Source organism: Micromonospora sediminicola, assembly GCF_900089585.1.
Taxonomy (GTDB): Bacteria; Actinomycetota; Actinomycetes; order Mycobacteriales; family Micromonosporaceae; genus Micromonospora; species Micromonospora sediminicola.
Genome location: NZ_FLRH01000004.1, coordinates 1 through 50,000, shown reverse-complemented (window position 1 = coordinate 50,000; position 50,000 = coordinate 1). Strand labels below are relative to the sequence as shown.

Genomic DNA, 50,000 nt, shown 5'->3' with positions numbered 1-50,000 from the left:
CCAAACTCCGAATGCCGGTAAGTGAGAGCGCGGCAGTGAGACTGCGGGGGATAAGCTTCGTAGTCGAGAGGGAAACAGCCCAGATCACCAGCTAAGGCCCCTAAGCGTGTGCTAAGTGGAAAAGGATGTGGGATCGCATAGACAACCAGGAGGTTGGCTTAGAAGCAGCCACCCTTTAAAGAGTGCGTAATAGCTCACTGGTCAAGTGGTTCCGCGCCGACAATGTAGCGGGGCTCAAGCACACCGCCGAAGCTGTGGCATTCACATTTCAACCTCGCTTGGACTTGATTCCTTGTGCAGGTGTGTGGATGGGTAGGGGAGCGTCGTGCCGGGGGTGAAGCAGCGGGGTGACCCAGCTGTGGACGCGGCACGAGTGAGAATGCAGGCATGAGTAGCGAAAGAAGGGTGAGAAACCCTTCCGCCGGATGACCAAGGGTTCCAGGGCCAGGCTAATCCGCCCTGGGTGAGTCGGGACCTAAGGCGAGGCCGAGAGGCGTAGTCGATGGACAACGGGTTGATATTCCCGTACCCGCGAAAGAGCGACCCTGATGAACCTCGTTGTGCTAACCATCCGAGCTGCCGGACGTCTTCGGACTGATGGTGGTGAGCGTGGGAACCTGGCGGGTAGTAGTCAAGCGATGGGGTGACGCAGGAAGGTAGCTGATCCCGGCCGGTGGTTGTGCCGGGGTAAGCGTGTAGGCCGTACCGTAGGCAAATCCGCGGTGCACATAGGCTGAGACGTGATGCCGAGCCGATTCAGGTGAAGTCAGTGATCCTATGCTGCCGAGAAAAGCCTCTAGCGAGTTCTTAGCGGCCCGTACCCCAAACCGACACAGGTGGTCAGGTAGAGAATACCGAGGCGATCGGGCGAACTGTGGTTAAGGAACTCGGCAAATTGCCCCCGTAACTTAGGGAGAAGGGGGGCCGGAGACGTGAAGCCCCGCGCGGGTGGAGCGTTGTATGGCCGCAGAGAGCAGGGGGAAGCGACTGTTTACTAAAAACACAGGTCCATGCGAAGAAGTAATTCGATGTATATGGACTGACGCCTGCCCGGTGCTGGAACGTTAAGGGGACCTGTTAGCTCTTCGGGGCGAAGCGGAGAACTTAAGCGCCAGTAAACGGCGGTGGTAACTATAACCATCCTAAGGTAGCGAAATTCCTTGTCGGGTAAGTTCCGACCTGCACGAATGGCGTAACGACTTCCCCACTGTCTCAACCACAGGCCCGGCGAAATTGCATTACGAGTAAAGATGCTCGTTACGCGCGGCAGGACGGAAAGACCCCGGGACCTTTACTATAGCTTGACATTGGTATCTGAATTAGCTTGTGTAGGATAGGTGGGAGCCGGTGAAGTCCATACGCCAGTATGGGTGGAGGCAATCTTGAAATACCACTCTGGTTGATTTGGGTATCTAACTTCGGACCGTTATCCGGTTCAGGGACAGTGTCTGGTGGGTAGTTTAACTGGGGCGGTTGCCTCCTAAAGGGTAACGGAGGCGCCCAAAGGTTCCCTCAGCCTGGTTGGCAATCAGGTGTTGAGTGCAAGTGCACAAGGGAGCTTGACTGTGAGACTGACAGGTCGAGCAGGGACGAAAGTCGGGACTAGTGATCCGGCACTGGCATGTGGAAGCGGTGTCGCTCAACGGATAAAAGGTACCCCGGGGATAACAGGCTGATCTTCCCCAAGAGTCCATATCGACGGGATGGTTTGGCACCTCGATGTCGGCTCGTCGCATCCTGGGGCTGTAGCAGGTCCCAAGGGTTGGGCTGTTCGCCCATTAAAGCGGTACGCGAGCTGGGTTTAGAACGTCGTGAGACAGTTCGGTCCCTATCCGCCGTGCGCGTAGGATACTTGAGAAGGGCTGTCCCTAGTACGAGAGGACCGGGACGGACGAACCTCTGGTGTGCCAGTTGTCCCGCCAGGGGCACGGCTGGTTAGCTACGTTCGGAAGGGATAACCGCTGAAAGCATCTAAGCGGGAAGCTCGCTTCAAGATGAGGTATCCCACCCACACTTGTGGGGTAAGGCCCCCAGCTAGACGACTGGGTTGATAGGCCGGAAATGTAAGCCCGGTAACGGGTTCAGTTGACCGGTACTAATAGGCCGAGGACTTGACTACCAAGCTGCTACGCGTCCACTGTGCAACTCTGAACAAACACCACCCATCGGGTTGGTTGACATGTTCATAGAGTTACGGCGGTCATGGCGGAGGGGAAACGCCCGGCAACATTCCGAACCCGGAAGCTAAGCCCTCCAGCGCCGATGGTACTGCACTCGGGAGGGTGTGGGAGAGTAGGACACCGCCGGACAATCTTTCAGTCGAGGGCCGCCCCAGCAGGGTCGGCCCTCGACTGCGTTAGCGTTACGGCGGAAACGCCATCAGGAAGGATGCACCTGTGAGTTCAGGACCGCAGGGCGGGGACCGGCCCCGCCGTCACGAGGACAGCGCCGACCGCGGCCGGGAGCGTAACGACGCCCGCCGCGACGACCGTCCTTCGTACCGGGGTGGCCGCGACGACCGCGCCGGCGGCTTCCGTGGTGGCGAGAACCGCGACGGCGGTTTCCGTCGCGACAGCCGGGCCGGCGGTGGCGAGCGTCGCGAGGGTGGCTTCCGCGGTGGGGACCGTGAGGGCGGCTTCCGTGGCGGTGACCGTCGTGAAGGCGGTTTCCGTAGGGGTGACCGCGACAACCGCCCCGGCGGCGGCGACCGTCGTGAGGGTGGCTTCCGTGGCGGGGACCGCGATGGCGGCTTCCGGGGTGGCGACCGTCGTGAGGGCGGCTTCCGCGGCGGCGACCGCGAGGGTGGTTTCCGCGGTGGTGAGCGTCGCGAGGGTGGTTTCCGTGGCGGTGACCGCGACAACCGGCCCGGCGGCGGCGACCGTCGCGAAGGTGGCTTCCGCGGTGGCGACCGCGAGGGTGGTTTCCGCGGTGGTGAGCGCCGCGAGGGCGGCTTCCGTGGCGGCGACCGTCGCGAGGGCGGCTTCCGCGGTGGCGACCGTCGCGAGGGCGGTTTCCGTGGGGGCGACCGCGACAACCGCCCCGGCGGCGGCGACCGCCGTGAGGGCGGCTTCCGTGGCGGCGACCGTGAGGGTGGTTTCCGGGGCGGCGACCGTCGCGAGGGCGGTTTCCGTGGCGGTGACCGCGAGGGTGGTTTCCGCGGTGGTGAGCGCCGCGAGGGCGGTTTCCGTGGCGGTGACCGCGACAACCGGCCCGGCGGCGGCGACCGTCGCGAAGGCGGCTTCCGGAGCGGTGACCGCGAGGGTGGTTTCCGCGGTGGCGACCGTCGTGAAGGCGGCTTCCGTGGCGGTGACCGTGAAGGTGGTTTCCGCGGCGGTGACCGTCGTGAAGGTGGTTTCCGTGGCGGTGACCGCGACAACCGGCCCGGCGGCGGCGACCGTCGCGAAGGCGGCTTCCGGAGCGGTGACCGCGAGGGTGGTTTCCGCGGTGGCGACCGTCGTGAAGGCGGCTTCCGTGGCGGTGACCGTGAAGGTGGTTTCCGCGGCGGTGACCGTCGTGAAGGTGGTTTCCGTGGCGGTGACCGCGACAACCGGCCCGGCGGCGGCGACCGTCGCGAAGGCGGCTTCCGGAGCGGTGACCGCGAGGGTGGTTTCCGCGGCGGTGACCGTCGCGAGGGTGGCTTCCGTGGCGGTGACCGTGAGGGTGGTTTCCGCGGCGGTGACCGTCGTGAAGGTGGTTTCCGTGGCGGTGACCGCGACAACCGGCCCGGCGGCGGCGACCGTCGCGAAGGCGGCTTCCGGAGCGGTGACCGCGAGGGTGGTTTCCGCGGCGGTGACCGTCGCGAGGGTGGCTTCCGTGGGGGTGACCGCGACAACCGGCCCGGCGGCGACCGTCGTGAGGGCGGCTTCCGCGGCGGCGAGCGTCGCGAGGGCGGCTACCGGGGCGGCGACCGCGACGGCGGCTTCCGTCGCGAGGACCGGGCCCCGGGTGGTTACCGGGGTGGGCGTGACGACCGGGGCGGGGAGCGTCGCGGCTACGAGGACCGGCCGGGCAACTACGGGCCGCAGCGTGAGCGTCAGGATGAGCGCGGCGAGGGGCGTACCGGCGAGGCGCCGGAACTGCCGGACGAGGTGGTCGCGAGTGACCTCGACTCGACCGTCCGCGCGGAGCTGCTCTCGCTCGCCAAGCCGGTCGCGGAGACGGTCGCCCGGCACCTGGTCGCGACCGGCCTGCTGATCGACGACGACCCGACGCTGGCGCTGGCGCACGCCATGGCGGCCCGCCGGCTCGCCTCGCGTATCTCCGCGGTGCGGGAGGCGGTCGGGCTGGCCGCGTACCACGCGGGGGAGTGGCAGACCGCCATCGCCGAGCTGCGGACGTACCACCGGATGAGTGGCCTGCAGAGTCACCTGGCGGTGCTGGCCGACTGCGAGCGGGCGCTGGGCCGGCCGGAACGGGCGATCGACCTGTTCCGTGGCGCGGACCGGGAGAAGCTCGACCAGGCCGTCGCCATCGAGCTGCTGATCGTCGCCGCCGGTGCCCGGGGCGACCTGGGGCAGAAGGACGCGGCCGTGGCGATGCTGCAGGTCCGCGAGCTGACCACCGACTCGCCCGAGCCGTGGACGGCGCGGCTGCGCTACGCGTACGCGGACGCGCTGCTCGCCGTGGGCCGACGTGAGGAGGCCCGGGAGTGGTTCTCCCGGGCGGCCGACGTCGACTCCGAGGGCGAGACCGACGCCGCCGAGCGGCTGCTGGAGCTCGACGGCGTGGTCATCGAGGGTGACGACGAGGACGACGAGCCGACGGACGACGCGGACGGCACCGGCCCGGCGGCCGCGCGCCCCGACGACGAGACCGACGCCGCCGACGACCACCTCGACGAAGACGAGGACGACGACCTGGACGACGAAGACGAGGACGACCTCGACGACGAGGACGACCTCGAGGACGACGAGGACGACCTCGAGGACGAAGACGAGGACGACGACGGCCTCGACGGCGACACCCGTCCGCGAGCCGACGGCGCCGACACGGCGGACGCCGGTGACGCGGCTCGGGCCGGTTACCGCGACCGCGACGCCGGCGACCTGGGCGACGACGAGCTGACCGACGCCGAGGCGGAGTCGCTCGCCGGTGACACCCCGCCCGCGTCCGGTGGCACGCCTGCCGGCGGTGACGAGGCGGCGGAGCGCCGGTGACAGCGCCCGCCGGGGACACCGCTTCCGGCGCGGACCGGGGTGCACCCGACCGTGCCGGGGCGGGCGGCCGGCTGGTCGACGGGTACGTCCTGGTCGTCTTCGACCTGGACGGGGTCATCTACCTGATCGACCGGCCCATCCCCGGCGCGGTCGAGGCGGTCGCCCGGCTGCACGACGAGGGGCGGGCGGTCGCGTACGCGACGAACAACGCCTCCCGCCGCTCCAGCGAGGTGGCCGACCTGCTCACCGGCATGGGCGTGCCGGCCCGGCCGACCGAGGTGCTCACCTCGGCGGCCGCCACCGCCGAACTGCTCCGGGACCGACTGCCGGCCGGCGCGCCGGTGCTGGTGGTCGGCGCGGAGGCGTTGCGGGCGGAGTTGCGCGCGGTGGGTCTGCGGCCGGTGTCCACGGCCGACGAGGAGCCCGCTGCCGTGGCCCAGGGGTACGGGCCGCAGGTGGGCTGGTCCGACCTGGCCGAGGCGTCCCTGGCCGTCCGCGCGGGCGCGCCCTGGTACGCCACCAACACCGACCGGACGCTGCCCAGCCCGCGCGGACCGCTGCCCGGCAACGGCTCGCTGGTGGCGGTGCTGCGCACCGCGCTCAACCGGGATCCCGACGTGGTGGTGGGCAAGCCGGAGCCGGCGCTGTTCACCACCGCCGCCCGGCGTGCCGGCAGCGGGCGGACCCTGGTGGTGGGGGACCGGCTCGACACCGACATCGAGGGTGCCCGTCGGGCCGGGCTGGACAGCCTGCTGGTGCTCACCGGGGTCAGCGACGCCGCCGAGCTGCTGGCCGCGCCGGAGTCGCGCCGGCCGGCGTACGTCTCTTTCGACCTGGCGGGGCTCTTCGACCCGGCGGCCGTGGTGGCGGTGCCCGGCCGGCCGGACGCCGGCGGCTGGTCGGTGACCGTGACCGGCGGGGAGCTGGTCCTCGACGGTGCGGGACGGCCGCTGGACGCGCTCGCGGCGCTGTGCGCGGTGGCCTGGTCGACGTCGGTCGACCCGCGCGTGCGGGCCGGCTCGGCGCAGGCGGCGGAGGCGCTCGCCGCGTTCGGTCTCGACGGCTGAGCCGCCGGCCGCTCAGAGCAGCTTGCGGAGCTTCATCAGGTCGAACGGGTTGGCCTTGATGGAGACCCGCCGGGACGCCATCGCCGACATGATGTCGAGCCTGCCGTGCACCAGGGCGACCAGGTCGTCACTGCCGGTGCTCAGCGCGATCTTGGCCTTCGGGTCGTCGCCGTCGGCGAGGTCGACCAGCCGGCCGCCCTCCAGCCGACCGTGGAAGGCGGTGCCCAGGTCGGTGATCCGGCAGGCCAGGGTGCGGTCGAGGTCGATCTTCCCCTGCGCCTCGGCGTGCTGGTCCAGCCGGGTCGCCAGGTCCTGCAACGCCTGCCGGCACTCGTCCACGCTGGCCACATCGTCTCCTCACCACGAGCCACGCCGTTTCCCGGCACCGTACCGCAATGGGACGTCCCAGGCGCCCGGTAGCGTGGCACCTGCACACCTCGCCCCGCGGAAGGACTCAGGCATGCAGGACGCGTGGCGCGCCTACCTCGAGCTGGCCATGGGCCTGACGGAGGCGCCCCGGAAGAAGGCGCAGGACGCGGTGATGCGCGTCGTCGGCCAGGGTGGCGCGACGGCCGCGCAGCTCCAGTCCCTCGCCGAGGAACTGGTCGCGACCGGCCTGTCGAACCGGGAGGCGCTGACCAAGCTGGTGCGTTTCGAGGTGGACCGGGCACTCGGCGCGGTCGGCCTGGCCACCGCCGACGAGGTCGCCGAGCTGACCCGGCGGGTGCACGACCTGGAACGGCAGCTGCGCGAGGCCCGCACCGTCCCGGCCGGCGCGGGCCCCGAGCGGCCCACGCCGTCGAGCGGCGCGTCGACCGAGCCCGCGCCGTCGGGGGCCGAGCCGCCGGAGGTCGCGCCGACCGGAGCGGCGCCGGCCCCGGCGCCGTCCAAGGCGGTCGTGAAGAAGGCAGTGGCCAAGAAGGCGATCGCGCGCAAGCCGGCCGCCACCGTGGCGCGCACACCGGCCGAGGACTCGCCCGCCGCCCCGGTGCGGCCGGCGAAGAAGACCACCGGGCGCCGGGCGGCCGACTCGTGAGCGCGCCCTTCCGCCCGGGTCCGCCTCCCGGGCCGCGCCCCGGCCCGCCCGCGCGCCCCGGCCCGCCGCCCGGTGTCCGCCCGGCGCCGGTCGAGGAGGTCGGCGAGGCCCGGCACCCGGCGGTCGACGCCGCGGTGCGGGGCATGGCCAACGCCGAGGCGCTCGCCCCGGCCGACCAGATCGCGCAGTACGAGGCGGCGTACGAGACGCTGCGCGAGACGCTCGCCAGCATCGACCAGGCCTGAGCAGAGGCGGAGAACCACACCGATGGCTCGTCGTACCCGGCTGGACGCCGAACTCGTCCGGCGTGGCCTGGCCCGCTCCCGCGAGCAGGCCGCCGCGCTGGTGGAGGCCGGTCGCGTGCAGCTGCGCGGAGTGCCGGCCCGCAAGGCCGCCGCCATGGTCGACCCGGCTGACCCGCTGCTGGTCACCGGCGAGGACCCGACCGAGGACTACGTCTCCCGGGGCGGTCACAAGCTGGCCGGCGCGCTCGCCGCGTTCGCCCCGGGCGGGCTGACCGTGACCGGCCGGCGCTGCCTGGACGCGGGCGCCTCCACCGGCGGCTTCACCGACGTGCTGCTGCGCGCCGGCGCCGCCGAGGTGGTCGCCGTCGACGTCGGCTACGGGCAGCTCGCCTGGCCGCTGCGCACCGACGAGCGGGTCCGGGTGTTCGAGCGCACGAACGTGCGTACCCTCACGCCGGAGGCGATCGGCGGGCCGGTCGACCTGACGGTGGCCGATCTGTCGTTCATCTCACTGCGTCTGGTGCTGCCGGCGCTGGCCGGCTGCACCGGCCCCGACGGCGACCTGGCGCTGATGGTCAAGCCGCAGTTCGAGGTCGGCAAGGAGCGGGTCGGCGCCGGCGGCGTGGTGCGCGACCCGGCGCTGCGGGCCGAGGCGGTGCTCGACGTCGCCGCGGCCGCCGCGCGGCTCGGCCTCGGGCTGGCCGACGTGGCGGCCAGCCCGCTGCCCGGGCCGAGCGGCAACGTCGAGTTCTTCGTATGGTTGCGCCGGGGCGCGCCCGCCGCCGATCCCGACCGGGTCCGCGCGGTGGTGGCCGCCGGCCCGCAGGGAGCCGCCGCGACGGCGGCCACGACCGAGGAGGTGTCCGGATGAGCCGTACCGCGCTGCTGGTGACCCACACCGGCCGTCGACGCAGCACCGAGCACGCCCGGTCCGTGGCCGCCGACCTGATCGCGGCCGGGTTCGAGGTGCGGGTCGTGGCCGAGGAGGCCGACGACCTGGACCTGCCCGGCGTGGTGCCGGTGACCGGCCCGGAGGCGGCCGAGGGCGCGGAGATCGTCTTCGCGCTCGGCGGGGACGGCACGTTCCTGCGCGCCGCCGAGCTGGCCCGCCCGGCGAAGGCGCCGCTGCTCGGCATCAACCTGGGCAAGGTCGGCTTCCTCGCCGAGGCGGAGATCGACGACCTGGACACCGCGGTGCGCGACGTGGTCGGGCGCAACTACACAGTGGACGAGCGGCTCACCCTCGACGTGACCGCCGAGTTCGACGGCGGGCCGACCATCGAGTCGTGGGCGCTCAACGAGATCAGCGTGGAGAAGGGCGAACGCGCCCAGATGCTGGAGCTGCTCGTCGACGTGGACGGCCGGCCGCTGTCGCGCTACGGCTGCGACGGCGTGGTCTGCGCGACCCCGACCGGCTCCACGGCGTACGCGTTCTCCGGCGGCGGCCCGGTGGTCTGGCCGGAGGTGGAGGCGCTGCTGCTGGTGCCGATCAGCGCGCACGCGTTGTTCAGCCGTCCGCTGGTCACCGCGCCGACGTCCACGTTCGCCATCACGGTCGACCCGTTCACCACGCTCGCGGTGCTCTGCTGCGACGGTCGGCGGGTCTACGACCTGCCGCCGGGCGCCCGGGTCACCGTGCGGCGGGGCGCGTTGCCGGTGCGCATCGTCCGGCTGCGGGCGCGTCCGTTCACCGACCGGCTGGTGGCCAAGTTCGACCTGCCCGTGCAGGGCTGGCGCGGCAACCGGCGCTGATCGGCCGCTCAGAACCGGCCGGCTCCGGCCCGGCGCGCGTTACCGTGGGCGCACGGGTCACGTCGAGGTGAGTCCGGGCACGGCGGTGAGGCCCGCCGGTTCCCGGACGCGTGACCCGGTGGTCGCGGGCCCGACCAGGGGGTGGTCGGTCCGCGACGGTCGGGGCGCCGGAGCGTTCGCGGCCGGGACACGGCGGGTGGACCGGCGCGCCGCGCCCGGTCGGGTGTCGACCCCGGTCGGGCCGACAGCTCGTCGAGCCGCCGCCGGAGGAAGCGGCGGCGCACGAGCTGGGGCGACGACGCGACGTCCGGCGCCCCGACCACCCATCCGGGCCGTGCCGTGTCCACCTGGCGACATGTCGCCGGTGCGGCGGCCCGTACCCGGTGACCGGGCGGTGCGCGCCGTCGCAGACTCCGATCGCCGGCCTCACGGGGCCGGCCTCGGAGTAGATGGAGCACATCGCATGCACCGGTTCCCCCGCTGGCTCACCGCCGGCGCGGTCGGCGCGTTGGTGGTCGGGCTCGCCGTACCGGCGTCCGCCGACCCGCCCGCCCGACCCGCGGGCCCGTCCCCGGGCACACCCGCCCCGGGCGCGGCGCCCGCCCGCGTCACCCTGATCACCGGCGACCGGGTCGAGCTGGTCCGGGCTGCGCCCGGCCGGATCGCCGCCACGGTCCACCCCGGTCCGGGACGCGACCGGATCGTCTTCCAGACCACGCAGGTCGACGGCGGGCTGCGGGTGCTGCCCGCCGACGTGGTGCCGTACCTGTCCGCCGGGGTGCTCGACCCGGACCTGTTCGACGTGCAGGAGCTGGTCGAGCAGGGGTACGGCGACACCGGCTCGGCCGCGCTGCCGCTGATCGTGCGCTACCGGGACCCGGCCGCCGGTCGGGTGCGGGCGCTCGCCGGCGCCACCGAGGCCCGTCCGTTGGCGAGCATCAACGGCGCCGCGCTGCGGGTCGGCAAGGGCGACCTCGGCGCGCTGTGGACGTCGCTGCGGGGCACGGCGCCGGCCCGGGTCGCCGGCGACGGGCCGGCCCGGCTCGGGGCCGGGGTGGAACGGGTCTGGCTGGACGGGCGGGCCCGGGTGGCGCTGGAGCACAGCGTGCCGCAGATCGGCGCGCCGGCCGCGTGGGCGGCCGGTCGGGACGGCGCCGGGGTGCGGGTGGCGGTGCTCGACACCGGCGTGGACGCGGGGCACCCCGACCTGGCCGGTCGGATCGCCGAGGCACGGGACTTCACCGGCGGCGGCAGCGCTCGCGACGGACACGGGCACGGCACGCACGTGGCGGCCACCGTCGCCGGCAGCGGCGCCGCCTCCGGCGGCCTGCGCAAGGGTGTGGCGCCGGGAGCGCGGCTGCTGGTCGGCAAGGTGCTCGACGACTCCGGCTCCGGCTACGACTCCGGCATCATCGCCGGCATGGAGTGGGCCGCGCACTCCGGGGCCAAGGTGATCAGCATGAGTCTCGGCGGCGCGCCGACCGACGGCACCGACCCGATGAGCCAGGCGGTCAACGACCTCACCGCCGCCACCGGGGCGCTGTTCGTGGTCGCGGCCGGCAACGAGGGCACGGCCCGCAGCGTCGGCTCGCCGGGCGCGGCGAGCGCCGCGCTGACCGTCGGCGCGGTGGACCGTGACGACGCGCTGGCCGACTTCTCCAGCCGCGGCCCGCGGCTGGGCGACAACGGACTGAAGCCGGAGATCACCGCGCCGGGCGTCGGGATCGTCGCCGCGCGGGCCGAGGGCACCGCCATGGGCGCGCCGGTGGACGCCGCCTACACCCGGGCGTCGGGCACCTCGATGGCCACGCCGCACGTGGCCGGCGCGGCGGCCGTGCTCGCCCAGGAGCACCCCGACTGGACTCCGGCGCAGCTCAAGGACGCGCTGGTGAGCACCGCGAAGCTGACCGCCGGGCCGACCGTGTTCGAGCAGGGCGGCGGGCGGGTCGACGTGGCCCGGGCGCTGGGTCAGCGGGTGTACGGCACCGCCACCGCCGACTTCGGCCGGCTGGCCACCGGCGCGCCGGCGGCGACGCGGACCGTGCGCTACGTCAACGGCACGGCGACCGCGCAGACGCTGCGGCTGGCGCTGGACCTGCGCAACCTGGACAGTGGCACGGCCGAGGCGGACGGGGTGACGTTCGACGGCGGCGCGGTGACGGTGCCGGCCGGTGGCGGCGTGGACGTGCCGCTGCGGGCCGACCCGGCGCGGCTGGACCGGGGTCCGTACGGCGGGTGGCTGACCGCGACCGGGACCGACGGGGTGAGCGTGCGGACGGTGGTCGGGCTCACCCTCAGCGGCCCGCAGCACACCGTGACGCTGCGCGCGCTGGACATGGCCGGCCGGCCGGGGCCGGCGCCGGTGGTGACGCTGTTCGGCGAGCACCCGGAGTCCGACGCGCTGGGCTGGCTCGGCGGCGGGGACTGGCAGGTCCAGGTGGAGGAGGGCCCGTACCTGCTCCAGGCGCTGATCGAGCACGGCGCGCCGCTGGACGAGCAGCTCACCCTGGTCACCGACCCGGAGCTGACGGTGGACCGGGACCTCACCGTGGTGCTGGACCCGCGGCGCGGCACGCCGGTGCGGATCGAGACCCCGCGCCCGGCCGAGCAGCGGGCCACGCTGAGCTTCTACGAGCACCGGGTCTTCGGCAACGGCCGGCAGGTCGACCACGGGGTGATGGCGTTCAGCACGGTGCAGCAGCTGAACGTCACGCCGACCCGGCCGGTGCGTCGGGGCGAGTTCGAGTTCTCCTCCCGCTGGCAGCTGGTGGCGCCGATGGTGGACATCCGCGTACCCGGGGTGTCCGGGCCGCTGGACGTCAACCTGATGGGTCAGTCGCCGGCCCCGGCCGGTCGGCAGCGGCTGCGCCTGGTGGCGGCCGGCACCGGCACCCCGGCCGAGCTGGCCGGCGCGCGGGGAGCGGCGGCGCTGCTCACCACCGCCGAGGACCGGTCCGAGGAGGAGCAGGTGGCCGCCGCCGCGGCGGCCGGGGTGGCGGCCGTGCTGATCGTGCGGCCCGCGGACCGCAGCGCGTGGACGGTCTGGCGGCCCACCGGCGACCGGTTGCCGGTGGCGGCACTGGCCGTGGCGTACGACGACGGGCAGCGGCTGCTCGCCGCCGTCCGGACCGGGCGGGCCCGGCTGGACCTCACGCTGACCGTGGACAGCCCGTACCTCTACGACGTGTTCCAGGTGTCGCGGGGCCGGGTGCCGGAGCGGATCACGCACCGGGTCACCGCCGGCAACACCGCCGAGGTGACCGCCCGTTACGGCGACACCGGCGGGCTGGACTGGTCGACCGAGCAGCGGTTCGCGTGGCGGCCCTGGCAGGAGTTCTCCTGGAACGACGACCAGCGGATGGTGCGCACCGGGACCACCCGGCAGGAGTTCGTCAGCGCCGGTGACTCGTGGTGGCAGCACCGGGTCCTGCACCGGCTGATGTTCGCCAACTGGGGGCAGCTCAACGGCGGTCTGGACGCCGCGCCCCGGCGGTACGCCGGGACCGACCGGACGGTCGAGACGTGGTACGCGCCGCTGGTGCGTCCGGCCGTGCCGGCCGGCGTCGGGGTGTCCGCGCCGAGCCGGACCGGGGACACGCTCGACCTGCGGCTGGCCGAGTTCGTCGACGCGGACGGGCACGCCGGGGCCGCCGGGTACGCCGAGGAGCAGGACACCGTCACCCGCCGGGTCAGCCGGGACGGGCAGCCGATCGCCGACCTCTCCGCCGGCTGGGCGCCGGTGCCGACCACACCCGGTCGGGCCCGCTACCGGCTGGACGTGACCACCGCCCGGTCGTCGCCGGAGTGGCGGTGGGCCACCCGCACCGAGACGGCGTGGGAGTTCACCTCGGCCCGCCCGGCCGGGGACGCGGCCCGGCCGCTGCCGCTGCTCCAGGTCGACTACCGGGTCCCGGCCGACCTGCGCGGCGAGGTGTCCGGCCGGCGTCCGCACGCGGTCGGCCTGACGCTGCGGCAGCCGGCCGGCCTGCCCGCGCCGACGGGCCTGCGGGTACGGGTCGAGGTCTCCCTCGACGGCGGGCACACCTGGCGGACGGCGGCGGTGCGGGGCGCCGGTGCCCGGTTCACCGTCGAGGTGCCGGCCGGGCGGGGCGCGGTGTCGCTGCGCGTCCGCGCGTCCGACCGGGCCGGCAGCACGGTGACGCAGACCGTGTACGACGCGTACGGGCTGCGCTGAACCGGTCGGGGCGGGACGGCTCTGGGGACCGTCCCGCCCCGACCCCGGTCAGATCCAGCCCCGGCGGGCGGCCTGGAAGGCCAGCCCGGGGCGGGTGTCCACGCCGGCGGCGGTCATCAGGTCGGCCAGCCGCCGCTGCACGGTGCGCCGGCTCACCCCGAGCTGGGAGGCGATCGACTTGTCCGGGACGCCGGCCACGAACAGCGACAGCAGCCGCACCTCGTCGTCGTCGGGCTGGTAACCGGCGCCGTCGCGGTCGGCGGAGGCGCCCAGCGGGGTGGCCATCAACCAGTGGCTCTCGAAGAGCGCGACCAGCGCGTCCAGCAGTTGGCTGCGGCCGATCACCGCGGCGGTGGGCTCGCCGCCGTCGCGGTCCGGGACCAGCGGGCAGATCGCGGTCCGGCCGTCCACCACGGCCAGCCGGACCGGCAGCCGGTCGAGCACCCGGGCCTGTTCGCCGGCGCGTACGCCGCGCTCGACGTCGGCCAGCGCGCCGGGTTCGAGCAGCATCGCCCGTTCGTAGATGGCCCGGTAGCGCACGCCCCGGGCCAGCGCGTCGAACTCCTCGACGTTCTCCGGGCCGGGCATCGCCAGCGGGTTGGCGCGGCAGAACCAGAGCACCTCGTCGCGCGCGCCGTCCTGCAGGTCGCGCAGGCGTTCCCGCAGCGCCCGCGCGCCGGTGACCACCTCGACCAGGTGTGCCGCGTCGTGGCGGCGCATCCCGGCCCGGTAGTCCTCGGCCAGCTGCGTCACCGCGGCGCGGGCCGCCTCCAGCGCGGACTGGCGGCGCAGCAGCGCCTCACCGAGCGGGACGTCCGGGGCCAGCGGCCGCAGCGGCGCGTCCGGCCCCGGGCCGGTGGGCAGCACCAGGCCCTTGTCCCGCAACGTGTCCAGCCGGGCAGCGACCTCGGCGCGGGGGCGCCCCAGCCGCTCGGCCAGCTCCTCGACCCGGGCCGTGCTCGCCTGGACCAGGCTGCGGTAGAGCTGCTCCTCGCCCGGGGTCAGACCGATCTCCTCCAGCACGGGCCAGAACTGTACGGCGTCCACAGGCCACCGTGCCGGCTGGTCAACTGTCACACGGCGGGGCTACTGTCGGGTGCTGTGCTGGAAGAGCTGCGCATCACCGGACTGGGCGTCATCGAGGACACCACGCTGCCGTTGGCCGGGGGGATGAACGTCATCACCGGCGAGACCGGCGCCGGCAAGACGATGGTGGTGACCGGCCTCGGCCTGCTCTTCGGTGGCCGGGCCGACGCCGGCCGGGTGCGCGCCCAGCCGGGCCGCGCGGTGGTCGAGGGGCGGCTGCGCCTGCGCGGGCGGGTGGCCGAGGCGGTGCACGCCCGGATCATCGACGCCGGCGGCGAGCCCGACGAGGACGGCTCGTTGCTGCTGAGCCGCACGGTCACCGTCGAGGGCCGCTCCCGCGCCCACCTGGGCGGGCGCAGCATGCCCGTGTCGACGTTGGGTGAGGTCGGCGAGCAGGTGCTGGCGGTGCACGGGCAGTCCGACCAGCTGCGGCTGCTGCGCCCGGCCGAGCAGCGGGCCGCGCTGGACCGGTTCGCCGGCCCGGAGCACGAGAAGCTGCTCGACGCGTTGCGCGAGACGTACGGCCGGTGGCGGACGGTGGTCGACGACCTGGCCGACCGGCGGCGCAACGCCAGAGAGCGCAACCAGGAGGCCGACCTGCTGCGGCTGGGCCTCGACGAGATCACCCGGGTCGACCCGCAGCCGGGGGAGGACGACGAGCTGAAGGCGGAGGCGCAGCGGCTGGAGCACGCCGAGGGGCTGCGCACCGCGGCGCAGGTGGCGCAGCAGTGCGTGGCCGGCGGCGTGGAGGCCACCGACGAGGCGCCGGACGCGACCGCGCTGCTCGGCACCGCCCGGCGCACGCTGGAGGCGCAGGCCGGCACCGACCCGGCGCTGGGTGAGCTGGCGGCCCGGCTGGAGGAGGCCGCGACGCTGGTCACCGACGTGTCCGCCGAGCTGTCCACCTACCTGGCTGCGCTGGACGCCGATCCGGCCCGCCTGCAGACCATCTACGAGCGGCGGGCCGCGCTGCGCGCGCTCACCCGCAAGTACGCCGACGACGTCGACGGGGTGGTGGCCTGGGCCGAGCGGGCCCGGACCCGGCTGTCCGACCTGGACACCTCCGACGAGCTGCTGGACGAGCTGGACCGCGAGGCGTCCCGGCTGGCCGGTGAGGTGGCCGACCTCGCCGGGCGGGTCTCCGCGTCCCGGCACGAGGCCGCGGTCCGCTTCGCCGAACAGGTCACCGTCGAGCTGGCGGGGCTGGCCATGCCGCACGCGCGGATCGAGGTGGCGGTACTGTCCCGGCCGGCCGGGCGGTCCGAGCCGAGCCTGCCGGTCAACGGCGTCGAGGCGGGCGTCGGCGCGGACGGCGCCGACGAGGTCGAGCTGCGGCTGCTCGCCCACCCGGGCGCGCCGGCGCTGCCGTTGCAGCGGGGCGCGTCCGGCGGTGAGCTGTCCCGGGTGATGCTGGCCATCGAGGTGGTGTTCGCCGGTTCCGGCGGCCCGCCCACGCTGGTCTTCGACGAGGTCGACGCCGGGGTCGGCGGCCAGGCCGCGGTGGAGATCGGCCGCCGGCTGGCCCGGCTGGCCCGCAGCCACCAGGTGCTCGTGGTCACCCACCTGCCGCAGGTCGCCGCGTTCGCCGACCGGCACCTGGTGGTGGCGAAGGACACCGGCGGCGCGGTGACCACGAGCGGCGTGCGGGTGGTGGAGGACACCGAGCGGGCCCGCGAGCTGGCCCGGATGCTCGCCGGTTTGCCGGATTCCGATCTGGGTATCGCTCATGCCGAGGAACTCCTGGCCGTGGCGGCCAAGGAAAGGCGTCCGTGATGCCCCGATTGTGAGCGCAAGCACACCGGGGCGCGTCCCGGTGTGCTTCCCTGGGTAGGCGGCCCTGCTCAGGCATGTCGCGACAGCATTACCTGCCCCACATGCCAGGATGGTCACGATGCGTCTACCCACACTGCGCCGGACCCGGAACGCGGAACCGGGCTCGATCCTCGGCACCGCGCGCCTCGACCGCCGGACGAAACGGCTGGTCGGTCGCCTGCGCCCCGGTGACATCGCGGTCATCGACCACGTCGACCTGGACCGGGTGGCGGCCGACTCGCTCGTCGCGGTGGGGGTCGCCGCGGTGCTCAACGCCAAGCCGTCGGTCTCCGGCCGCTATCCCAACCTCGGCCCCGAGGTGCTGGTGGCGGCCGGCATCCCGCTGCTCGACGACCTCGGGGAGAGCGTCTTCGAGCAGGTACGCGAGGGTGACCTGGTGCGGATCGAGGGCAACACCGTCTTCGTCGGCGACGAACCGGTCGCGCACGGCGCGCTGCAGGACGCCGAGACCGTGGCCAAGTCGATGGCCGACGCCCGGGAGGGCCTGTCGGTGCAGTTGGAGGCGTTCGCCGCCAACACGATGGACTACCTCAGGCAGGAACGCGACCTGCTGCTCGACGGCGTCGGCGTGCCGGAGATCCAGACCCAGATCCAGGGCCGGCACTGCCTGATCGTGGTCCGCGGCTACGACTACAAGGCCGACCTGGACGTGCTGCGGCCCTACATCCGCGAGTTCAAGCCGGTGCTGATCGGCGTCGACGGCGGGGCTGACGCGCTGGTCGAGGCGGGCTACACCCCCGACATGATCATCGGCGACATGGACTCGGTCACCGACGACGTGCTGCGCTGCGGCGCCGAGGTGATCGTGCACGCCTACCCGGACGGGCGGGCCCCGGGGCTGCCCCGGGTCAACGGCCTGGGCGTCCCCGCGATCACGTTCCCGGCGGCGGCCACCAGCGAGGACCTGGCCATGCTGCTGGCCGACGAGAAGGGCGCCTCGCTGCTGGTGGCCGTCGGCACCCACGCCACCCTGGTGGAGTTCCTCGACAAGGGCCGTGGCGGCATGGCGTCGACGTTCCTGACCCGGTTGAAGGTGGGCGGCAAGCTGGTCGACGCCAAGGGGGTCAGCCGGCTCTACCGGCAGAGCATCTCCGGTTCGTCGCTGCTGCTGCTGGTCCTCTCGGCGGTGGCCGCGATGGCCTCCGCGGTGGCGGTATCCACCGTCGGGAAGGCGTATTTGGGCGTGGTCTCCGAATGGTGGGACAATTTCGTGTTCCAGCTCGGCCAGCTCTTCTAGCTCCCCCGACGATCAAGAGGCTGCAAGCGTGATCAACTTCCGCTACCACGTGGTGTCCCTGACCGCGGTCTTCCTCGCGCTGGCGATCGGCCTGGTGGTCGGCACGGCCGCCCTCAACGGGCCGGTCGCCGACTCGCTCCGGGAGAACGTCAACGGCCTGCGCAAGGACAACTCGCTGATGCGCCAGTCGGTCAACAGCATGCAGAAGCAGCTGGAGACCGAGGAGGACTTCGCCGCCGAGATGGCGCAGCTCGTCCTGCCCGGCAAGCTCAGCGGCCGCCGGGTGCTGGTGCTCACCCTGCCCAGCGGGCGGGACCAGACCGAGGGCGTGCTGAAGATGCTGGCGACCGCCGGCGCCGACGTCACCGGCCGCGTCGACCTCCAGGACAAGTTCATCAACCCGGACAGCAACAACAACCTGCTGGAGCTGGCGGTCACCGCCGCCCGCCCGAACAGCGCGCCCACCGCCAACCTGCCCGGCAACGGGCACGGCGTGGAGACCTCCAGCGCGCTGCTGGCCAACGTCCTGGTGGACCGGCCGGCGGGCAGCGCGCCGGTCAGCGAGGCCGACCGGCGCGGCGTGCTCGAGAAGTACGCCACCGCCGGCTACCTCACCCCGGAGGACAAGATCTCCGGCGCCGCCGAGGCCGTCGTGCTGGTCACCGGCCAGCCGTACGTGGACAAGGACTCGGCGAAGAAGGACGAGTCGGTGGTCAAGATCGCCGAGCAGTTCGACCGGGCGGGGGTGCTCGTGGTCGCCGGCATGGGCTCCACCGGCGGCAACCTGGTCGCGGTGGTCCGCGGCGACCCGGTGCTGTCGCAGACCATCTCCACCGTCGACAACGCCAACACCGTGCAGGGCCAGCTGGTCACCAGCCTCGCCCTGGCGCAGCAGCTGGCCGAGAAGAAGACCGGCCAGTACGGCGTGGGCGACAACGCCACCGGCCTGCTGCCTAAACTGCCCCAGTGAACGCGCCCGGGCCGTCCGGTCCGTGCCGCGCCGCGTTCGGAGTCCGGATCGGAGGGGTCGCGTGAGACTGGGTCGGCTGCTGGCCGTGGGCGCGGGGGTGCTGACCGCCCGCTACGTGCTGCGCGAGGTGCGGATGTCGCCGAGCGCGCCCGCGCTGGAGCGCACCAACTACCGGGGCCGCACCGTGACCCTGGCCGCCGGTCCGGCACTGGCCGTCGGCGCCGCCACCGCGGGCGCGCTCGGCGCCGGCAGCGCGCCGGCCGGCGCGGCCGCCCTGCTCGCCGGAGTCGGCGCGGGCGCGGTCGGGCTCTACGACGACGTGGTCGGCGCCCGCCCGGAACAGAAGGCCGCCAAGGGGTTCGCCGGGCACCTCGCCGCGCTGCGCGAGGGGCAGGTCACCGCCGGGCTGGTCAAGGTCGCCGGGGTGGGCGCGGCCGGGCTCGGCGCCGCGGCGCTGCTCGCCGCCGACCGGCGGGTCGCCGCCCACCCGCGCCGGCAGCGGGCCGGCACGCTCGGGCGCGGGCTCGACGTGCTGCTCGGCGCCGGCGTGGTGGCCGGCACCGCCAACCTGGTCAACCTGCTCGACCTGCGCCCCGGCCGGGCGCTGAAGTCCGGCATGCTGCTCGGCGCGCCGCTGTCCACCGGCCCCTACGGCGGCATCGCGGCGGGCGCCGTCGGCGCCGCCGCCGGCCTGGTCCGGGAGGACCTGGACGAGCGGGTGATGCTCGGCGACAGCGGCGCCAACGCGCTCGGCGCGGTGCTCGGGGTCAGCCTCGCCGCGCGTACCGGGCCGCTCGGGCGCGCCGCCGTGCTGGCCGTGCTCGCCGCGCTGACCGCGGCCAGCGAGAAGGTCAGCTTCACCCAGGTGATCCAGCGGACCCCGGGGCTGCGACACCTCGACGAGCTGGGCCGGCTCGCCGACTGACGTGACGAAACCGGCACCCCTCGCCGCCGCCGGCCGCGTCGCCGGCGCGGCCGCCCTCATCGCCGTCCTCACCGTGGTCAGCCGGCTCGCCGGGTTCGGCCGCACCGCCGTGTTCACCTGGTCGCTGGCCCCCACCGACCTCGGTGGCGCCTACCTGGTGGCGAACTACGTCCCGAACTTCATCTTCGAGATCGTCGCCGGCGGGGCGCTGGCCAGCCTCGTCGTACCGCTGCTGGCCGGCGCGGTCGAGGCGGGTGACCGGCGGGTGGTGGCCGCCACCACCGGCGCGCTGCTGACCTGGACGCTGAGCCTGCTGATGCCGCTGGCGGTGCTGGTGGCGCTGTTCGCCGACCCGCTGATGGGCCTGCTCGGGCACGGCCTGGGCGAGGTCCGGCAGGCCTCCGGCGCGCGGATGCTGCGGGTCTTCGCTCCGCAGCTGCCGCTCTACGGCGTGGGGATCGTGCTCACCGGCGTGCTCCAGGCGCACCGGCGGTTCGCCTGGCCGGTCATCGCGCCGCTGCTGTCCAGCCTCACGGTCATCGCGGTCTACCTCGGTTTCACCGCCGTCGAGGGCCGGCTGGCCACCATCGGCGCGGCCGGGCGCGGCGGCGAGCTGCTGCTCTCCGGCGGCACCACGCTCGGCGTGGTCGTGCTGTCGCTGTCCCTGTTGATCCCGCTGCGCCGGCTGCGGCTGCCGATCCGGCCGGGCTACCGGTTCCCGGCCGACGCCCGGGCCCGGGTCGGCGGGCTGGTGGCCGCCGGCGTGGTCACCGTCGCCGCCCAGCAGATCGCGCTTGCCGTCACGCTCAACCAGGTCACCTACGGCCGGGTCGCCGACGTCGGCGTCTACAACCTGGCCCAGACGGTCTACTTCCTGCCCTGGGCGGTGCTGGCGGTGCCGCTCGCGGTCGCCGCGTACCCGACGCTGGTGGCGGCGCGGGCGAGCGGTGACGAACGGGCCTACCGGGAGACCCTCGCCCCGGCGGTGCGCGGGATCGTGCTGTTCAGCCTGCTCGGCGCCGCCGCGCTGGTCGGCACCGCGATCCCGGTCGGGCACTTCTTCTTCAGCGGCGCGCTCGACGCGCGGACCGCGGCGGTCGGGATCGCCGGTTTCGCTCCCGGCCTGCTCGGCTACGGCCTGTTCGCGGTGCTCACCCGGGCCCTCTACGCGCGGGGCGAGACCCGCGCGGCAAGCGTCGCCACCGCGGTGGGCTGGCTGAGCGTGCCCGCGCTCGCGGTCCTGCTCGGCCAGGCGCTGCCGCTGGCCGACCGGGTGCTCGCGGTGACGCTGGCCACCTCCGCCGGGATGGTGCTGCTCGGCGGCCTGTTGCTCGCCGCCGTGGGCCGGGCCGCCGGCCGGGAGGCGCTGGCCGGCGTCGGGCGGGCCGGGGCCGCCGGGCTGCTGGCCGCCGCCGTCGCCGCCGCCGGCGGAGTGGCCACCGCCCGGGGACTCGCCGGGCTCGGCGACGGGACCCCGACGACACTCGCGGCCCTCGCGCAGGGCATGCTGTCCGGGGTCGTGGTCGGTGTCCTGTTCCTCGCCGTCGCCTGGCTGACCGACGCCCGCGACCTGCGGCCGCTGCTCGCGGCCCTGGCCCGCCGGGTACGCCGGCGGCGCCCGGCCGACGGGGCCGACGGCCCGCGGACCGACCAGCACCCCGGCGAGCGGGGCGACGGAAAGGAGACCGTTTCCTCATGACGGACGCCTCGCCGGCACCGCGCTGGCCCGGGTCGGTCGCCCTGGTGCTCGCCTCCAGCACCGGCGGGGTGGGGCAGCACGTCCGCTCGGTCGCCCGAGGCCTGACCGAGGCCGGCGCCGCCGTGCTGGTCTGCGGCCCGGCCGCCACCCAGGACCAGTTCGACTTCACCGGGGCGGGCGCCCGGTTCACGCCGGTGGAGATCCCGGCCAGCCCCACCCCGGGCGACGCGCGCGCGGTCACCGCGCTGCGCCGGGCGCTCACGCAGACGCCGGTCGACGTGGTGCACGCGCACGGCCTGCGCGCCGGGCTGGTCGCCGCGCTCGCCCGCCCCGCCGCCCCGCTGGTGGTGACCTGGCACAACGCGGTGCTCGCCGGTGGGCTGCGCGGCACCGTGTCCCGGCTGGTGGAGCGGGTCGTCGCCCGCTCCGTCCGGGTCGCGCTGGGCGCCTCCGCCGACCTGGTCGAGCGGGCCGCCGCGCTGGGCGCCACCGACGCCCGCCTCGCGCCGGTCGCCGCGCCCGCGCTGCCCGCGCCGCGCCGCCGTCGCGCCGCCGTGCGGGCCGAGTTCGGGGTCACCGGGGACCGTCCGCTGATCCTCTCGGTGGGCCGGCTGCACCCGCAGAAGCGGTACGACGTGCTGATCGACGCGGCCGCCCGGTGGCGGACCCGGACCCCCGCCCCGGCGGTGGTGATCGCCGGCAGCGGGCCCGCCTACCTGCCGCTGGCCGCGCGGATCTCGGCCGCCCGGGCGCCGGTGACCCTGCTCGGGCACCGCACCGACGTGGCGGACCTGCTGGCCGGCGCCGACCTCGCCGTGGTCACCAGCGACTGGGAGGCTCGGCAGCTGTTCGCGCAGGAGGCGCTGCGGGCCGGCGTACCGCTGGTCGCGACCGCTGTCGGCGGCCTGCCGGAGCTGGTCGGCGACGCCGCGGTCCTGGTGCCGCCCGGTGACGTGGACGCCGTCGACGCGGCGGTGCGTGAGCTGCTCGACGACGCCCCGCGCCGGGCCGAGCTGAGCCGGCGCGGCGCGGCGCGGGCCGCGACCTGGCCCACCGAGGCCGACACCGTGGCCGCCCTCGCCGCCCTCTACGCGGAGCTGACGCCCCAGCACTCGACGGGGAACCGCTGATGCTGCGCCGACTCGTCCCGGTGCTGTTGACGCTGGTGGTGGTGGCGCTGGGCGTCACCGCGCTGGCGGCCCGCCCGGACGACGGCACGCCCCGGCGCAGCGCCGACTTCGTGGTGCTGGTCGGCGCCGCCGGTCTGCGCTGGGACGACGTCGACCCGCAGAACACCCCGACGCTGTGGCGGATGGCCGAGCAGGGCGCGATCGGCTCCCTCTCGGTGCGCTCCGCGCACCGCCCCACCTGCCCGGTCGACGGGTGGCTGACCCTGGGCGCCGGGAACTTCGCCGCCTGGAACGGCCCCCGGACCGGCGGCGGCTGCCCGGCCACCGGGGTGAGCGTCGAGCAGCCCGACCGGATCGGCGCCAACCTGCCCGACCAGGAGTCCGTCGTCGCGTACAACCAGGACAAGCTCGCCTGGGGCGCGACACCCGGGGCGCTGGCCGAGTCGGTGCGCTGCTCGGTGGCGGTCGGCCCGGGCGCCGCCGTGGCCGCAGCCCGGCCGTTCGGCCGGGTCGACCGGTACGCGCCGGCGCTGCCCGAGGACCCGGCGGAACTGCTCGGCTCCTGCGTGCTGAGCATCGTCGACGTGGGCACCGTCGACGACGACGACCCGGCCGTCCGCGCCGGTCAGGCGCGCCAGGCCGACGCCCGGCTGGCCCGGGTGCTCGCCGCCCGGCCGCCGAACTCGCTGGTGCTGGTCGCCGGCGTCTCCGACACCGACTCGCCGGCGCGGCTGCACGTCGCGGTCGCCGACGGTCCCGGCTGGGACGGCGGGTGGCTGACCTCCGCGAGCACCGCCCGGGCCGGCTACCTGCAACTGGTCGACCTGGCGCCGACCGCGCTCGCCGCGCTCGGCCGGCCGATGCCGGAACGGGCGTTCCTGGGTCGGCCCGCCGTGACGGTCGACGACCGGCCCGACGACCTGCGGACCGCGATCGAGGCGCCCGCCGACGCCGACCGGGAGGCCGCCGCCCAGCGGCGGGTCGCCGGCTGGTTCTTCACCCTGCTGGCCGCCGCCCAGCTGGCTCTCGCGGTGGCGGTGCTGCCGCTGCTGCGCCGGGCCCGCCGACTGGCCGGCCCGCACGGGCCCGCACCGGTGTCCCGGCGCGTGGTCGCCGTGGTGGAGCTGCTGCTGATCGCCGCCGCGCTGGCCGTGCCGGCGGCGTTGCTGGCCGACGCCGCGCCCTGGTGGCGTGGGCATCACGCCGGTTGGTGGTTCGCCTCGGTGACCGCCCTGCTCATCGTCGGCGGCACTGCGGCGGTCCGGTTCACCCCCGGGCACGACCGCACGCTCGGGCCGCTGGGCGCGGTCGCCGGGCTGGCCACGCTGGTGGTCGGCGTGGACGTGCTCACCGGCTCCCGGTTGCAGCTCAACGGCGTGGTCGGCTACTCCGCCCTGGAGGGCGGCCGGTACGCCGGGCTGGGCACGGTCGGGCTGGGTGTGTTCATCGCCGGGTCGCTGCTGTGCGGCGGCTGGCTGGCCCAACGCGTCCGGCGGGGCTGGCGGCCGTTCGTCATGGTCGCGGTCGGCGGCGTCGCGGTGGTGATCGTGGGCAGCCCCTATCTGGGCGCCGACTCGATCGGCGCGATCGCGCTCACCGCCGGCGTGAGCGTCGCCGCCGCGATCTGCACCGGCGGGTGGCTGACCGTGAGCCGCCTGGCCTGGGCCACCATGGCCGGGCTGGCCGTCACCATCGGGTTCGCGCTGGTCGACCTGGGCCGGCCGGCGGTGGAGCGGGGCAGCCTGGGCCGGTTCCTGGCCGCGCTCGGCGACGGCACCGGCGGGCTCACCGTGCACCGGTCCAGCACCTCCAACTTCCAGACGTTGGTGAACAGCCCGTTGACCGTGCTGGCCCTGGCCGGGGCGGCGTTGGTCTGGCTGGCCCTGCTCCAGCCCTGGGGTGGGCTGATGCGGCTGTTCGGCATCTACCCCGCGATCCGGGCGGCGATGGCCGGCACCGGCGTGGCGGCCGGCCTCGGCGGCGTGCTGGGCGGCTCGGCGCTGGACGTGGCCGGTGCGGCGGGGGCGCTGGTGGTGCCGATGGCGGCGCTGGCCGCGCTCCGGGTGCTCGACCACTCCACCGACCGCACCCGGCCCGACAGCGGCCGTCCCGGGGGTGAGGTCGGCGCGACCCCGTCCGGCGGTGGCCCGGCCGGCGGTGGCGCGGCCGGCGGTGGCGCGGCGTCGGGCGGCGTGTCGGGAGCTGGCGGCGCGTCGGCCGGTGGTGCCCCGTCCGACGGTGGCGAGGCGCCGTCAGGAGCCTCCGGCCCCGCCACTGACGTGGACCGGCCCGCCGGGTCCTCCGCGAGCGCGACGCGGGCCGCGGGCGGCTCACCGGCGGCGGGGGAGGAGCCCTCGGCCGGCCCCCGGGTGCCCACGCAGCCGACCGCGACCCCCACCGAGATCCCCGCCGGCTGACGCCCGTGGGGCGCGCCCCGGGCGGCGGATGCGGCCCCACGTGCACCGACAGCGGGTGCGACGCCGGCTCACCGTCCGGAAGGTGTTACCGTGGAATCCCGTGGATCGCGTGATCACTTGGCTGATCGGCACGGCGGTTCGCACGACCGCTACGGACGACACGGGAGCAGGCCTTGGCCCCTTCAGCACGGACGACCAGGCACATTTTCGTCACCGGGGGCGTCGCCTCCTCGCTGGGTAAGGGCCTCACCGCCTCCAGCCTCGGCAACCTGCTGACCGCGCGCGGGCTGCGCGTGGTGATGCAGAAGCTCGACCCGTACCTGAACGTCGATCCCGGCACGATGAACCCGTTCCAGCACGGCGAGGTCTTCGTCACCGAGGACGGCGCCGAGACCGACCTCGACGTCGGGCACTACGAGCGGTTCCTCGACCGGGACCTCTCCGGCAAGGCGAACGTCACCACCGGGCAGATCTACTCGGCGGTGATCGCCAAGGAGCGACGCGGCGAATACCTGGGCGACACCGTCCAGGTCATCCCGCACATCACCAACGAGATCAAGGCCCGGATCCTCGGCATGGCCGACCCGGACGCCGACGGCCAGGTCCCCGACGTGGTGATCACCGAGGTCGGTGGCACGGTCGGCGACATCGAGTCGCTGCCGTTCCTGGAGTCGATCCGGCAGATCCGCCACGACCTGGGCCGGGACAACTGCTTCTACCTGCACGTGTCGCTGGTGCCCTACCTGGCGCCCTCGGGCGAGCTGAAGACCAAGCCGACCCAGCACTCGGTGGCGCAGCTGCGCAGCATCGGCATCCAGCCCGACGCGCTGGTGCTGCGCTGCGACCGGGAGATCCCGGACAAGGTCAAGGAGAAGCTGTCGCTGTACTGCGACGTCGACCGGGAGGCGGTCACCGCCGCCCCGGACGCGCCGAGCATCTACGACATCCCGAAGGTGCTGCACCGCGAGGGCCTCGACGCGTACGTGGTGCGCCGGCTCGGCCTGTCGTTCCGCGACGTGGACTGGACCAGCTGGGACGACCTGCTGGAGCGGGTGCACCAGCCCCGCCACACGATCACCGTCGCGCTGGTCGGCAAGTACGTCGACCTGCCCGACGCGTACCTGTCGGTCAGCGAGGCGATCCGGGCCGCCGGGTTCGGCCACCGCGCCCGGGTGCAGCTCAAGTGGGTGCCCAGCGACGACTGCGTCACCCCGGCCGGGGCGGCCGCCGCGCTGGCCGGCGTCGACGGCATCGTCATCCCCGGCGGGTTCGGCGTGCGCGGCATCGAGGGCAAGGTCGGCACCGCCCGGTACGCCCGGGAGAACGGCGTTCCGCTGCTCGGCCTCTGCCTCGGCCTGCAGTGCATGACCATCGAGGTGGCCCGCCACCTGGCCGGCCTGGACGGCGCGAACTCCCTGGAGTTCGACGAGGAGGCCGTGCACCCGGTCATCGCCACCATGGCCGACCAGGAGGACATCGTCGCGGGCCGGGGCGATCTGGGCGGCACCATGCGGCTCGGGGCGTACCCGGCGAAGCTGGCCGAGGGTTCGATCGTCGCCGAGGCGTACGGCAGCACCGAGGTCAGCGAGCGGCACCGGCACCGCTACGAGGTGAACAACGCCTACCGCGACCAGCTCACCAAGGCCGGCCTGACCATCTCCGGCACCTCGCCCGATGGGCGGCTGGTCGAGTTCGTCGAGCTGGACCGCGAGCTGCACCCGTTCTTCGTGGCCACCCAGGCGCACCCGGAGCTGAAGAGCCGCCCGACCCGGCCGCACCCGCTGTTCGCCGCGTTCGTCGGCGCCGCGGTCGCGTACTCCGAGGCCGACCAGCTCCCGGTGGACCTGGACTGCACGGCGAAGAAGACCGGCCGCGGCGGCGCGGCGAAGGCGTCGGCCAAGTGAGCGGGGTGGAGCACCGGTACGAGGTGACCGCGCGCCGGGACGTCTGGTCCGGCCGGATCTTCTCGGTGGTCAGCGACGACGTGACCATGCCCGGGGGCGGCACCGCCGCTCGCGACTACGTCCGGCACGTGGGCGCGGTGGCCGTGGTGGCGCTCGACGACGTCGGCCAGGTGGTGCTGATCCGCCAGTACCGGCACCCGGTCGGCCGGCACCTGTGGGAGCTGCCGGCGGGTCTGATGGACGTCAGCGGGGAGGACCTGGCCGCCGCGGCGGCGCGGGAGCTGGCCGAGGAGGCCGACCTCACCGCGGGACGCGTCGACGTGCTGGTCGACCTGCACAGCTCGCCCGGTTTCTCCGACGAGGTGGTCCGGGTCTTCCTGGCCCGCGACCTCGGCGACGTGCCGGCCGAGCAGCGGCACGACCGGCACGACGAGGAGGCCGACCTGCAGGTGGTCCGCGTCGACCTCGACGAGGCGGTCCGGATGGTGCTCGCCGGCGAGATCACCAACGCGTCCTGCGTGGCCGGGCTGCTCGCCGCCGCCCGGGCGCGGGAGACCGGCTTCACCGAGCTGCGCCGCCCCGAGGCGCCGCTGCCGCGCTGATCCGGGACGGACGACGAAGGGGCCGCGCGGTGCGACGCACCGCGCGGCCCCTTCCGTGTGTCGACGCTCAGTCGCGCAGCGGGCGACCCTGCCCGTCGACGCCGCCGTTGACCAGGATCAGGATGCCGTCGATGGTGCCCCAGAGGGCGCCGAAGCCACAGGTCACGACGCTCACCACGAGCTGGAGGACGCCGGTCTTGGTGTCGCCCATGTAGAACCGCCCGGCGCCGAAGAAGCCGAGCAGGATGCCGAGGACGCCCGCGACGACCTTGCTCTTGTCCGAGACGCCCTGCGGGTACTGCTGGTAAGGAGTGGTCATGAGCGGACACCATAGTGATCCACTCGCGTCCTGTCCGCATCGGCACCCGCCGGTGGGAAGATATTTACCGAAGTCTGTCCTGTCGGCTGAGGTCGTCTCCACCGGGCAGCCCGGTCCACGCCTGACAGATCGTCAGCACCACCGGGCACCGGATGTCACTGTGTTGGCGTCCCCGGGCCTCCCACGCGCCTAGACTGCCGCCGGCGGGACCGGTGGACCGCGTCGGCAACGGAGCCGTCGCGGCGCCGTTCAGTCGGGGGTGAGCCGCCCCGGAGGAAGGTGTCTGCATCGTGAAGGTCGGAATCCCCCGCGAGGTCAAGAACCACGAGTACCGGGTGGCGATCACGCCCGCCGGCGTCAACGAGTTCACCCGCCACGGCCACGAGGTCTTCGTCGAGGCCGGCGCCGGGGTCGGCTCCAGCATCACCGACGACGAGTTCGCCGCCGCCGGCGCGAAGATCCTGGCCACCGCCGACGAGGTCTGGGAGACCGCCGAGCTGGTGCTCAAGGTCAAGGAGCCGATCGCCGAGGAGTACCACCGGATGCGCGAGGGGCAGGTGCTCTTCACCTACCTGCACCTGGCCGCCTCCCGCGAGTGCACCGACGCGCTCGTCGACCGCAAGGTCACCGGCATCGCGTACGAGACGGTCGAGCTGCCCGACCGTTCGCTGCCGCTGCTCGCCCCGATGTCCGAGGTGGCCGGCCGGCTCGCCCCGCAGGTGGGCGCCTTCTACATGATGCGCACCGGCGGCGGGCGGGGCGTGCTGCCCGGCGGCGTCTCCGGCGTGTACGCGGCCAAGACCGTGGTCATCGGCGCCGGCGTGTCCGGCCTGAACGCCGCCGCCATCGCCCTCGGCCTCCAGTCCGAGGTGCTGCTGCTGGACAAGAACGTGGCCCGGCTCCGCTCGGCCGACGCCATCTACCGCGGCCACCTGCAGACCGTCGCCTCCAACGCGTACGAGATCGAGCGGGCCGTGCTCGACGCGGACCTGGTCATCGGCGCGGTGCTGGTGCCCGGCGCGAAGGCCCCGAAGCTGATCTCCAACGAGCTGGTCTCCCGGATGAAGCCGGGCAGCGTGCTCGTCGACATCGCCATCGACCAGGGCGGCTGCTTCGAGGACTCGCGGCCGACCACGCACGCCGACCCGGTCTACAAGGTGCACGACTCGATCTTCTACTGCGTGGCGAACATGCCCGGCGCGGTGCCGAACACCAGCACCTACGCGCTGACCAACGTCACCCTGCCGTACGCCCTCGAACTGGCCAACCAGGGCTGGCAGCAGGCGCTGCGCAGCGACCCGGCGCTGGCGCTGGGCCTGAACACCCACGCCGGCAAGGTCGTCTACGGCCCGGTGGCGGAGGCGCACGGCATGGACGTGCTGCCGCTGGCCGAGGTGCTCAGCTGACCGACCCCACGGTGGACCGGGCCGGCGCGGAACCCGCGCCGGCCCTGCGCCGCGCGGTCCGGGGCTACCTGGACCACCTCACCGTCGAGCGTGGACTGTCCGCGAACACGCTCGCCTCGTACCGTCGGGACCTGGACCGCTACCTCGCCACCCTGGCCGACGTCGGGGTGACCGACCTGGCCGCCGCCGGCGCCACCCAGGTCGAGGCGCACCTGGCCCGGCTGCGCGCCGGCGACGACACGCACCCGCCGCTGGCCGTCTCGTCCACCGCCCGCGCCGCCAGCGCGGTGCGCGGCCTGCACCGCTTCGCGCTGCGCGAGGGTCTGGCCGGCGCCGACCCCGGCCGCGACGTCCGCCCGCCGACGCCGCCGCGGCGGCTGCCCCGGGCGCTGCCCGTCGACGCCGTCCTGCGGCTGCTGGAGGCCGCCGGTCCGGCCGGGGCCACCGGCGACGCCGCGCCCCGCGCGCTGCGCGACCGGGCGCTGCTGGAATTCCTGTACGGCACCGGCGCGCGCATCTCCGAGACGGTCGGCGCCGCCGTCGACGACCTCGACCTCGACGCCGGCACGGTGCTGCTGCGCGGCAAGGGCGGCAAGGCCCGGCTGGTGCCGATCGGCGGGTACGCCGCCGACGCGACCCGCGCCTGGCTGGTCCGCGGCCGCCCGGCGCTGCTCGCCGCCGGCCGGGGCACCCCGGCGCTGTTCGTCAACACCCGTGGCGGCCCGCTCACCCGGCAGGGCGCCTGGGGCGTGCTGCGCGCCGCCGCCGGCCGGGCCGGCCTGCCGGTCGACGGCCCGGACGCGGTCTCCCCGCACACCCTGCGCCACTCCTACGCCACCCACCTGCTCGACGGCGGCGCGGACGTGCGGGTGGTGCAGGAGCTGCTCGGCCACGCCTCGGTGACCACCACCCAGGTGTACACGTTGGTCACCGTGGAACGACTGCGCGAGGTGTACGCCACCGCGCACCCCCGCGCCCTCGCATGAGCGGCCGACACGCCGACCCGCTACCGAACGCGCTGCTGGCCGGTGGCGTACAGTCGGCATCGGCGCGGACCTCCAGGTACGACGGACCGGGGGGTGCGCAGCGGCGCCGCGAGGGACGTCGGACGGCTCCGACGCCGGGTGGTCGTCGGGAGGGGGCAACGAGGACATGGCAGGAAACGGTGACCGTGCCGAGACCTGGACGTCGGAGCTCCGTGAGCAGCAGGCGACGCTCGGCGCCGACCTCGGCCCCGCCGACCCGGCCGCCTACACCATGCGCAAGCCGATCCCCGAGCCGATGCCGACCGACCGGCACGGCCCGGCGCGGATCATCGCGATGGCCAACCAGAAGGGTGGCGTCGGCAAGACCACGACCACCATCAACCTGGGCGCCGCGCTCGCGGAGTACGGCCGCAAGGTGCTGCTCGTCGACTTCGACCCGCAGGGCGCCCTCTCCGTCGGCCTGGGCGTCAACCCGCACAACCTCGACCTCTCGGTCTACAACCTGCTCATGCAGGACGACGTCACCGCCGAGGACGTCCTGATCAAGACCGACGTGGCCGGGCTGCACCTGCTGCCGGCCAACATCGACCTCTCCGCCGCCGAGATCCAGCTGGTCAACGAGGTCGCCCGCGAGATGGCCCTGGCCCGGGTGCTGCGGACCATCCGCAAGGAGTACGACTTCATCCTGATCGACTGCCAGCCCTCGCTGGGGCTGCTGGCGATCAACGCGCTGACCGTCGCGCACGGCGTGCTCATCCCGCTGGAGTGCGAGTTCTTCAGCCTGCGCGGTGTCGCGCTGCTGCTGGACACCATCGACAAGGTGCGCGAGCGGCTCAACTTCGACCTGGAGCTCGAGGGCATCCTCGCCACCATGTACGACAGTCGCACCACCCACTGCCGGCAGGTGCTCCAGCGTGTGGTCGAGGCATTCGGCGACAAGGTCTACCAGACCGTGATCACCAAGACGGTGAAGTTCCCCGAGTCGACGGTGGCCGGCGCGCCCATCACCACCCTCGACCCGGCCTCCTCCGGCGCGCGCAACTACCGCCAGCTCGCCCGAGAGGTGATCGCCGCCCAGGCGGACCGGTAGGCCGCAGGCCGCCCGCCCACCGCGTCGACTACGGTTTCCCGGTGACCGCACCGCCCCTCGACCCGCCGCACGGCACCGGCGACCCCGCCGCCGCCGCGGAGCTGGCCGCCGAGGTCGACGGCGTGGTGCCCGCCAACCCGGAGACCAGTGGCTTCACGGTCCGGCTGGACAACTTCACCGGGCCGTTCGACCTGCTGCTCCAGCTGATCAGCAAGCACAAGCTGGACGTCACCGAGGTCGCCCTGCACAAGGTCACCGACGAGTTCATCGCCTACCTGCGAGCCATGGGCGACCAGTGGGACCTGGACGAGACCAGCGAGTTCCTGCTGGTCGCCGCCACTCTGCTCGACCTCAAGGCGGCCCGGCTGCTGCCCTCGGCCGAGGTGGAGGACGAGGAGGACCTGGCGCTGCTGGAGGCGCGGGACCTGCTCTTCGCCCGGCTGTTGCAGTACAAGGCGTACAAGGAGGCCGCCGCGCACATCGCCGAGCTGGAGGCGGTCGGCGGCCGGCGCTACCCGCGGGCGGTCACCCTGGAGCCCCGGTACGCCGAGGCGTTGCCCGACCTGGTGCTCGGTATCGGCCCGCAGCGCCTGCTCAAGCTCGCGCTGAAGGCGATGAGCCCGAAGCCGGTGCCCGAGGTGTCCATCGCGCACGTGCACATGGTCCGGGTCAGCGTCCGGGAGCACGCCGGCATCATCGCCGACCGGTTGCGCCGGGCCGGCGTCGCCACGTTCTCGCTGCTCTGCGCCGACTGCGAGATGACGCTGGAGGTGGTGGCGCGGTTCCTGGCGCTGCTGGAGCTGTACCGGCAGGGGCTGGTCGCGTTCGTGCAGGAGCAGGCGCTGGAGGAGTTGACGGTGCGCTGGACCGGCCCGGCCGAGGGGGAGGCCGAGCTGACCGTCGACGAGTACGCCGGCACCCCCGAATCCACGACCACGTCCACCCCCGCCGCGCCGGCCGACGGCGATGTCGCCGGCTCCGCCGCGCCGGGCGCCCCGGTCGTCGCCGCATCCGACGCCGTCTTGCCGACCGACGCCGCGGACGAACCCGCACCGACGCAGGAGTTAGAGGGATGAGCGACGAGGAACGCCACGACTCGCTGGCCGATCAGGCTGCTGCCTGGATCCCTCCCTGGCAGCGTCCGTCCGCGCCCCAGGCCGCGCCCGAGCCGGACGACTCCAGTTCGGCCGCCGAGCAGGCGGAACCCGAGATCTCGGACACTTCTGACTCGCCACGAACCGGGACCGCCCACGATCTCGACTCCGCCGCAGGGCCGTCCAGAGATCTTGGAAGCGAAGGGCCCCCAGAGGGGCCGATTCCTTCCAAGATCGCCGCAACCGGGTCGGATCTTGGTACGGGGGCGCCCCCGGAGGGGCGGGACCGTACCAAGATCTCTGGCGGAAGCGGGGCGGACGTCGGCACGTCCGAGCGGGACGCGGCGGACCAGGGGAGCGGGGAAGCGGCAACGGACGGCGTACCCCCGAAGCGGGGGCGGCGGCGGGCGGCGCCCGAGCCGGCGCCCGCGCCGGTGCTCGACGACGCGGAGCTGCGCGGCGCCCTGGAGGCCATCCTGCTGGTGGTCGACCAGCCGGTCAGCGAGCTGACCCTGGCCGAGGTCCTCGAACAGGCCCCGGAGCGCGTCGGCGCGATGCTCGACGAGATCGCCGCCGGCTACACCGCCGCCGGGCACGGGTTCGAGCTGCGCCGGGCCGCGGGTGGCTGGCGTCTCTACACCCGGCCGGAATACGCCACCTACGTGGAACGGTTCGTACTGGACGGGCAGTCGGTCCGGCTGACCCAGGCCGCGCTGGAAACTCTCGCCGTGGTCGCCTACCGGCAGCCGGTGACCCGTTCCCGCATCTCCGCCATCCGGGGTGTGAACTGCGACGGGGTGCTCCGTACCCTGGTGGGTCGCGGCCTGGTCGAGGAGTGCGGCACCGAAGCGGACAGCGGTGCGTTCCTCTACCGGACCACCACCATGTTCCTGGAGAAGCTGGGGCTCAACTCGGTGGACGACCTGCCGCCCCTGGCCCCGTTCCTTCCCGACGACGTAGAAGAGCTTGCCGATGCGACGCGATGACCGTGCCCCGAAGCCCGACGCCCCCGTCTACGAGAGCGCCGAGCGCCTGCAGAAGGTGCTCGCCGCCGCGGGGGTGGGTTCCCGCCGCGCCTGCGAGGACCTGATCTTCCGGCGCCGGGTCACCGTCAACGGGCGGGTGGCGCAGCTCGGCGACAAGGCCGACCCGACCCGCGACGTGATCGTCGTCGACGGGGAGCGGCTCCAGGCCGACGTCCGGCTGGTCTACGTGGCGATGAACAAGCCGCGCGGAGTGGTCACCACCATGGCCGACGAGAAGGGCCGCACCGAGCTCGCCGACTTCATCGGCGCGCGGCTGGAGCAGCGGGTCTACCACGTCGGCCGACTGGACGCCGACAGCGAGGGCCTGCTCCTGCTCACCAACGACGGCACCCTCGCCCACAAGCTCATGCACCCGTCGTACGAGGTGCTCAAGACCTACCTCGCCGAGGTGGCCGGGCCGATCCCGCGCAACCTGGGCAAGCGGCTGACCGCCGGCATCGAGCTGGAGGACGGGCCGGTGAAGGTCCACGGGTTCAGGGTGGTCGACACGCTGGGCAAAACCGCCCAGGTGGAGCTGACCCTGCACGAGGGGCGCAAGCACATCGTCCGGCGCCTGATGGCCGAGGCGGGACACCCGGTGTCCCGGCTGATCCGTACCTCGATCGGTCCGATCAAGCTCGGCGACCTGCGCACCGGGCGGCTGCGGCGGCTGACCAACGCGGAGGTCGCCGCCCTGTTCAAGGCCGTGGGTGACTGACCGGAGACGACCGGGGTACGGCTCCCGGTAGGCTTCGACGCGGTCCGCGGGCCGGCGCACGCGCCGCCCGGCGGGGCGCCCGCGCGGCGCGGGCATGATTGACGACGAAAGACATCCGCTCAACGGCGCCGGAGACACCGGCGACCCGCGAGGTACGGGCTGAGGAGGACAACGGTGGAGGAAAACGTACCGGCCGGGCGATGTGTGGTCGCTGTGGACGGGCCGTCCGGTTCGGGGAAGTCCACCGTGTCGCGGCGACTGGCGGTGAGCCTGGGCGCCCGCTACCTCGACACCGGTGCCATGTACCGGGCGCTGACCTGGGCGGTCCTGCGCTCCGGGGTGGAGCTGACCGACGCCGAGTCGGTGGCCAAGGTCGCCGGCGAGGCCGACCTGCGCCTCGGCACCGACCCCCAGGGGTACGCGGTGACCGTCGACGGCACCGACGTGTCCACCGACATCCGCGGCCCGGAGGTGACCGGCGCGGTCTCCGCGGTGGCCGCCGTGGGCGCGGTCCGCGAGCTGCTCGTGGAGCGGCAGCGGCGCATGATCGCCGAGGCGGGCCGGATCGTCGTGGAGGGCCGCGACATCGGCTCGGTGGTGGCGCCCGACGCCGACCTGAAGGTCTACCTGACCGCCTCCGAGACGGCCCGCGCCCAGCGGCGCAGCGCCGAGGACGCGGCCGACGTCGCGGCGACCGCCGCCGACCTGGCCCGCCGGGACCGGCTGGACTCGACCCGCAAGGTCAACCCGCTCCAGCAGGCCGCCGACGCGGTGGTGCTGGACACCACCGAGCTGGGCATCGACGAGGTCGTCGCCCGCCTGCGCCAGCTCCTCACCGAGCGGGGCGTGGCGTGAGCGCGAGGAGTGAGCGGGTTGTGCGAGCCCCGCAGTCGCGAACGAAGGGTGGCTCGGCGTGAGCGACGACGATTTCGGTGGCTGGGTGGAGCTGCGCGAGCCGGAGGTCGACTCCGGTGAGCCGACCGGCCCGCAGCCCGTGGTGGCCGTGGTCGGCCGCCCCAACGTGGGCAAGTCCACACTGGTCAACCGCATCATCGGCCGCCGGCAGGCGGTCGTGGAGGACATCCCCGGCGTGACCCGGGACCGGGTGCCCTACGACGCGCAGTGGAACGGCCGGGCGTTCACCGTGGTGGACACCGGCGGCTGGGAGCCCGACGCCAAGGACCGGGCCGCCGCCATCGCGGCGCAGGCCGAGATCGCCGTGGCCACCGCCGACGTGGTGCTGTTCGTGGTGGACGCCATGGTCGGCTCGACCGACGTGGACGAGGCCGCGGTGAAGATGCTGCGCCGCAGCGCCAAGCCGGTCATCCTGGTGGCCAACAAGGCCGACAACACCACCATCGAGATGGAGGCCACCTCGTTGTGGTCGCTCGGTCTCGGTGAGCCGTTCCCGGTCTCGGCGCTGCACGGCCGGGGCTCCGGCGACCTGCTCGACGCGATCCTGGACGCGCTGCCCGAGGCGCCGAAGATCGTGGAGAACCGCCCGCGTGGCCCGCGCCGGGTCGCCCTGGTGGGCCGACCCAACGTCGGCAAGTCCAGCCTGCTCAACCGGTTCTCCGGCGAGGAGCGCGCGGTGGTCGACTCGGTCGCCGGCACCACCGTCGACCCGGTGGACAGCCTGGCCGAGATCGGCGGCGAGACCTGGCAGCTGGTCGACACCGCCGGCCTGCGCAAGCGGGTCGGCAAGGCCAGCGGCACGGAATACTACGCCAGCCTGCGGACCGCCTCGGCGATCGAGGCCGCCGAGGTGGCCGTGGTGCTGCTGGACTCCAGCGAGGTGATCAGCGAGCAGGACCAGCGGATCCTCACCATGGTCGTGGAGTCCGGCCGGGCACTCGTCATCGCGTTCAACAAGTGGGACCTGGTCGACGGGGACCGGCGCTACTACCTGGACAAGGAGATCGACCGGGAGCTGCGCCGCATCCCCTGGGCGATCCGGCTGAACCTGTCCGCGCGCACCGGCCGCGCCGTCGACAAGCTCGCCCCCGCGCTGCGCAAGGCCCTCGCCAGCTGGGAGACCCGCATCCCGACCGCGCAGCTCAACCAGTGGCTCACCGCGCTGGTCCAGGCGACCCCGCACCCGGTACGCGGCGGGCGCGCGCCGCGCATCCTGTTCGCCACCCAGGCCGGGGTGGCGCCGCCGCGGTTCGTGCTGTTCACCACCGGTCCGCTGGACGCCGGCTACCAGCGGTTCGTGGAGCGCAAGCTGCGCGAGGAGTTCGGCTTCGAGGGCAGCCCGATCGACATCTCGGTACGCCCCCGCAAGAAGCTCGGCCCGGGCGGCCGGGGTAAGGCACACGGCTGATCCTCCCACCGTAGGTGGCCTGCCGGCCCTTCCCGGCAGGCCACCCTCCTAGGACGCTCTAGGGGGTGTGGCGCGGGAGGGGCCTGTGCGCACGGTGCGAAGATCCTGCGCTAAGCTGTACCGGCTGCTGCGGGGGAGACCGCGCGGGGGCATCGGGACGTGGCGCAGCTTGGTAGCGCACTTGACTGGGGGTCAAGGGGTCGTCGGTTCGAATCCGGCCGTCCCGACGCAGGTAGAAGGGCATTTCGCGCGATCATGCGATGCCCCGCTGGGGACCATTTGGGGACCTCAGGCCGGTGAGATGCGAAGACAGCGCCTCACCGGCGGCCCGGATCGACTGACGATCCGGATGCAGATACCGCTGAGTCGTCATCAGCGAGCCGTGACCGGCGATCTTCCGTAGGACATGCACCGGCACGCCGGCATCCGCCATCCAGGTCAGCCCGGTGTGCCGCAGGTCGTGCCGCCGCAGATACTCGAACCCCAGCGAGCCGACCACCTCGTCCCAGTGCGTCGCATCACGTAGCACCGCCGTGCTGATCCGGCCGCCGCGAGGGCCCACGAACAGTCGGCCGTCATCCGCCGTAAGCCGGTCGAGCTTCGCGGCCACCATCGGCCGCAGCTCGCCGATGATGGGCACCTGCCGCGCCCGCTTGCCCTTGGTGCCCTTGTCGACCAGGCCGCCCGGCCCGGTGGTGGTCTGCCGACGCACCGTCCACAGCCACGTGTCGCGGTCGATGTCGCCCTTGCGCACGCCGGACACCTCGCCGATGCGGGCCGCCGTGCCGGCCGCGAACATCACGACCTCACCCCAGCCCGGGTAGCGGCCGTGCGAGCGCTCGACCAGCGCCGCCGCCAGGGTGGCCAGCGCGGTCCAGTCCGGCAGCGCCAGGGAACGCGGGTTGTCCAACTCGTCCTCGGCCCGCTGGTACTCCCGCTGCCACCCGGTCAGCCGCGCCGGATTGCGGTCGATCAGACCGTCCCGCACCGCCTGCTCCAGGACCCGCACCAGGACGGCAAGGCTGTTCTTCACCGTCGACCGGCCACAGCCCTCGGCGATCCAGCCGTGCGCGGCCCGATCCACCGCACCATTGGTGATCAGCCGGACCGGCAGGTGGCCGAGCGTCGGCACGACCCGCCTACGCCACCCCGCCAAGTACGGGTCGAGCGTCTTGCCCTCCAGGCCGCGCAGGGCCAGGCGCATCACGCTCTCGCCGTACTGTGCCAGCCGCATCGATGCCGCGTCCGGGTCGACGCCGCCCCGCGCCGCGCGCTGCATGGTGCCCAGCCAGGCTTGCGCCTGCTCGGCGTCCGAGAACGCCTGCGACTTGGAGCGGCGTCGGCCGGACGCCGGATCGACCCACCGGACCCGGGCACGGTACGGGTTCGGCCGGCCGGGTCGGTGCTCGACGTCGGTGGAGACGGCGACGCCGATCGGGAGCAGGGGAGTGGTCACCGAGCCGATTCCTCGGGATCGGTGCGGTGCCGCCCCAGCCACGCCCGTACGTCCTCCGGGTCGTACTTGACGACCCGGGTGGACAGCCGGATGAACGCCGGCCCCTGGACCGGGTTGGCGGTGCGCCACCGTCGGACGGTGGACGGGTCGACCTTCACGAGCCGGGCAAGTTCCTCTGTGGTCAGCAGCGCGCCGGGTGCTGCTGGTACATCAATGCTCATCGGATCCCCATGGTTGTCGGTTTCACTGTCAAGGCGGGCTTGACGCTGAATCGCGCGTCAGGCGACGAGGGTCTGTAGGTACTCGCGCGCGGAGTCCTGGTGCTCTCGGGCCATCGCGGCGGAGGCGTTGGCGAGCAGCGCGTCAGCGGTGGTGTGCCAGCCGGCGCCCACGAATTGCAGGAAGTTGACCACCAGCGTGGTCGGCTCGGTGCCGGCCGCGGCTTCCTCCGGCCCGCTGCTCTGGGCGCGGCGGAACACCACGCGTTGGTTGCGCAGCAGGGCGAAGGTGACCGAGTAGCGGCGGGACTTGGTGAGGAAGTGGCCGCCGAAGCCAAGCATGTGCGCCCAGCGCCGTAGCCGCCGCCAGTCGCGGGGACGGCCGAGCATCCAACAGGCGTCGATCAGGCGTTCGGTGTGGCTGCCGGCCGGGTCGGCGTAGATGTCGATGCTGTCGGCGGTGAGCCGGTTGGAGGCGTGGCCGGTCACCTCGGTCGACTTGGTGGCGTACTTGGCCAAGTACGCCGCCACCTGGGCGTCGGTCACCGCACCCCGCCCGGCCACGGTGATCACCTTGGTGAGCACCTGCTCGCCCCAGGCGATCGGCCAGCCGCCCGGGTGGGCCGGGTGGTCGGCGGTGGTGAAGCCGACGGTAGCGGCGGCGTGGTCGACGGCGTCGACCAGGTCGGCGGCGTCGAGCTGCGGCGGGGCCGGCGCGATGGCGTCCGGATCGGTGGGGTCGCGGCCGTCGAGGCGGATGATGGCGTGGAAGTGCACGACGCCGCGCCGTTGCATCTCGGCGGCCTTGCCGAACGACAGCCGCACCGGCGACACCCAGCGGGTCTTGCCGGTACGCGGCGACGTCACCGGCACGTCCGGGATGCCGCGCGCCCTCGCCAGCCGGTGCATGTAGCGGTTGATGCTGATGGTGGTGCGCCGCCACAGCTCCCCGGCCGAGAGGTTCCAGACCGCCTGCGCGTCGTGGTCGTAGCAGTCCAGGCACAGCGGCGTGCCCAACCGGGCGTCGGTGTTCTCGTGGCGGGCGAAGCAGACCAGCCGCACCCCGTGCGGGCAGACGGCCGAGTCCCGGCGAGCGTGGCAGGGCTCGGGCCGGCAGTCGCAGGCAGTGCGGCGGGTGCAGGTGTGCCGCTTGACGTAGCGGGTGTGGACCTCGCCGAAGGACGGAGCGGTGAAGGTGGGGAACACCGCCGGGTGGTGGGCGACCTGCTCCGGCACGCCCTTGCCGCCGACGAGGCCGGCGCGGACCACCTGGTAGGCGTCGCGCTGGTAGAGCTTGGAGCAGGTGGGGCACACCGAGGCGCGGCGGTTGCCGCACGGCTTGTAGATGACACCGTCGGGCATGTCGGCCGTCGACCGCTCCGACAACAGACGACCGGTCGCGGCCTCCACCGTCGCCATCGTGCCCGCCAGGCGGACGGGTCGGGTGCAGCCGGCGGCCGGGCGGACATGGCGCAGCCAGCGGGGCAGGTCCGGTTGGGTGAGCCGGGCGGCGGCTTGCAGCCGGATGTCGGAGGACGTGGCGTACCAGGGTGGCGCGGGCGGCTCGGCGCACGGGGCCGTACCCGAAGCAGAAGCTTCGGGTACGACGGTCAGCGTCGAGACGGTCAACGGGTCGCCCTCACGGGGCGTCCATTGGCGGGTCGGACGGGTCGGTTGTCGGTGTTGGGGTCGAGGTCCAGGACCGCGAGGGCTTGCGTGGCCTCCTCGGAGGTCACCTTGAGGCGGACGGCCAGTTGGCCCGGGGTGATCGGCGTGCCGTGCTCGATGCGGTACTGCTTCGCGACGCGGGTCGCTCGGGCGAGCAGGTCCGGGGCCACGATCGGCAGCGGAAGTTGGGCAGCGTCAGACTCGGTGACAGGAATGTCGGTGGTGGACGGTGCCAACGTCGGTGCCGGGGTGACATCAGGCTTGCTCGGACGGGGACGGGCGGGGCGGGCAGCCGCATCGGGCCGGGGCGTCGCCGGCTCCGGTGCCGGGGCCGGTCGCGGTGCGGTGATCCGGGTGGCGAGCTGGGCCGGGGTCGGGATCTCGGGCTGAGCCGGCGTCGGTGCCGGTTCGGCCGTGTCGATGGTCGGGATGATGGGCAGCTCCGGCCGGCCGGGCGTCGGTGCCGGGACGGCGGGAACGGTCATGGTCGGGGTTGGCGTCTCGGCGGGTGCCGGGAACGTCGGTGCGGTGCCGGTGGCGGCGTTCAGGGTTCGGCCGCTTTCCCGGCGGATCAGGGCGCGCATGTGCACGGCCAGGCCGGCGACGGCGGGCGGCAGTGCGCCGACGATCGCGGCCATGGCCACGCGCCAGGTTTCATCGGTGTTGGCGTTGGTCTGGAGCAGGTGGTACGCCGACTGGGCAGCGATGCCGATGCCGGCCGCACCGTAGGTGTTCTTCTTGGCGAACGCGGCGACCCGTGCGGGCACGGGAGCCATCCACAGCACCAGGGCGACGACCACGTAGCCGTCGACCGCGATGGGCATCAGCCAGGCCAGGGCGAGGCTGACCGAGGTGCCGGGGATCGTGATGTGAGCGGTGAAGCCGGCGAGTTCGGCCAGCGCGATCCAGGTGGAGGCGGACAGGCCGAACGACGCGGCCAGCACCGCCCACGAGGCGATCGACGCCAACCGGGGCTCACCGGCCGCCGGCCGGAGGTTGGTCGGATTGATGGTCATGCCGTGGCCCTCCCGTCAGCGGGGCCGAACAGGGTCGGTTCCTGACGGGAGGCCGGCGGCGTGGGTTGGGCCGCCCTACGGGTGGCCGTCCGGTTGGACCGGGCGGTCTTGAGGTTGTGCAGGTCGGCAAGCTGGTCAGGCGTCAGCACGCTGAGCGCCTGCTTGTCCTCGCCACGTCGGCGGTACAGCAGCGGACGAACCGTGGCGTTGGTCGGGCAGTCCGTCACCCCGTCGGGGTAGCGGAAGCCGCAGCCCGGGCATACCGAAGCGGCCGGGCTACCGGAGTGGTGATCGGCGAACACCTGAGCGAGGGTCGCCACCGTGACGCCCAGGCCGGCGCGGATGAGCCGCTCGTCCAGGGCGATACGGTCGGCGCGGTCGGCGTAGCGCATCTGCACCGCCTGCCGGGACACGCCCAGCCGGTCGGCGATCTCCGCCCAGGAGTACCGGTACGGAGGCTGGCGCAAACCGGTGACAGCGAGCCGGGTCATGGCGTCCACGTCGGTGGACAGCGCCGCGAGCGACCGCAGCGCCTCGATGTCGCCGGCCGCGACCCGACGGGCGTACGCCCGCAGGATGCGCCGCACGAACGCGTCGAACTCGGTGGTCTCCACCGACCGCTTGGCGCGCTTGGTGCGGGTGCGCGTCAAGCCGGGCTTGACGGTGTTCTTGTTCATGCCGCACCGCCGTTGGTGCGGTCCCACGCGTCGGCCGCCGCGTTGAGAACGGCGATGACAGCGTCGACGGTCTGACCCTTGGCGTCGTTGAAGTCGTAGGCGGTGTCGAGCCGCTCGTAGTACTGGCTGTCGGCGAACCGGAGGGCCAAGTACCAGTCGAGGTAGGTCAACGCGGCGTTGAAGTCAGCGAACTCTGGGGCATCGAACATCTGGGCCGGGGCGTCGACTGGTCCGCCGTAGCAGACCATGCCGACCGCGCCGACCAAGCAGGCCGGGGGAGTGAACGACCCTGAGGTGGCGTCGTAGTAGGCGCCCTGCGTCCAGCCGTGGCGGGACAGGTACAGGGCGGCGTCCCGCAGCGTGCGGGCCGGGGTGGTCACCTGCTCGGCGACCGTGTTTTGGGTAGCGTGCATGACGGCAGCTCCTTCCGGGCTGTTGATGGGGCGGGTCGGCGGCTTCGGGGTGCTTTCTCAGGGCGAATCCCGGTGCTGCCGGCCCGTTTCTATGGGGTTCGGCGCTGGGGGCGGACCATCCGCCGCAGGGCCGCGTCGAACTCGGTGACGATCCGCATCAGGTGCGCCCGGGCGTTGTTGTCGCCGGGCGCGAGGCTGATGCGGGTGCGGATCTCGGCGTGCTGGCTGCCGTCGGCGGCCAGCACGCGGGTCAGGACCACCACACCGCGACCGGGAACCCGGAGCGTGACCGGCTGTGCCCGATGCTCGCCCAGGCCGCAGGCGTGCCCTCGGGCGCACCAGTCCGGGTGCGGCAGGTGGTCATCGGCGGCGGGCCAGGTTGGCGACGTGGCCGGCCGGGGTCGGATACGGATACTCATGCCGCACGCTCCTTGCGGTCAGCCCGCATGCGGGCAGCGTGGATGGCGATGCGGGCGCAGGCCGCGTCATCGAGGTACGCGGCTTTGATCAGTTGCGGGGTGCCGCCCTCGGCGATGAGCAGACCCACGCCGGGGTTGGTCGGGCTGATCGTGTTGGCCGACCAGCCGCGGTCGGCCCACCCGTGCCCCAGGACGATGTCGGAGGACACGTTGGTGGTGCACCGGAATGCGCACCGCCAGGCGAACAGGTCCCGCAGGCTCGTCGGGATGATGTCGGACGAGGGTCGTTGCGTCGCCGCGACGACGATGATCCCGACCGCCCGGCCCCGAGCCACCAGGTCCCGCAGCAGACCCGCGAAGTCCTCCCGGGTCTTCTTGTCCCCGACGGTGGCCGAGAAGTAGGCGATCTCATCGACGGCGACGAGGATCGGGCTGAACACGTCATCGCGCTGGGTCTTCCGGCGGCCCGCCACTTCCAGGTAGGCGTACCGGTTGTCCATCACGATCTGCATCCGCCGAAGCGTGGCCAGGGCATGCGTGATGTCCGGGCCGACGAACACGTCGGCGCAGCTCTTCCACTGGCCCAACTCGACCTGCTTGCCGTCGAGCAGGCACAGCCGGCAGTCCAGCGACAGGGCGGCGTGAGCCACGATCAGGTTCAGCAGGGTCGACTTGCCGCCGCCCGGTTCCCCACCGATCAACAAGTTGCGGTAGATCAGCGGGACCCGCACCGGGTGGCCGAACTCGTCCACCCCGACATGCACCGGGTCGAAGATCGACACGGGCGCATCGGCGGGCATGCCACCCGGTACGGCGGGAACGGTCAGCGTCGACATCAGCGCATCTCCGCTCAGGCCGCCGACGCCGGCGCGGCGGTCGACCACGGGTCATCCGCCGGCGTCTCCGGAGTGAACCCGTCCCCGTTGCGGGTGCGGGCCATCTTCTTCACCGTCGCCGTGGCGAACCGCAGCGACGGGCCGACCTCGTCGACGTCCAGGCCGTACGCGGAGCGCTTCTCGCCCTGCTCGTTCTCCCACCGCGACAGCCGCAGCCGCCCGGCCACCACCACGCGGGTGCCCTTGGCCAGGGACTCGGCGATGTGCTCGGCCAGGTCCCGCCACGCGGTGCAGGTCAGGAACAGCGGGTCACCGTCGCGGTACTCACCCGCGTTCCGGTCGAACACCCGAGGCGTCGACGCCACGGTGAACTTCACCAGCGCCACCCCAGCCGGGGTGAACCGCAGTTCCGGGTCGGCGGTCAGGTTGCCCACCACCGTCACGGTCGTGTCGTTTGCCATTGCAGATCCTCCCTGGATCGGTTTCCCGAGGTGCGCCGCCGAGCGCGGCACCACCTGGCACACGTCGCACAACGTGTGCGAGTTTTCGAGGTCAGCGGCGCGGGCTGCGCTGCTGCGGCGGCGCGGGCTCCGGAACGTCCAGCAGGTCCAAGTCCACCGGCGGCACAGCCGGCGACACCGGGGCGTCCTCGTCGCGCATCCACGCCACCCAGGCCGACAGCGGCGACGCCACCAGGCCGGTCAACGGGTCACGACGGGTGATGTCGACCCGCACCAACGCGGCATGCCGGGCTGACGCGCGGACCATCCGCGCCTCACCCGCCCAGCAGGCCACCGCGAGCTTGTCCGCCTTGCCGTCCAGGTCCGTCAGGTCCAGGCCCGGCCGCAGCCACACCCACACCCGCTCCCCGGCCGGTGTCGGCCGCGCCCACAGGATCAGCGGCAGTCGACCCGGGTGCAGCCGCGACGCCGACCGGATGAACTCCGTGAAGCAGAGCCGCAGCCGGTGACGCACCACCACGCACCACACCCACGCCGACACCCGCCGACGAAACCGACCGACGCCGAAGAGCACACCCAGCACCACGGCCAGGAGCACCAGCGGCACCGCCGGATGCGTCGCCCGAGACAGGTACGCCATGCCTACGAACACCGTGACCGCAGCGACGATCTCGACCGCCCACCACCACAGCACCCGCAGCGCCGGCCACACCCGGACCACACACGCGACCACCAAGCCGCACACCCCGCCGGTCAGCAGTCCAACCAGGACCGCCAGCGGCAGCGGCAGCGCCACCGAAGCGGTGGCGCCCACCATCAGAGCGACGGACGCCGCCACGACGAGGAACGCCACCCGAGCCTTCTGCGCGTACGACCGCGACACCGGCGTCTCCACCAGCGTCACCGCGCCCACCGGGCGCTCACCGAACATCCCTGACTTCGCCATGCCCAACCTCCCCTTGTCGTGGGACAGCGGTGCGACTCAGTACCGACTTGACCGTACTGACTCACTCAGTACAGGTCAAGGTGGTGACGCATCGCGCTGTATTGATCCCTGGGTGTAAGAGTGCGAGGCTGGGAAGTGCTCTTTCGACCCTCCGGCGGGGGTACCCATGATGGGTAGGCCACTGGCGGATGTGGATGAGGAGCTACCGACGGGGTGGAGGCGTTCATGTCGCAGCGAGTCAGCGGGATAGCTATTCCGCGCCATGTCCTGGAGCGCGAGGACATGCGCGCCGCACTCGCGCGGCATGACTTTGGGACAGTGTTCATGCTGGCTCGGAAATGGGCTGGCATCAGCTATTCGCGAATTGCGGATGCGTGCTCTATCAAGGCCGAAAGAGTAGGTGCGCTCGCCCGTGGACAGGGCAGTATCGCAACATACGAAAAGATCAGCCTTATCGCAGATGCCATGCGAATTCCGGGGCATATGCTGGGCTTGGCTCCCCGAGACTGGGAGGCCAGCCAAGCGATGGCCCAAGATGCCCGAGGTGAGACCGTGAATCGGCGTGATTTCCTGCGCGTGTCTGCCGTTGGTGCCGGCACCCTGCTCGGTGCCGTTGACGTCGCTGACCTCTCCTCCGGGCGGCGGCTCGGCGAGGAGCTGCCGAAGGTCCTTGCGCGACGGACGGCGAGGCTCCGTCGCCTCGATGACGTCCTCGGAGGCGGCGACACCGTTCGCCTGTATCTGTCCGAATACGAGATGACCAAGAAGCTCGTGGCGGGCGGCACCTACACCGAGACGGTCCAACAGCGCCTGCTCGCAATTCTTGCGGAACAGGCGCAACAAGCTGGCTGGGCTGCGTTCGACGCGGGCAACCTGGACCTATCGAAGCGGCTATACGGCGAAAGTCACGGGATAGCCAATCAAGCGCAAGCACCTCACCTCGCTGGCAACGCGCTGGCTTTCCTGGCGTATCAGACAGTTGGCGGCGACCCCCGCGAAGCGGTTGCGATCGCAGAGGCTTCTTGCGCCGCTGCCGGCGACGACTCCCCGGCCACCGTCACTGCTCTGCTGCACGAGCGTCGAGCCTGGGCGCACGCTGTCGTCGGCAACGCCCGTGAGACTGACGCGGCACTGGCAACGGCGCGCGCCGCCTTGGCGCGTCGCAACGCGACCGAGGAACCCGACTGGTCGGCGTGGGTTGACGACCAGGAGGTGACCATCATGACCGGCCGATGCTGGGCAGAGCTTGGCCGGCCGCTGCGCGCGGTTCCGCTCCTGGAGGACGTACTAGCAGGCTTCGATGACGCCCACGCCCGAGACAAGGCCCTGTACTCGTGCTGGCTGGCGGACGCCTACGCCACGGCGGGGGAGCCGGAGGAGGCTGCCCGGGTCGCCGGCCGCGTGCTGGACCTTTCCGAGGGCGTCGCCTCCGTGCGACCGCGTCAGCGCCTCGACCCGGTCCTGCAACGGCTGCGGGTTCACGCCGCCGTGCCGGGAGTCCGGGAAGTCTTGGAGCGCTCCAGGACGTAGCCGCTACGGCTCAACGTCCAACAGGAGCGTCCTGCCGACCCAGGCGGCGTACTCGTCTGAACTCATCACGACCGGCACGGCCGCGATCTCGGGGTTCTGCCAAGGGTGATGGTCCTGGAGGAAGGCTCGTAGGTCCTCGAAGCGCTGAGCGTGCGTCTTCAGGAGGAGCTGCCACTCCTCGCCCGTGCCGAACTCGCCCTGGTGCCAGAAGGCCGAGATGACCGGCCCGACGATCTGCGCACCGGCCGCAAGCCTCGCCTCAACGACAAGGCGCGCCAGCTCGACGGCGGCGTCCCGGGTCTCTACCGCCGTCGAGACTTGCAGGACGGTCCAGGGTTGACCGTTGCTCACGTCAGCGGCGCGACTCCCGAGCCGAGGCCGACCCTCGTGCCAAGACGTGATCGTCTGCGGGCGCCACAGGTGGGTGCGGCCGAGCGTCTTGTCAGGCTCCGGCATCTGGCCGCGGTTCCGGTAGGAACTCACGGTGCCGACCTGGACGCCGAGGTACTCGGCGACCTCCGACGTCGTCCACCACTCCGCCTCTGGATCAGGGCTCGTCACATACGCCATTGTGCCTGTGTTGGACGATCAACGCATCTCTGCAGCAGAAGCAACCAGCGGGGGTTGTCGCAACGGGTTACTACAATCCTCGCCTGCAAGGCTCGTGCTGCCCGGGTTCGGAGGAAAGTTGATCGATTCAGACTTCTGGACTACCGGCGCTCAGACGATGCCAGTCTTGGCATTGGCGATCGTCGTGGAAGCTCGCTCTATCATGTCGAAGTGGGTTCCGGGTGAACGACGCATTCTGAAGAGCCTGCAAGGCCTAGTGTGGGCTGCGCCCCTCACCGTGTACGCCTTCGCGATACCAAAATGCTTCGAGGCGTTGGCTGGCGGCACCGTACACCCATACTGGGTCAAGGTAATTTCGTGGGGAATTGCGCTGGGCGTATCCTCGCTAGTGCTAAATCCCGCGCTGGAACTGCTCGTGCGGACAAATGCCCGCTTGCTGGCTCACATTATCCGCTTCTTGATTATGCCTATCCCGATCGTGACTCTTCGTTGGATTATTCTGCAAAAAAAGATCCTGCAGTGTCGCACGCAAAGACGTATTGCGGAGTTAGGCGCTCTTGAAATCAAGTACCGCGCACACCGCCACCTGATTGATTCTTCGGAGGATGCAGGATCGGAACTGAATCAGCAAAGATTGAGAGTGATTGAGCACGGGTTGAGCGCGCTAGCGGAGCAAAAGAAGTCGATTGAGGGTCGCGTCTCTGAATTTGCATCCGCTAGTGCCGATCGTCGCCAAAAGATTAGGGCATTGCGGGAGAAGCACCTGGAATTCATTGAGGTGGCGCTGGCAGGGTCGGATAGTAGAGGGGCTCCAGCACGGGAAGGCGCTTCACCAGTGGGCCGAACAGCCCAGCCAGACTCAAGCGCAGGTGCAAGCCGTTCCGCGAGCGACGATTGATGCGCTGTAGGCGCGTACGTGGCCGAATGCGCCCTGTGAACACCAGCCAGCCACTGGTGTCAAGCATGTGTTGGGACGCGAGTGTCAAGCATCTTCCGTGACGGGACAACGGGCAGGTGCGGGCAGGTGCGGGCTGTCGAGTCTCGGGACCTGCGTGACAGGTCAGTCTCGGGACGTGGGTGACACGTCCGGCTAGACGACTGCTAACTCTGGTGAGGGTAGCTGGCGATCAGTTGAGGGAGGTTTTCCTGCGACTGGCCGTCTGACGGGTTCTTCAGACGGGGGGGTCAGGGCTGCCCGAGGAGTGGGTAGGCACTTTCGAGTGCCGACAGGGCTGTGAGCATCGCTGGGATGTTGGTCTGGTCGAGGCCGGTGATGGCGAACGTCAGGCGGTTCCCGATGCCGGGATTGTCGGCAAGCTCTCCGGTGACGGACAGCGAGCCGTTCGGGCGGCAGGTCACGGTCAGTGAGATCCATTGTTCAAGTGAGGTGAGCACTGCTTCGCCGCGTAGTTGTTGGTTGATCAGCTCTAGCCCGTGTCGGAAGGTCTGTAGTTCATCGACACGTAGCCCGGCGGCGAGCTGTGCTGAGAAGCCGCCCACGTGGGCCGAGATCGGGCTGATCAGCCAGTTGCCGTCCCAGTAGTCGGTGCTGCCGGGGTGCATTCTTCCCATGACGCGGACCGTTAGATGGTCGTCGTTGGGGAGTCCGATGACCAGTTCGGGGGGTTCGGTCACGCCGGTGATCATGCCATCCCTTCCCGGGTGGACGTCTTCTGTCTGGGTGGTTCGGGTTTGCGGACCTTGAACCGGGCGATGGGCTTGGTGGTGGTGCGGGGCACTTCGCTGAGGAGCTGGTCGCCGTCGTGGACGCGGAAGGTGGTGTCGGCGGCTTCGACGGTGAGGGTGGTTCCGGCGTGGGCGATGCCGACGTGGATGCGTTGACCAGCGATGACCAGGGATCCTCGGCAGCTGACGCGGCGTTCGACCCGCAGGGGTTCGGGTGCCGGTGTTGGTGGTGGTCCGGCGGGGCGGGCGTCGCGGATGCGGGCGACTTCGGCCGGTGTCAGCGGGTTGGGCAGGCTGCGCAGCAGGACGCCGTCGGCGGTGATCTGCATGAGGCCGCGGTCGAGGCGGACGGTGACGCGCCTGCCGGCGAAGTGGTAGCCGACGGGGTGTTGCCGGCCGGCGAGGCCGATCAGGCCGGTGGCGTTGACGAGCCGTTCGACCTCGATCGGGGCGCCGGCCTGGATGGTGCCGGTGGTGATCGGTGGTGGCCCGGCCGGTTGGCCGTCGTCGGCGAGGATCTGGCGCAGGTGCGCAGGGGTAAGTCGGGACGGGACGGTCTTGAGTCGGACGCCGTCGACGAGCAGGTGAACGACGGTGGTGTCGGCCCAGAGGGTCACCGGAAGTCCGGCGCGGGTGGGGCTGAGCCAGAACTGCTGTCCGCAGACGGTGAGGTTGCCCGAGGCGGGAACGAGGCGGGTGACCTCTACGGCCAGGCCAACGTCCCCGCTGGCGGCCACCGGCACTGGCGGGGCGACGGCATGCCCGGCGGGTGCTGGAGGCGTCGGTGCCGGTGTTGCTGGCAGTGGCCGGCGGGGTGCAGGGATGGTGGTGGCCAGCGCTGGCGGCAGCCGCAGCGGCAGCTGTTCCTCAGCCGGCTGGCGGTGAAACGGTCGGCCGGGAACGCCATCCCGAGGGACTGGTGCGGCCGTTCGGTGTTGTATTCGTGCCGGAACACGTCGATCGCTGCTTGGGCCTCTTCCGGGGTGGCCCAGACCTCGACGTCGTCGAGTAGTTCGCGTTGCAGGGTCTGGTGGAACCGTTCGACCTTGCCGGTGGTGGTCGGTGAGCGGGGCTTGGTCAGCCGGTGAGTGATGCCGTTCTCTCGGCAGATCCGGTCGAACATCACCTCACCGCCGCCGCGGCCGAACCGGGCAGTGAACTGCTTGCCATTGTCCGTGAGGACCTCTTCGGGAATCCCGAACCTGTGCAGGGCTTCGGCGAAGGCGAGACAGATCGCCCGACCGGTGGCCCGGCGGACCACGGCGGCGATGACGCAGAACCGGGAGTGGTCGTCCACGCCGGTGACGACCTTCGCCTCACCGCCATCGGCCAGCTGAATACCGCCGACGATGTCCATCTGCCACAGTTCCATCGGCCGGCCACGTTCCCATCGCCGGTAGTCCTCACGCCGACGCCGGCGAGGTGTCGGATCGACCAGGCCGTGCCGGATCAGCACCCGATGCACGGTGATCCGAGACGGGATCGGACCCGGGCAGTCACGACGGCCAAGCTCATAGAGCAGGCGACGGGCACCCCATCGCGGGTGATCCCGGCGCAGCTCACAGATCAGCGCCTCCACCTCAGGAGAAGTCTGGCCAGGCGAGGAACGCGGCCGGCTGGACCGGTCCGCCAGCCCTTCCAAGCCCTCGTCCTGATACCAGGCCAGCCAGCGGTGCACCGCCTGGCGGGAGACCCCGAATCGTTCGGCGACGTCCGTGACCGTGGATCCGGCAAGCACGTCCTGGACGGCTCGATACCGCTGTTCCATCACGCTCATCTCCACCAACACTCGGCGGAGTGTCACCCAGGTCCTGACACCGATGTGTCACGCAGGTCCCGAGACCGGACACGGGCAGGTGCGGGCATCTGAGAACTTTCTATACGTCTTC

At 72.7% G+C, this 50,000-nt stretch carries 42 protein-coding genes, 1 tRNA gene, 2 rRNA genes and 1 pseudogene (1 of these 46 running past the window's edge); 29 read left to right on the top strand and 17 right to left on the bottom strand.

Annotation, left to right across the window (positions count from 1 at the left end; all coding sequences use genetic code 11):
* Window positions 1-2,119 (top strand): 23S ribosomal RNA (locus GA0070622_RS21625) (it extends 991 nt beyond the left edge of the window).
* A gap of 73 nt (window positions 2,120-2,192) precedes the next feature.
* A 5S ribosomal RNA gene (gene rrf / locus GA0070622_RS21620) occupies window positions 2,193-2,309 on the top strand.
* A gap of 93 nt (window positions 2,310-2,402) precedes the next feature.
* On the opposite strand, the gene GA0070622_RS32135 is transcribed toward rrf, so the two are convergent.
* On the bottom strand, window positions 2,403-4,172 hold the full coding sequence (locus GA0070622_RS32135) for a hypothetical protein (protein WP_141684612.1): 1,770 nt from the start codon (window positions 4,170-4,172) through the stop codon (window positions 2,403-2,405).
* Between GA0070622_RS32135 and GA0070622_RS21615 the strand changes: the two genes are divergently transcribed.
* Window positions 4,089-5,156 (top strand): tetratricopeptide repeat protein, encoded by a 1,068-nt coding sequence (locus tag GA0070622_RS21615; protein WP_425412780.1) that lies wholly within the window; start codon window positions 4,089-4,091, stop codon window positions 5,154-5,156. The genes GA0070622_RS32135 and GA0070622_RS21615 overlap by 84 nt on opposite strands.
* Window positions 5,157-5,227: 71 nt before the next feature.
* Window positions 5,228-6,223, top strand: coding sequence for an HAD-IIA family hydrolase (locus tag GA0070622_RS21610; RefSeq protein WP_176558875.1), 996 nt, complete (start codon window positions 5,228-5,230; stop codon window positions 6,221-6,223).
* Between the two features lie 12 nt (window positions 6,224-6,235).
* Here GA0070622_RS21610 and GA0070622_RS21605 read toward each other — a convergent pair whose 3' ends face one another.
* Window positions 6,236-6,571, bottom strand: coding sequence for an SCP2 sterol-binding domain-containing protein (locus GA0070622_RS21605; RefSeq protein WP_091577881.1), 336 nt, complete (start codon window positions 6,569-6,571; stop codon window positions 6,236-6,238).
* A gap of 112 nt (window positions 6,572-6,683) precedes the next feature.
* On the opposite strand from GA0070622_RS21605, the gene GA0070622_RS21600 reads away from it, so the two are divergent.
* From GA0070622_RS21600 to GA0070622_RS21580, 5 genes are all read left to right on the top strand, one after another.
* Window positions 6,684-7,259: a phasin family protein gene (locus GA0070622_RS21600; RefSeq protein WP_091577879.1), complete on the top strand. Its 576-nt coding sequence runs from the start codon at window positions 6,684-6,686 to the stop codon at window positions 7,257-7,259.
* On the top strand, window positions 7,256-7,504 hold the full coding sequence (locus GA0070622_RS21595; protein ID WP_091577877.1) for a hypothetical protein: 249 nt from the start codon (window positions 7,256-7,258) through the stop codon (window positions 7,502-7,504). The genes GA0070622_RS21600 and GA0070622_RS21595 overlap by 4 nt, the downstream gene beginning before the upstream one ends.
* A gap of 22 nt (window positions 7,505-7,526) precedes the next feature.
* Complete coding sequence (locus tag GA0070622_RS21590) at window positions 7,527-8,375, top strand: TlyA family RNA methyltransferase (protein WP_091577874.1); 849 nt, start codon at window positions 7,527-7,529, stop codon at window positions 8,373-8,375.
* A complete protein-coding gene (locus tag GA0070622_RS21585) occupies window positions 8,372-9,256 on the top strand; it encodes an NAD kinase (RefSeq protein WP_091577872.1) in 885 nt (294 codons plus the stop codon). The genes GA0070622_RS21590 and GA0070622_RS21585 overlap by 4 nt, the downstream gene beginning before the upstream one ends.
* 463 nt (window positions 9,257-9,719) lie before the next feature.
* Complete coding sequence (locus tag GA0070622_RS21580) at window positions 9,720-13,451, top strand: S8 family serine peptidase (RefSeq protein ID WP_091577870.1); 3,732 nt, start codon at window positions 9,720-9,722, stop codon at window positions 13,449-13,451.
* A 48-nt stretch (window positions 13,452-13,499) separates the two neighbouring features.
* On the opposite strand, the gene GA0070622_RS21575 is transcribed toward GA0070622_RS21580, so the two are convergent.
* Window positions 13,500-14,474: a helix-turn-helix domain-containing protein gene (locus GA0070622_RS21575; RefSeq protein WP_091583717.1), complete on the bottom strand. Its 975-nt coding sequence runs from the start codon at window positions 14,472-14,474 to the stop codon at window positions 13,500-13,502.
* A gap of 78 nt (window positions 14,475-14,552) precedes the next feature.
* Here GA0070622_RS21575 and recN point away from each other — a divergent pair, with 78 nt between their 5' ends.
* The 9 genes from recN (at window position 14,553) to GA0070622_RS21530 (ending at window position 27,254) form a co-directional block, all read left to right on the top strand.
* The gene (recN, locus tag GA0070622_RS21570) at window positions 14,553-16,310 is read left to right on the top strand and encodes a DNA repair protein RecN (protein WP_091577868.1); all 1,758 of its coding nucleotides are present in this window, start codon (window positions 14,553-14,555) and stop codon (window positions 16,308-16,310) included.
* A 118-nt stretch (window positions 16,311-16,428) separates the two neighbouring features.
* Window positions 16,429-17,607, top strand: coding sequence for a putative cytokinetic ring protein SteA (gene steA / locus GA0070622_RS21565; protein ID WP_091583714.1), 1,179 nt, complete (start codon window positions 16,429-16,431; stop codon window positions 17,605-17,607).
* Between the two features lie 28 nt (window positions 17,608-17,635).
* Window positions 17,636-18,577, top strand: a complete 942-nt coding sequence (locus tag GA0070622_RS21560; protein WP_091577865.1) for a copper transporter — start codon at window positions 17,636-17,638, stop codon at window positions 18,575-18,577.
* Between the two features lie 61 nt (window positions 18,578-18,638).
* The gene (locus GA0070622_RS21555; RefSeq protein WP_091577863.1) at window positions 18,639-19,502 is read left to right on the top strand and encodes a hypothetical protein; all 864 of its coding nucleotides are present in this window, start codon (window positions 18,639-18,641) and stop codon (window positions 19,500-19,502) included.
* 1 nt (window position 19,503) lies between these two features.
* Complete coding sequence (gene murJ, locus GA0070622_RS21550; protein ID WP_091577860.1) at window positions 19,504-21,201, top strand: murein biosynthesis integral membrane protein MurJ; 1,698 nt, start codon at window positions 19,504-19,506, stop codon at window positions 21,199-21,201.
* Entirely contained in the window at window positions 21,198-22,331 is a 1,134-nt protein-coding gene (locus tag GA0070622_RS21545) for a glycosyltransferase family 4 protein (RefSeq protein WP_091577857.1), read from the top strand. The genes murJ and GA0070622_RS21545 overlap by 4 nt, the downstream gene beginning before the upstream one ends.
* Entirely contained in the window at window positions 22,331-24,748 is a 2,418-nt protein-coding gene (locus GA0070622_RS21540; protein WP_091577855.1) for a hypothetical protein, read from the top strand. Before GA0070622_RS21545 ends, GA0070622_RS21540 begins: the two co-directional genes overlap by 1 nt.
* Before the next feature lie 173 nt (window positions 24,749-24,921).
* On the top strand, window positions 24,922-26,652 hold the full coding sequence (locus GA0070622_RS21535; protein ID WP_091577853.1) for a CTP synthase: 1,731 nt from the start codon (window positions 24,922-24,924) through the stop codon (window positions 26,650-26,652).
* The gene (locus tag GA0070622_RS21530; protein ID WP_091577850.1) at window positions 26,649-27,254 is read left to right on the top strand and encodes an NUDIX domain-containing protein; all 606 of its coding nucleotides are present in this window, start codon (window positions 26,649-26,651) and stop codon (window positions 27,252-27,254) included. Before GA0070622_RS21535 ends, GA0070622_RS21530 begins: the two co-directional genes overlap by 4 nt.
* 67 nt (window positions 27,255-27,321) lie before the next feature.
* On the opposite strand, the gene GA0070622_RS21525 is transcribed toward GA0070622_RS21530, so the two are convergent.
* Window positions 27,322-27,675 carry a TM2 domain-containing protein gene (locus tag GA0070622_RS21525; RefSeq protein WP_091577847.1) on the bottom strand — a complete coding sequence of 118 codons (354 nt, stop codon included), beginning with the start codon at window positions 27,673-27,675 and terminating at the stop codon, window positions 27,322-27,324.
* 188 nt (window positions 27,676-27,863) lie between these two features.
* Between GA0070622_RS21525 and ald the strand changes: the two genes are divergently transcribed.
* From ald to GA0070622_RS21480, 9 genes are all read left to right on the top strand, one after another.
* Window positions 27,864-28,979: an alanine dehydrogenase gene (gene ald / locus GA0070622_RS21520; protein ID WP_091577845.1), complete on the top strand. Its 1,116-nt coding sequence runs from the start codon at window positions 27,864-27,866 to the stop codon at window positions 28,977-28,979.
* Window positions 28,980-28,990: 11 nt separating this feature from the next.
* Window positions 28,991-29,965, top strand: a complete 975-nt coding sequence (locus tag GA0070622_RS21515) for a site-specific tyrosine recombinase XerD (RefSeq protein ID WP_091577843.1) — start codon at window positions 28,991-28,993, stop codon at window positions 29,963-29,965.
* A gap of 166 nt (window positions 29,966-30,131) precedes the next feature.
* Entirely contained in the window at window positions 30,132-31,055 is a 924-nt protein-coding gene (locus GA0070622_RS21510; protein WP_013285595.1) for a ParA family protein, read from the top strand.
* Between the two features lie 41 nt (window positions 31,056-31,096).
* Window positions 31,097-32,131 carry a segregation and condensation protein A gene (locus GA0070622_RS21505; RefSeq protein WP_091577840.1) on the top strand — a complete coding sequence of 345 codons (1,035 nt, stop codon included), beginning with the start codon at window positions 31,097-31,099 and terminating at the stop codon, window positions 32,129-32,131.
* The gene (scpB, locus tag GA0070622_RS21500) at window positions 32,128-33,135 is read left to right on the top strand and encodes an SMC-Scp complex subunit ScpB (protein ID WP_091577837.1); all 1,008 of its coding nucleotides are present in this window, start codon (window positions 32,128-32,130) and stop codon (window positions 33,133-33,135) included. The genes GA0070622_RS21505 and scpB overlap by 4 nt, the downstream gene beginning before the upstream one ends.
* Window positions 33,122-33,892: a pseudouridine synthase gene (locus tag GA0070622_RS21495; RefSeq protein ID WP_091577834.1), complete on the top strand. Its 771-nt coding sequence runs from the start codon at window positions 33,122-33,124 to the stop codon at window positions 33,890-33,892. The genes scpB and GA0070622_RS21495 overlap by 14 nt, the downstream gene beginning before the upstream one ends.
* Window positions 33,893-34,066: 174 nt before the next feature.
* Window positions 34,067-34,747: a (d)CMP kinase gene (gene cmk / locus GA0070622_RS21490; RefSeq protein ID WP_091577832.1), complete on the top strand. Its 681-nt coding sequence runs from the start codon at window positions 34,067-34,069 to the stop codon at window positions 34,745-34,747.
* An 85-nt stretch (window positions 34,748-34,832) separates the two neighbouring features.
* Window positions 34,833-36,215, top strand: a complete 1,383-nt coding sequence (gene der / locus GA0070622_RS21485) for a ribosome biogenesis GTPase Der (RefSeq protein ID WP_091583711.1) — start codon at window positions 34,833-34,835, stop codon at window positions 36,213-36,215.
* Between the two features lie 153 nt (window positions 36,216-36,368).
* Window positions 36,369-36,442, top strand: a tRNA-Pro gene (locus GA0070622_RS21480).
* A gap of 26 nt (window positions 36,443-36,468) precedes the next feature.
* Here the strand turns inward: GA0070622_RS21480 and GA0070622_RS21475 are convergent.
* From GA0070622_RS21475 to GA0070622_RS21435, 10 genes are all read right to left on the bottom strand, one after another.
* A complete protein-coding gene (locus GA0070622_RS21475) occupies window positions 36,469-37,494 on the bottom strand; it encodes a tyrosine-type recombinase/integrase (RefSeq protein WP_245666941.1) in 1,026 nt (341 codons plus the stop codon).
* 173 nt (window positions 37,495-37,667) lie between these two features.
* Window positions 37,668-37,892 carry a helix-turn-helix transcriptional regulator gene (locus GA0070622_RS21470; protein ID WP_091577826.1) on the bottom strand — a complete coding sequence of 75 codons (225 nt, stop codon included), beginning with the start codon at window positions 37,890-37,892 and terminating at the stop codon, window positions 37,668-37,670.
* 57 nt (window positions 37,893-37,949) lie between these two features.
* Complete coding sequence (locus GA0070622_RS21465) at window positions 37,950-39,518, bottom strand: replication initiator (protein WP_425412779.1); 1,569 nt, start codon at window positions 39,516-39,518, stop codon at window positions 37,950-37,952.
* A complete protein-coding gene (locus GA0070622_RS21460) occupies window positions 39,515-40,573 on the bottom strand; it encodes a hypothetical protein (protein WP_091577823.1) in 1,059 nt (352 codons plus the stop codon). The genes GA0070622_RS21465 and GA0070622_RS21460 overlap by 4 nt, the downstream gene beginning before the upstream one ends.
* Window positions 40,570-41,250 (bottom strand): hypothetical protein, encoded by a 681-nt coding sequence (locus GA0070622_RS33595; protein WP_342672779.1) that lies wholly within the window; start codon window positions 41,248-41,250, stop codon window positions 40,570-40,572. The genes GA0070622_RS21460 and GA0070622_RS33595 overlap by 4 nt, the downstream gene beginning before the upstream one ends.
* Window positions 41,247-41,663 (bottom strand): DUF6197 family protein, encoded by a 417-nt coding sequence (locus GA0070622_RS21450; RefSeq protein WP_091576668.1) that lies wholly within the window; start codon window positions 41,661-41,663, stop codon window positions 41,247-41,249. Before GA0070622_RS21450 ends, GA0070622_RS33595 begins: the two co-directional genes overlap by 4 nt.
* An 89-nt stretch (window positions 41,664-41,752) precedes the next feature.
* Window positions 41,753-42,082 (bottom strand): hypothetical protein, encoded by a 330-nt coding sequence (locus GA0070622_RS32130; RefSeq protein ID WP_141684607.1) that lies wholly within the window; start codon window positions 42,080-42,082, stop codon window positions 41,753-41,755.
* The gene (locus GA0070622_RS21445; RefSeq protein WP_091577791.1) at window positions 42,079-42,918 is read right to left on the bottom strand and encodes an FtsK/SpoIIIE domain-containing protein; all 840 of its coding nucleotides are present in this window, start codon (window positions 42,916-42,918) and stop codon (window positions 42,079-42,081) included. Before GA0070622_RS21445 ends, GA0070622_RS32130 begins: the two co-directional genes overlap by 4 nt.
* 14 nt (window positions 42,919-42,932) lie before the next feature.
* A complete protein-coding gene (locus GA0070622_RS21440) occupies window positions 42,933-43,379 on the bottom strand; it encodes a single-stranded DNA-binding protein (RefSeq protein ID WP_091576665.1) in 447 nt (148 codons plus the stop codon).
* Window positions 43,380-43,470: 91 nt separating this feature from the next.
* Complete coding sequence (locus GA0070622_RS21435) at window positions 43,471-44,325, bottom strand: hypothetical protein (protein WP_091576662.1); 855 nt, start codon at window positions 44,323-44,325, stop codon at window positions 43,471-43,473.
* A 213-nt stretch (window positions 44,326-44,538) separates the two neighbouring features.
* Between GA0070622_RS21435 and GA0070622_RS21430 the strand changes: the two genes are divergently transcribed.
* Window positions 44,539-45,855 carry an NsdA family TPR-like regulatory protein gene (locus GA0070622_RS21430; protein ID WP_218060612.1) on the top strand — a complete coding sequence of 439 codons (1,317 nt, stop codon included), beginning with the start codon at window positions 44,539-44,541 and terminating at the stop codon, window positions 45,853-45,855.
* Between the two features lie 3 nt (window positions 45,856-45,858).
* Here the strand turns inward: GA0070622_RS21430 and cutA are convergent, their stop codons facing one another.
* A complete protein-coding gene (cutA, locus tag GA0070622_RS33590) occupies window positions 45,859-46,206 on the bottom strand; it encodes a divalent-cation tolerance protein CutA (protein ID WP_342672783.1) in 348 nt (115 codons plus the stop codon).
* 229 nt (window positions 46,207-46,435) lie between these two features.
* Here cutA and GA0070622_RS32125 point away from each other — a divergent pair, with 229 nt between their 5' ends.
* Window positions 46,436-47,323 (top strand): hypothetical protein, encoded by an 888-nt coding sequence (locus GA0070622_RS32125; RefSeq protein WP_141684606.1) that lies wholly within the window; start codon window positions 46,436-46,438, stop codon window positions 47,321-47,323.
* Window positions 47,324-47,610: 287 nt separating this feature from the next.
* On the opposite strand, the gene GA0070622_RS21420 is transcribed toward GA0070622_RS32125, so the two are convergent.
* Both GA0070622_RS21420 and GA0070622_RS33725 read right to left on the bottom strand, forming a co-directional pair.
* Window positions 47,611-48,072, bottom strand: coding sequence for a WapI family immunity protein (locus GA0070622_RS21420; RefSeq protein WP_091568513.1), 462 nt, complete (start codon window positions 48,070-48,072; stop codon window positions 47,611-47,613).
* Window positions 48,069-49,888, bottom strand: a pseudogene (locus GA0070622_RS33725) (IS481 family transposase). Before GA0070622_RS33725 ends, GA0070622_RS21420 begins: the two are co-directional and overlap by 4 nt.
* Window positions 49,889-50,000: the final 112 nt, after the last annotated feature.

Excerpts from the sequence above, each read along its gene's own strand:
- GA0070622_RS21600 (WP_091577879.1), top strand. The coding sequence starts at position 6,684 with ATGCAGGACGCGTGGCGCGCCTACCTCGAGCTGGCCATGGGCCTGACG.
- GA0070622_RS21590 (WP_091577874.1), top strand. The coding sequence starts at position 7,527 with ATGGCTCGTCGTACCCGGCTGGACGCCGAACTCGTCCGGCGTGGCCTG.
- GA0070622_RS21585 (WP_091577872.1), top strand. The coding sequence starts at position 8,372 with ATGAGCCGTACCGCGCTGCTGGTGACCCACACCGGCCGTCGACGCAGC.
- GA0070622_RS21580 (WP_091577870.1), top strand. The coding sequence starts at position 9,720 with ATGCACCGGTTCCCCCGCTGGCTCACCGCCGGCGCGGTCGGCGCGTTG.
- steA (WP_091583714.1), top strand. The coding sequence starts at position 16,429 with ATGCGTCTACCCACACTGCGCCGGACCCGGAACGCGGAACCGGGCTCG.
- GA0070622_RS21545 (WP_091577857.1), top strand. The coding sequence starts at position 21,198 with ATGACGGACGCCTCGCCGGCACCGCGCTGGCCCGGGTCGGTCGCCCTG.
- GA0070622_RS21540 (WP_091577855.1), top strand. The coding sequence starts at position 22,331 with ATGCTGCGCCGACTCGTCCCGGTGCTGTTGACGCTGGTGGTGGTGGCG.
- GA0070622_RS21510 (WP_013285595.1), top strand. The coding sequence starts at position 30,132 with ATGGCAGGAAACGGTGACCGTGCCGAGACCTGGACGTCGGAGCTCCGT.
- scpB (WP_091577837.1), top strand. The coding sequence starts at position 32,128 with ATGAGCGACGAGGAACGCCACGACTCGCTGGCCGATCAGGCTGCTGCC.
- GA0070622_RS21495 (WP_091577834.1), top strand. The coding sequence starts at position 33,122 with ATGCGACGCGATGACCGTGCCCCGAAGCCCGACGCCCCCGTCTACGAG.
- GA0070622_RS21475 (WP_245666941.1), bottom strand. The coding sequence starts at position 37,494 with ATGCAGCGCGCGGCGCGGGGCGGCGTCGACCCGGACGCGGCATCGATG.
- GA0070622_RS21470 (WP_091577826.1), bottom strand. The coding sequence starts at position 37,892 with ATGAGCATTGATGTACCAGCAGCACCCGGCGCGCTGCTGACCACAGAG.
- GA0070622_RS21460 (WP_091577823.1), bottom strand. The coding sequence starts at position 40,573 with ATGACCATCAATCCGACCAACCTCCGGCCGGCGGCCGGTGAGCCCCGG.
- GA0070622_RS33595 (WP_342672779.1), bottom strand. The coding sequence starts at position 41,250 with ATGAACAAGAACACCGTCAAGCCCGGCTTGACGCGCACCCGCACCAAG.
- GA0070622_RS21450 (WP_091576668.1), bottom strand. The coding sequence starts at position 41,663 with ATGCACGCTACCCAAAACACGGTCGCCGAGCAGGTGACCACCCCGGCC.
- GA0070622_RS32130 (WP_141684607.1), bottom strand. The coding sequence starts at position 42,082 with ATGAGTATCCGTATCCGACCCCGGCCGGCCACGTCGCCAACCTGGCCC.
- GA0070622_RS21445 (WP_091577791.1), bottom strand. The coding sequence starts at position 42,918 with ATGTCGACGCTGACCGTTCCCGCCGTACCGGGTGGCATGCCCGCCGAT.
- GA0070622_RS21440 (WP_091576665.1), bottom strand. The coding sequence starts at position 43,379 with ATGGCAAACGACACGACCGTGACGGTGGTGGGCAACCTGACCGCCGAC.
- GA0070622_RS21435 (WP_091576662.1), bottom strand. The coding sequence starts at position 44,325 with ATGGCGAAGTCAGGGATGTTCGGTGAGCGCCCGGTGGGCGCGGTGACG.
- GA0070622_RS21420 (WP_091568513.1), bottom strand. The coding sequence starts at position 48,072 with ATGATCACCGGCGTGACCGAACCCCCCGAACTGGTCATCGGACTCCCC.